This is a genomic window from Aminobacter aganoensis (genome assembly GCF_014206975.1).
Taxonomy (GTDB): Bacteria; Pseudomonadota; Alphaproteobacteria; order Rhizobiales; family Rhizobiaceae; genus Aminobacter; species Aminobacter aganoensis.
In genome coordinates, this window is sequence record NZ_JACHOU010000023.1 from 1 (window position 1) to 55050 (window position 55050).

57 protein-coding genes, 1 tRNA gene and 1 pseudogene (1 of these 59 only partly in view) are annotated in these 55050 nt (G+C 63.7%); 27 read left to right on the top strand and 32 right to left on the bottom strand.

Features of this window, described 5'->3' with window-relative positions:
* From GGR00_RS25260 to GGR00_RS25275, 4 genes are all read left to right on the top strand, one after another.
* A partial coding sequence (locus GGR00_RS25260) for a UDP binding domain-containing protein (RefSeq protein ID WP_281389316.1) occupies nt 1-336 on the top strand: 336 nt, incomplete at its 5' end.
* A complete protein-coding gene (locus GGR00_RS25265; RefSeq protein WP_184702071.1) occupies nt 333-1412 on the top strand; it encodes a glycosyltransferase in 1080 nt (359 codons plus the stop codon). The genes GGR00_RS25260 and GGR00_RS25265, both read left to right, overlap by 4 nt.
* A 39-nt stretch (nt 1413-1451) precedes the next feature.
* On the top strand, nt 1452-2633 hold the full coding sequence (locus tag GGR00_RS25270; protein ID WP_184702073.1) for a glycosyltransferase: 1182 nt from the start codon (nt 1452-1454) through the stop codon (nt 2631-2633).
* Nucleotides 2630-4090 (top strand): lipopolysaccharide biosynthesis protein, encoded by a 1461-nt coding sequence (locus GGR00_RS25275; RefSeq protein WP_184702075.1) that lies wholly within the window; start codon nt 2630-2632, stop codon nt 4088-4090. The genes GGR00_RS25270 and GGR00_RS25275 overlap by 4 nt, the downstream gene beginning before the upstream one ends.
* On the opposite strand, the gene GGR00_RS25280 is transcribed toward GGR00_RS25275, so the two are convergent.
* Nucleotides 3992-5377 carry a polysaccharide pyruvyl transferase family protein gene (locus tag GGR00_RS25280; RefSeq protein WP_184702077.1) on the bottom strand — a complete coding sequence of 462 codons (1386 nt, stop codon included), beginning with the start codon at nt 5375-5377 and terminating at the stop codon, nt 3992-3994. The genes GGR00_RS25275 and GGR00_RS25280 overlap by 99 nt on opposite strands.
* Nucleotides 5378-5544: 167 nt before the next feature.
* Between GGR00_RS25280 and GGR00_RS25285 the strand changes: the two genes are divergently transcribed.
* From GGR00_RS25285 to GGR00_RS25310, 6 genes are all read left to right on the top strand, one after another.
* Entirely contained in the window at nt 5545-6708 is a 1164-nt protein-coding gene (locus tag GGR00_RS25285; protein WP_184702079.1) for a glycosyltransferase family protein, read from the top strand.
* Nucleotides 6709-6737: 29 nt separating this feature from the next.
* On the top strand, nt 6738-7724 hold the full coding sequence (locus GGR00_RS25290; protein ID WP_184702081.1) for a glycosyltransferase family 2 protein: 987 nt from the start codon (nt 6738-6740) through the stop codon (nt 7722-7724).
* On the top strand, nt 7721-8650 hold the full coding sequence (locus GGR00_RS25295; protein ID WP_184702083.1) for a glycosyltransferase: 930 nt from the start codon (nt 7721-7723) through the stop codon (nt 8648-8650). The genes GGR00_RS25290 and GGR00_RS25295 overlap by 4 nt, the downstream gene beginning before the upstream one ends.
* Nucleotides 8640-9590 (top strand): glycosyltransferase family 2 protein, encoded by a 951-nt coding sequence (locus GGR00_RS25300; protein WP_055973456.1) that lies wholly within the window; start codon nt 8640-8642, stop codon nt 9588-9590. The genes GGR00_RS25295 and GGR00_RS25300 overlap by 11 nt, the downstream gene beginning before the upstream one ends.
* Before the next feature lie 63 nt (nt 9591-9653).
* Nucleotides 9654-10547 carry a UTP--glucose-1-phosphate uridylyltransferase gene (locus GGR00_RS25305; RefSeq protein WP_055973458.1) on the top strand — a complete coding sequence of 298 codons (894 nt, stop codon included), beginning with the start codon at nt 9654-9656 and terminating at the stop codon, nt 10545-10547.
* A gap of 152 nt (nt 10548-10699) precedes the next feature.
* The gene (locus GGR00_RS25310; protein ID WP_055973461.1) at nt 10700-13093 is read left to right on the top strand and encodes a polysaccharide biosynthesis tyrosine autokinase; all 2394 of its coding nucleotides are present in this window, start codon (nt 10700-10702) and stop codon (nt 13091-13093) included.
* 46 nt (nt 13094-13139) lie between these two features.
* Here the strand turns inward: GGR00_RS25310 and GGR00_RS25315 are convergent, their stop codons facing one another.
* Together GGR00_RS25315 and GGR00_RS28390 are read right to left on the bottom strand one after the other, a co-directional pair.
* Nucleotides 13140-13904, bottom strand: a complete 765-nt coding sequence (locus tag GGR00_RS25315; RefSeq protein ID WP_343065644.1) for a metallophosphoesterase family protein — start codon at nt 13902-13904, stop codon at nt 13140-13142.
* Between the two features lie 366 nt (nt 13905-14270).
* Nucleotides 14271-14465, bottom strand: a pseudogene (locus GGR00_RS28390) (site-specific integrase); the annotation flags it as partial.
* A 421-nt stretch (nt 14466-14886) separates the two neighbouring features.
* Between GGR00_RS28390 and GGR00_RS25320 the strand changes: the two are divergent.
* Together GGR00_RS25320 and GGR00_RS25325 are read left to right on the top strand one after the other, a co-directional pair.
* A complete protein-coding gene (locus GGR00_RS25320; protein WP_156381169.1) occupies nt 14887-15231 on the top strand; it encodes a hypothetical protein in 345 nt (114 codons plus the stop codon).
* A 304-nt stretch (nt 15232-15535) separates the two neighbouring features.
* Nucleotides 15536-15838, top strand: a complete 303-nt coding sequence (locus GGR00_RS25325) for a hypothetical protein (protein ID WP_055973466.1) — start codon at nt 15536-15538, stop codon at nt 15836-15838.
* Between the two features lie 333 nt (nt 15839-16171).
* On the opposite strand, the gene GGR00_RS25330 is transcribed toward GGR00_RS25325, so the two are convergent.
* Nucleotides 16172-17332, bottom strand: a complete 1161-nt coding sequence (locus GGR00_RS25330) for a glycosyltransferase family 61 protein (RefSeq protein WP_082496488.1) — start codon at nt 17330-17332, stop codon at nt 16172-16174.
* Here GGR00_RS25330 and GGR00_RS25335 point away from each other — a divergent pair.
* The gene (locus GGR00_RS25335) at nt 17331-18047 is read left to right on the top strand and encodes a class I SAM-dependent methyltransferase (RefSeq protein ID WP_055973473.1); all 717 of its coding nucleotides are present in this window, start codon (nt 17331-17333) and stop codon (nt 18045-18047) included. The genes GGR00_RS25330 and GGR00_RS25335 overlap by 2 nt on opposite strands.
* A gap of 275 nt (nt 18048-18322) precedes the next feature.
* Nucleotides 18323-19414, top strand: a complete 1092-nt coding sequence (locus GGR00_RS25340) for an acyltransferase family protein (protein ID WP_055973475.1) — start codon at nt 18323-18325, stop codon at nt 19412-19414.
* A gap of 191 nt (nt 19415-19605) precedes the next feature.
* On the opposite strand, the gene GGR00_RS25345 is transcribed toward GGR00_RS25340, so the two are convergent.
* Entirely contained in the window at nt 19606-20238 is a 633-nt protein-coding gene (locus GGR00_RS25345) for a hypothetical protein (RefSeq protein WP_055973478.1), read from the bottom strand.
* A 518-nt stretch (nt 20239-20756) separates the two neighbouring features.
* Here GGR00_RS25345 and GGR00_RS25350 point away from each other — a divergent pair.
* A complete protein-coding gene (locus tag GGR00_RS25350) occupies nt 20757-21032 on the top strand; it encodes a hypothetical protein (protein WP_184702085.1) in 276 nt (91 codons plus the stop codon).
* A 241-nt stretch (nt 21033-21273) separates the two neighbouring features.
* On the opposite strand, the gene GGR00_RS25355 is transcribed toward GGR00_RS25350, so the two are convergent.
* A complete protein-coding gene (locus tag GGR00_RS25355) occupies nt 21274-21459 on the bottom strand; it encodes a hypothetical protein (RefSeq protein WP_184702087.1) in 186 nt (61 codons plus the stop codon).
* Nucleotides 21460-21594: 135 nt separating this feature from the next.
* Nucleotides 21595-21671: transfer RNA gene (locus GGR00_RS25360), tRNA-Met, on the bottom strand.
* A gap of 242 nt (nt 21672-21913) precedes the next feature.
* Here GGR00_RS25360 and GGR00_RS25365 point away from each other — a divergent pair.
* Nucleotides 21914-22867: a Gfo/Idh/MocA family protein gene (locus tag GGR00_RS25365; RefSeq protein ID WP_184702089.1), complete on the top strand. Its 954-nt coding sequence runs from the start codon at nt 21914-21916 to the stop codon at nt 22865-22867.
* Between the two features lie 42 nt (nt 22868-22909).
* On the opposite strand, the gene GGR00_RS25370 is transcribed toward GGR00_RS25365, so the two are convergent.
* From GGR00_RS25370 to mnmA, 4 genes are all read right to left on the bottom strand, one after another.
* Nucleotides 22910-23245, bottom strand: coding sequence for a hypothetical protein (locus tag GGR00_RS25370; RefSeq protein ID WP_184702091.1), 336 nt, complete (start codon nt 23243-23245; stop codon nt 22910-22912).
* Nucleotides 23242-23487: a hypothetical protein gene (locus GGR00_RS25375; protein WP_184702094.1), complete on the bottom strand. Its 246-nt coding sequence runs from the start codon at nt 23485-23487 to the stop codon at nt 23242-23244. The genes GGR00_RS25370 and GGR00_RS25375 overlap by 4 nt, the downstream gene beginning before the upstream one ends.
* Before the next feature lie 93 nt (nt 23488-23580).
* A complete protein-coding gene (locus GGR00_RS25380; RefSeq protein ID WP_184702096.1) occupies nt 23581-23949 on the bottom strand; it encodes a YkvA family protein in 369 nt (122 codons plus the stop codon).
* A gap of 12 nt (nt 23950-23961) precedes the next feature.
* Nucleotides 23962-25152: a tRNA 2-thiouridine(34) synthase MnmA gene (gene mnmA / locus GGR00_RS25385; RefSeq protein ID WP_184702098.1), complete on the bottom strand. Its 1191-nt coding sequence runs from the start codon at nt 25150-25152 to the stop codon at nt 23962-23964.
* A 269-nt stretch (nt 25153-25421) separates the two neighbouring features.
* Between mnmA and sciP the strand changes: the two genes are divergently transcribed.
* A complete protein-coding gene (gene sciP, locus GGR00_RS25390) occupies nt 25422-25697 on the top strand; it encodes a CtrA inhibitor SciP (protein ID WP_013529904.1) in 276 nt (91 codons plus the stop codon).
* A gap of 91 nt (nt 25698-25788) precedes the next feature.
* Here the strand turns inward: sciP and GGR00_RS25395 are convergent, their stop codons facing one another.
* Both GGR00_RS25395 and GGR00_RS25400 read right to left on the bottom strand, forming a co-directional pair.
* Nucleotides 25789-26244, bottom strand: a complete 456-nt coding sequence (locus tag GGR00_RS25395; RefSeq protein WP_055973498.1) for a paraquat-inducible protein A — start codon at nt 26242-26244, stop codon at nt 25789-25791.
* Nucleotides 26245-26335: 91 nt separating this feature from the next.
* Nucleotides 26336-27262, bottom strand: a complete 927-nt coding sequence (locus tag GGR00_RS25400; RefSeq protein ID WP_184702100.1) for an NADP-dependent oxidoreductase — start codon at nt 27260-27262, stop codon at nt 26336-26338.
* A 96-nt stretch (nt 27263-27358) separates the two neighbouring features.
* Between GGR00_RS25400 and GGR00_RS25405 the strand changes: the two genes are divergently transcribed.
* A complete protein-coding gene (locus tag GGR00_RS25405; RefSeq protein WP_184702102.1) occupies nt 27359-27754 on the top strand; it encodes a winged helix-turn-helix transcriptional regulator in 396 nt (131 codons plus the stop codon).
* Nucleotides 27755-27802: 48 nt separating this feature from the next.
* Here the strand turns inward: GGR00_RS25405 and GGR00_RS25410 are convergent, their stop codons facing one another.
* Nucleotides 27803-28180: a flagellar export protein FliJ gene (locus tag GGR00_RS25410; RefSeq protein WP_055973508.1), complete on the bottom strand. Its 378-nt coding sequence runs from the start codon at nt 28178-28180 to the stop codon at nt 27803-27805.
* Between the two features lie 286 nt (nt 28181-28466).
* Between GGR00_RS25410 and GGR00_RS25415 the strand changes: the two genes are divergently transcribed.
* The gene (locus GGR00_RS25415; protein WP_184702104.1) at nt 28467-28631 is read left to right on the top strand and encodes a hypothetical protein; all 165 of its coding nucleotides are present in this window, start codon (nt 28467-28469) and stop codon (nt 28629-28631) included.
* Nucleotides 28632-29327 carry a response regulator transcription factor CtrA gene (gene ctrA / locus GGR00_RS25420; RefSeq protein ID WP_018429116.1) on the top strand — a complete coding sequence of 232 codons (696 nt, stop codon included), beginning with the start codon at nt 28632-28634 and terminating at the stop codon, nt 29325-29327.
* 96 nt (nt 29328-29423) lie between these two features.
* On the opposite strand, the gene GGR00_RS25425 is transcribed toward ctrA, so the two are convergent.
* Both GGR00_RS25425 and chpT read right to left on the bottom strand, forming a co-directional pair.
* Nucleotides 29424-29792 carry a response regulator gene (locus GGR00_RS25425; RefSeq protein ID WP_055973611.1) on the bottom strand — a complete coding sequence of 123 codons (369 nt, stop codon included), beginning with the start codon at nt 29790-29792 and terminating at the stop codon, nt 29424-29426.
* A gap of 228 nt (nt 29793-30020) precedes the next feature.
* Nucleotides 30021-30650, bottom strand: a complete 630-nt coding sequence (gene chpT / locus GGR00_RS25430) for a histidine phosphotransferase ChpT (protein WP_055973614.1) — start codon at nt 30648-30650, stop codon at nt 30021-30023.
* A gap of 334 nt (nt 30651-30984) precedes the next feature.
* On the opposite strand from chpT, the gene GGR00_RS25435 reads away from it, so the two are divergent.
* Both GGR00_RS25435 and GGR00_RS25440 read left to right on the top strand, forming a co-directional pair.
* Entirely contained in the window at nt 30985-31566 is a 582-nt protein-coding gene (locus GGR00_RS25435; protein WP_055973511.1) for a DUF1134 domain-containing protein, read from the top strand.
* A 105-nt stretch (nt 31567-31671) separates the two neighbouring features.
* Entirely contained in the window at nt 31672-32799 is a 1128-nt protein-coding gene (locus GGR00_RS25440; protein WP_184702106.1) for a coiled-coil domain-containing protein, read from the top strand.
* Nucleotides 32800-32801: 2 nt separating this feature from the next.
* Here the strand turns inward: GGR00_RS25440 and GGR00_RS25445 are convergent, their stop codons facing one another.
* The 5 genes from GGR00_RS25445 to GGR00_RS25465 form a co-directional block, all read right to left on the bottom strand.
* Complete coding sequence (locus GGR00_RS25445) at nt 32802-33605, bottom strand: TrmH family RNA methyltransferase (RefSeq protein WP_184702108.1); 804 nt, start codon at nt 33603-33605, stop codon at nt 32802-32804.
* Between the two features lie 58 nt (nt 33606-33663).
* On the bottom strand, nt 33664-33960 hold the full coding sequence (locus GGR00_RS25450) for an ArsR/SmtB family transcription factor (protein ID WP_055973517.1): 297 nt from the start codon (nt 33958-33960) through the stop codon (nt 33664-33666).
* A 130-nt stretch (nt 33961-34090) separates the two neighbouring features.
* Nucleotides 34091-34855 (bottom strand): DUF2470 domain-containing protein, encoded by a 765-nt coding sequence (locus GGR00_RS25455; protein ID WP_184702111.1) that lies wholly within the window; start codon nt 34853-34855, stop codon nt 34091-34093.
* A 144-nt stretch (nt 34856-34999) separates the two neighbouring features.
* Entirely contained in the window at nt 35000-35761 is a 762-nt protein-coding gene (locus GGR00_RS25460) for a 3-hydroxyacyl-CoA dehydrogenase (RefSeq protein WP_055973523.1), read from the bottom strand.
* Between the two features lie 96 nt (nt 35762-35857).
* Nucleotides 35858-36394: a GNAT family N-acetyltransferase gene (locus tag GGR00_RS25465; protein WP_184702113.1), complete on the bottom strand. Its 537-nt coding sequence runs from the start codon at nt 36392-36394 to the stop codon at nt 35858-35860.
* Nucleotides 36395-36668: 274 nt separating this feature from the next.
* On the opposite strand from GGR00_RS25465, the gene GGR00_RS25470 reads away from it, so the two are divergent.
* Nucleotides 36669-37658 carry a glutathione S-transferase family protein gene (locus tag GGR00_RS25470; RefSeq protein WP_184702115.1) on the top strand — a complete coding sequence of 330 codons (990 nt, stop codon included), beginning with the start codon at nt 36669-36671 and terminating at the stop codon, nt 37656-37658.
* Nucleotides 37659-37682: 24 nt separating this feature from the next.
* Here the strand turns inward: GGR00_RS25470 and GGR00_RS25475 are convergent, their stop codons facing one another.
* Nucleotides 37683-38183, bottom strand: coding sequence for an NUDIX domain-containing protein (locus GGR00_RS25475; RefSeq protein ID WP_184702117.1), 501 nt, complete (start codon nt 38181-38183; stop codon nt 37683-37685).
* 53 nt (nt 38184-38236) lie between these two features.
* On the opposite strand from GGR00_RS25475, the gene GGR00_RS25480 reads away from it, so the two are divergent.
* Nucleotides 38237-39172: a metallophosphoesterase family protein gene (locus tag GGR00_RS25480; protein ID WP_184702119.1), complete on the top strand. Its 936-nt coding sequence runs from the start codon at nt 38237-38239 to the stop codon at nt 39170-39172.
* Here the strand turns inward: GGR00_RS25480 and GGR00_RS25485 are convergent.
* The 6 genes from GGR00_RS25485 to GGR00_RS25510 all read right to left on the bottom strand — a co-directional run bounded on the left by GGR00_RS25485 (nt 39162) and on the right by GGR00_RS25510 (nt 46287).
* On the bottom strand, nt 39162-39770 hold the full coding sequence (locus GGR00_RS25485) for a hypothetical protein (protein WP_055973535.1): 609 nt from the start codon (nt 39768-39770) through the stop codon (nt 39162-39164). The two genes, GGR00_RS25480 and GGR00_RS25485, sit on opposite strands and share 11 nt — an antisense overlap.
* A gap of 152 nt (nt 39771-39922) precedes the next feature.
* The gene (locus GGR00_RS25490; RefSeq protein WP_055973539.1) at nt 39923-40720 is read right to left on the bottom strand and encodes an alpha/beta fold hydrolase; all 798 of its coding nucleotides are present in this window, start codon (nt 40718-40720) and stop codon (nt 39923-39925) included.
* A gap of 128 nt (nt 40721-40848) precedes the next feature.
* Complete coding sequence (locus tag GGR00_RS25495) at nt 40849-42606, bottom strand: tetratricopeptide repeat protein (RefSeq protein ID WP_055973542.1); 1758 nt, start codon at nt 42604-42606, stop codon at nt 40849-40851.
* A gap of 135 nt (nt 42607-42741) precedes the next feature.
* Complete coding sequence (gene leuA, locus GGR00_RS25500) at nt 42742-44409, bottom strand: 2-isopropylmalate synthase (RefSeq protein ID WP_184702153.1); 1668 nt, start codon at nt 44407-44409, stop codon at nt 42742-42744.
* Between the two features lie 380 nt (nt 44410-44789).
* Nucleotides 44790-45092, bottom strand: coding sequence for a DUF6958 family protein (locus GGR00_RS25505; RefSeq protein ID WP_244487799.1), 303 nt, complete (start codon nt 45090-45092; stop codon nt 44790-44792).
* A gap of 112 nt (nt 45093-45204) precedes the next feature.
* Complete coding sequence (locus tag GGR00_RS25510; RefSeq protein ID WP_055973550.1) at nt 45205-46287, bottom strand: AbrB family transcriptional regulator; 1083 nt, start codon at nt 46285-46287, stop codon at nt 45205-45207.
* Nucleotides 46288-46457: 170 nt separating this feature from the next.
* Between GGR00_RS25510 and GGR00_RS25515 the strand changes: the two genes are divergently transcribed.
* From GGR00_RS25515 to GGR00_RS25525, 3 genes are all read left to right on the top strand, one after another.
* Nucleotides 46458-47447 carry a Bug family tripartite tricarboxylate transporter substrate binding protein gene (locus GGR00_RS25515; protein ID WP_055973554.1) on the top strand — a complete coding sequence of 330 codons (990 nt, stop codon included), beginning with the start codon at nt 46458-46460 and terminating at the stop codon, nt 47445-47447.
* A gap of 435 nt (nt 47448-47882) precedes the next feature.
* Complete coding sequence (locus GGR00_RS25520) at nt 47883-49031, top strand: multicopper oxidase domain-containing protein (protein ID WP_055973560.1); 1149 nt, start codon at nt 47883-47885, stop codon at nt 49029-49031.
* Nucleotides 49028-50233 carry a ZIP family metal transporter gene (locus tag GGR00_RS25525; RefSeq protein WP_184702121.1) on the top strand — a complete coding sequence of 402 codons (1206 nt, stop codon included), beginning with the start codon at nt 49028-49030 and terminating at the stop codon, nt 50231-50233. The genes GGR00_RS25520 and GGR00_RS25525 overlap by 4 nt, the downstream gene beginning before the upstream one ends.
* 29 nt (nt 50234-50262) lie before the next feature.
* Here the strand turns inward: GGR00_RS25525 and GGR00_RS25530 are convergent, their stop codons facing one another.
* The 4 genes from GGR00_RS25530 to GGR00_RS25545 all read right to left on the bottom strand — a co-directional run.
* Nucleotides 50263-51219: a cation diffusion facilitator family transporter gene (locus tag GGR00_RS25530; protein ID WP_055973566.1), complete on the bottom strand. Its 957-nt coding sequence runs from the start codon at nt 51217-51219 to the stop codon at nt 50263-50265.
* A 27-nt stretch (nt 51220-51246) separates the two neighbouring features.
* Nucleotides 51247-53436, bottom strand: coding sequence for an anthranilate synthase (locus tag GGR00_RS25535; protein ID WP_184702123.1), 2190 nt, complete (start codon nt 53434-53436; stop codon nt 51247-51249).
* Nucleotides 53437-53678: 242 nt separating this feature from the next.
* Nucleotides 53679-54686: a FecCD family ABC transporter permease gene (locus GGR00_RS25540; RefSeq protein ID WP_184702125.1), complete on the bottom strand. Its 1008-nt coding sequence runs from the start codon at nt 54684-54686 to the stop codon at nt 53679-53681.
* A gap of 54 nt (nt 54687-54740) precedes the next feature.
* Nucleotides 54741-55050, bottom strand: the 3' portion of a protein-coding gene (locus tag GGR00_RS25545) for an ABC transporter substrate-binding protein (protein WP_184702127.1). The gene runs 635 nt beyond the window's last position; only the last 310 of its 945 coding nucleotides appear in the window; its start codon lies off the right edge, out of view; the stop codon is at nt 54741-54743.

Sequence of the window (55050 nt, forward strand, 5' to 3'; positions counted from 1 at the left end):
GCGCTGTGGGCCGAGGGCGCCAAGGTCCAGGCCTACGATCCCGAGGCGATGAACGAGGCGCAGACGATCTTCGGCCAGCGCGACGACCTGATGCTCTGCGGCACCAAGGAGGCGGCGCTGCGCGGCGCCGATGCGCTGCTGATCGCCACCGAGTGGAAGAACTTCCGGGCGCCGTCCTTCGAGCTGATCCGGGAGCAGCTGTCGACGCCGGTCGTCTTCGACGGCCGCAACCTCTACGACCCGGCCGTCGTCGCCCGCCACGGCCTTACCTACGTCTCCATCGGCCGAAAGGTGGGTGGGCAGGACGACCGAGTGACAAAGGAGTTGGCTGCATGAAGGTTCTGTTTGCCGGCGGCAACGGCTACACGCCCGAATTCAGCGGCGGCGTGCAATCGAGCACGCATCATCTGGTCGAGCAGCTGCGCGCGCATGGCCATGAGGCTTCCGTGCTCGCCGCCCTGTTCGGCGACGGCATGTTCGGCTTCAAGGCGCGCGCCAAGATGAAGCTGACGCGGCAACGCGCCGTCATCGACACTTTCCCCGGCTATCCGGTGGTCCGCGCGTGGTTCCCATGGGAAGCCGCCGGCTTTGCCGTGCAGAAGCTCAGGCCCGACGTCGCGGTGGTCCAGTGCCACAAGTCGGTGCCGATCGGGAAGGCGCTGGAGGCCCAGGGCGTGCCGCTGGTCGTCTATCTCAGGAATGTCGAATTCCATGAACTCGCCGGCGACCTCAGCGAACTTCAGTCGGCCCGATACATCGCCAATTCGGAATTTACCGCCCGCGCCTACGGCCAAAGGTTCGGCATCGAGTCGACGGTGATCCCGCCGACCATCGATCCAGCGCTCTACGCCACGCCGACGACGGGCGAGTTCGTGACGCTGATCAACCCATACGAGGAAAAGGGGTTCGAGCTGGCTGTGCGGATCGCCGGGCGCTGCCCCGACATCCCGTTTCTGTTCGTCGAAAGCTGGAAACTGGCCGACGACCACCGCGCCCGTATCGAGAAGACCATCGCGCCGCTCGGCAATGTCAGGCTCGAAAGCCGCACCAGCAATATGAAGACGGTCTATGGCCGCACCAAGATCCTGCTTGCGCCGAGCAAATGGGAAGAGGCCTGGGGCCGCGTCGCCTCCGAGGCGCATTGCAGCGGTATCCCCGTCGTCGGCTCGCGCCGCGGCGGTCTGCCCGAAGCGATCGGCAAGGGCGGCGTGGTTGTCGACTACGATGCGCCGCTGGACGACTGGGTCGGCGCCGTGCGCCGGCTGTGGCAGGACAGGGTCGAGTACAACCGCCTGTCGGCGGCAGCGCGCGAGTTTTCCGAGCGTCCGCAGCTCGATCCCGACGCCCAGTTCGCCACCTTCATGGGCGTGCTCGAGCGCGCGGCGGCGCAACGCCTGCACAAGGCTGCCTGACTTGGCGTTTGTCCGGCCGGGTTCGTGGAGAGCGCATCGATGAAGGTCTGTTTCGTCGTCGACAAGTTTCCCTCGCTGTCCGAGACCTTCGTGCTCGACCAGATCGAGGGTTGCCTCGAGCGTGGCATCGAGGTCGGCGTCGTCTGCAACGAGACGACGTTCGGCAAGGAGCGCAACATCGACGATCCGCGCTGGCGCAACCTGCCCGGCGGTGTCGAGCAATGGTGGGGCGCGCTCGGACCCTTGCGCCCGGCGCTGCGCAAATGGTCGGGCAAGCTCTGGGACAAGGCGTCGACGGCGCTCGACATCGCCTTTGCCCGCAAGCTCGAGAAGTACGATGTCATCGTCGCGCATTTCGGCAACAACGGCCTGCGCGTCGCGAGATCGATGAAACGGCGGCGGATCGCAGCGCCGCTGGTGACGATTTTCCATGGCCATGACGTCGGCGCGCCGATGCATGACGGCACGCTGTCGCGCTACGAGGTCGTGTTCCGGCACGGTGCGCTGCAGTTGCCGGTCAATGGCTTCTTCCGCAAGGCGCTGATCGAGGCGGGCGCGGCAGCCGACACCGTCGCCGTGCACCACATGGGCGTCGATACCGACACGATCGGCTTCCAGGCGGTCGCACGCGAGGAGGCTGCGCTGTCGCTGATTTCGGTCTGCCGGCTGACCGAGAAGAAGGGCATCGAGTTTGCCCTGCGCGCGCTCGGCGAGGTACAGGCCAAGCGGCCCGACATCGAATGGACCTACACGGTGATCGGCGGCGGCGAATTGCTCGACGCCATGAAGCAACTGGCGGCGAAGCTTGGCATATCGCAGCGCGTCGCCTTCCTGGGACCGCGTCCGCACAGCGAGGTCAAGCAGCGCCTGAGCGAGGCGCATGTCTTCCTGCTGCCCAGCGTCAAGGCCAGCGACGGCGATGTCGAAGGCATCCCGGTGGCGCTGATGGAAGCGATGGCGGCGGGCCTCACGGTGGTCAGCACCTATCATTCCGGCATTCCCGAATTGATCGAGGACGGCAGGACCGGCCTTTTGGCACCCGAAAGGGACGTCGGTGCGCTGGCGCAGAAGCTGGCCTGGATCGCCGACAACCCCCAGGCATGCGAGCAACTGGCCGTGGCCGCACGGCGCAAGATCGAAGACGACTTCGATTCGGTTCGTCTCAACGACGCCTTTGCCGACACGCTGTTCCGCCTCGCCGCCACCAGGGCCGCGGCATGAGCGCCGACACCGGGCAACTGGGGCGCATCGCCCTGCGCGGCGGGGCGCTGACGGCTGCGGCGCAGGCGATCAAGATCGGCATCCAGTTCGTTTCGGTGGTGATCCTCGCGCGGATGCTGGCGCCGGAGGATTTCGGCCTCGTCGCCTCGGTCGGGCCTATCATCGCCTTTGTCGGCCTGTTCCAGAACCTCGGCTTGCAGCAGGCCGTCATCCAGCGACCCGAAATCAGCCAGCCGCAGCTCAACCAGGTGTTCTGGATCAGCGCGCTGGCCGGCCTGATCTGCACGATGGCGATCGCCGCGCTGTCGCCGGCGGTTTCGGCCTTCTACGGCGACGCCAGGATGACCGGCATCACGCTGGCCGCCGCCATGCCGCTGCTGCTCGGCAGCCTGGCCGCGCTGCCGCTGGCGCTGATGAACCGCAACCTGCAATTCGGGCAGCTTGCGATCAACGACGTGGCGACCGCGCTTGCCGGCCTGGGTGCGGCGATCGCCGCCGCCTATGCCGGGCTCGGCTACTGGTCGCTGGTGATCGGGCCGGCGGCGGGCGCGGTGGTGACGCTGTTCGGCGCATGGCTGGCGACGCGCTGGAAACCGGGCAGGCCGAACGTCAGGGTGGAGCGCGAAATCCTGCATTTCGGCGCCAACCTCACCGGCTTCAACCTCGTCAACTTCTTCTCGCGCAACCTCGACAACATCCTGATCGGCAAGTTCTCCGGCCCGATCGAACTCGGCTATTACGACCGCGCCTACAAGCTGCTCCTGTTTCCGCTGCAGAACATCAACCAGCCCCTGTCGCGGCTGATGGTGCCGCTGCTCAGCCGCATCCAGGACGACAAGCCGCGCTTTCGCGCGCTCTACTTGCGCACCAACTGGCTGCTCGCCTTCGTCACCGTGCCCGGCATTGCGGCATTGACCATCGCTGCCGAGCCGGTGGTGTCGATCCTGTTCGGCGAACGCTGGCTCGGCGTGGCGCCGATCTTCGCCTGGCTCGGCATTGCCGGGCTGATGCAGCCGGTGTCGAGCACGACAGGCTGGATCTTCATGTGCCAGGGCAAGACGAGCACGATGTTCCGCTGGGGCGTCTATTCGGCGCTGACGACGGTGCTGGCCTTCGCCGTCGGGCTGAAATGGGGCGCGGTCGGCGTTGCCGCCGCCTATGCGATCAGCGGTTACGTGCTGCGCCTGCCGGTTCTGGCGGTGCTGATCGGCCGTACCGGCCCGGTCTCGGCGCTCGACTTCCTGATGGTCCAGGGCCTGCTGATCGTCGCGGCGGCCGTCGCCTGGCTCGGCTACGGCTACCTGCCGGCTGCGCTCATCGCGCAGTCGAACATCGTGGCGGCCCTGACCGCGGCGGCCCTAAGCTACGCGGTGGCGCTTGGCTTCATGGTCGCCGTGCCCCAGTCCCGTCGCGCCCTTGTCGAAACCTGGAAGACCGTCGCCCGCAACATTCGTTGAGGTGTCGGCCAGAAGCGGCCTGATGAGGTCGGCGGCCGACATGGCCGAGACATGTTCTTCCAGCACCGCCGCAATCGTCGTTGCCCTGAGACGGTCGAGATTGCCGGCGAAGGCGGCGAGCTTGGCGTTCGCTTCCTCGGGTGTCACGGTGTCGATGTCGAGCAGCAGGTCGGCGAGGCCGACGCGCTTGGCAAGCTCGCGGGTCTTGAACTCGTAGGCGATCGGCAGCACAGGGGTGCCGACGCAGAGTGACATGATCATCATGTGCATGCGGGTGGCGACGACGAAGTCGAAACCCTTGACCAGCTCCATCAGCTGTTCGGGCGTGTGGAAGCCGGCATCGACGCTGACCCGGGCGGCAACATCGGCATCGAGCTCGGCGACGATGGCGCGCGCGGTCTTCGAATCGTCGTGCGCGTATTCCGGCACGCCCTGGCAGGTCGAGACGAAGGTCACCTGCTTGCCGTGGTCGCGCACCAGCGTGGTGGCGATGCCACGGATCGAATCCATGTACCGGTGCATGCCGTCGGCGCCGTCGTTGACGTAGTTCCAGTGCCGCACCGAAATGCCGACGCGGCCGGTCGGCCGTGGCGGCGTGCCGGCCGAGAGCAGGGCCTCGATGCGCGCGGTGTCGGCCAGCGCAAACACCGAATCGGCGACAACATGGCACTTGCCGGGGGCGTCGACCATGCCGGCGAGGTGGCCGCGCGAGCGCTCATCGCGCAGCAGCATCAGCGGGCTGCGGTCGAAGACCGGCTTCAGTTCACGGCGGTTGTAGTCCTTGTCGAACGGCCCGAGCGACTGGGTGAAGAAGACCGGGTCCTTGCCGAAGGTCGCATCGATGCGAAACTGGTTGAGGCGGCGTTCGAGATTGTAGTTCTCGACCAGATAGGTGCCGCCTGTCGTGACGACGAGATCAGCCTTACGGTACATGTCGAGGCTGCGGCGGTCCTCGGCGCCGAACATCGTCTCGTCCAGCGCCCGGCTCTTGCCGTAATGGCGCAGGGCGCTGAGCGCGAGGCGGTTGTAGATCGGCTTGGCCAGGTTCTTCAGCCGGTTGTCGTCATAGGGATACTTGAAGATGGATTCCGAGAGCAGCTTGCGAATCTCGATGTCCGGATAGGCTTGTCTGGGGTAGAGCCGCGACGCCACTTCGGGCTGGCTGTCGAAGACCTGGAAGCGCAACTCGCCGGCATAGGCCGTCTTGAGGATGTGCCTGATCGCCAGCAGGATCGCCGCATCGCCGGTGTTCAGGCAGACGGTATTTTCGACGATGACTGTCTTCACGGGCCTTGGCCTCCTCGGATTTGTCGTGTCGGGAAATCAAGTACAAGGCTAACCCGGCCATTTTGCGGCGCAACAATAATTGAGGTCGGGTCAGTCAATAATTGTTGCGGCGCAGCAATGGGTGCACTAGCCTCGTCAGCGGTGGGCCAAACTGCGAGCGTGAATTCATGCTGCATGTTCTGTACCTGGTGCATGATGTTTCCGACCCGGCAGTTCGTCGACGGATCATCATGCTCAAGGCTGGTGGCGCGCGCGTTACGCTCGCTGGTTTCCGCCGGACGCAAGAACTCGAAGACGTCGAGGGCGTGACGCCGATCGACCTTGGAATCACGCGCGACGGCCGCTTTGCGCAGCGGCTGGGCGCGGTCGCGTTTGCCGCGACGAGCATTGCCGCGTCGCTGAAATCGGTCGCCGTGCCAGACGTGATCGTTGCCCGCAATCTCGAAATGCTGGCGCTGGCTCAGCGTGCCCGCAGCGCATTTTCGTCATCCGTGCCTATCGTCTACGAGTGTCTCGACATCCACCGCCTGGTGCTGCGCGAGGATATTTTCGGCAAGACCCTGCGCGGCGCAGAGCGCCTGCTCGGGCGCAATGTCAGCCTGCTTTTGACCAGTTCCCCGGCCTTCGTCAGCCACTATTTCGAGCGCTTCGGACAGATCGACGCCCCGATCGAACTGCTCGAGAACAAGCTGCTCGAACTGGAGCCTCGGTTCGACATGGCGCCGTCACCGGTACCGCAGCTGCCGTGGAAGATCGGCTGGTTCGGGGCGCTGCGCTGCCGCAAGTCGCTCGAATTGCTGGCCGATTTCACGCGCAGCGCCGAGGGCCGATTCGAACTCGTCATGCGCGGTCGGCCGGCGCTTTCGGAGTTCCCGGATTTCCATGGTTTCGTCCAATCGGAGCCCCATTTGGCGTTTAAGGGTGCCTACCGAAACCCCGAGGACATGGCCGACATCTACGCGCAAGTGCATTTCTCATGGGCGATCGACTTCTTCGAGGAAGGCCAGAACTCGACATGGCTGCTGCCCAACAGGCTCTATGAAGGCTGCCGCTTCGGCACGGTGCCGATCGCCATGGCCGGCACGGAAACTGCCAGCTTCCTCGAACGCCAGAAGATCGGGCTGGTGTTGTCCGAGCCGTCGGTCGCGGCACTGACGGAAACCCTCTCGGACATGACGAACGAGCGTTACGCCGCCCTGCATGGGGCGGTGCTTGCCCGCGATCCCGCGACGTGGGTGTGCAGCCGCTCCGATTGCCGCGCCCTGGTGGCAAGGCTCGAACGCGTCGCCGCCCAAAACCGGGACGGCACGATCGGCGCCATCGCCGCCTGACACCCAACGCATCCAAGATAAGCAGCTTCATGACCGAGATTTCACCCGCCATCATCGTCATTCCGTGCCTGAACGAGGAGCACCATATCGGCGGCCTGCTGGGCAAGCTTCGCCCGGCGGCACGGCGGCTCGGCGCCCGCATCATCGTCGCCGACGGCGGCAGCCGCGATGCCACGCGCGCCATCGTTGCCGACATCGCGGCACGGGACGACACTGTCGTGCTGATCGACAATCCCGCTCGCATCCAGAGCGCTGCCATCAACCTTGCCGTCGAACGCTTCGGCGATGGCGCCGACTACCTGATCCGCATCGACGCCCACGGCGGCTATCCCGACGACTATTGCGACAGGCTGCTCGAAGAGGCGCGGGAAACGGGTGCGGATTCCGTCGTGGTCTCGATGCTGACCGAAGGCAACGGCGCCGTCCAGCAGGCGGCGGCGGCGGCGCAGAACTCGAAGCTGGGCACCGGCGGATCGAAGCACAGGCATGGCTCTTCTGGGGAATGGGTCGACCACGGCCATCACGCGCTGATGCATATCGCCGCGTTCCGCGATATCGGCGGCTATGACGAGAGCTTCAGCCACAATGAGGACGCCGAGCTCGACCATCGCCTGCGTCAGGCCGGCTACCGCATCTGGATGAGTGGGCAGACGCGGATGACCTATTTTCCGCGCGGTTCGCTTGGCGGGCTGTTCCGGCAGTATCTCGGCTACGGCCGGGGACGGGCGAAAAACCTGCTGAAGCACCGGGTCGTCCCGAAGATCCGCCAGATGGTGCCGCTGATGGTGGCGCCGACGACGGGTCTTGCCGTGCTGTCGTTCGTGCACTGGATCTTCGCCGTGCCGTTCCTCGCCTGGGCTGCGATCTGCCTTGGCTACGGCCTTGCCCTGGCCTTGCGCGCCGGCAGGCCGGGCCTCGCGCTCGCCGGCGTGTCGGCGATGGTCATGCATTTCGCCTGGTCGCTCGGCTTCTGGCTCCAGCTTGCCGGCATGCCAGCAGGAGGGCGAGCCGCGTGACCGATACGCCAAGCATCGACATCTGCGTCTGCACGTTCCGGCGCAAGGAACTGGCCGACACGCTGCGTTCACTGGCGGCGATGGAGCTGCCGGAAGGCTTTCGCATCGGCATCGTCGTCGCCGACAATGACGAGGTGCCGAGTGCACAGCCGCTGGTCCTTGCGCTTGCCGAGGAACTGCCGCTGCCGGTCCGCTACGTGCATAGCCCGGCGCGCAACATCTCGCTTGCCCGCAACGCCTGCCTCGATGCCAGTTCGGCCGATCTTGTCGCCTTCATCGACGATGACGAGAAGGCGACCGGTGGGTGGCTGAAACGCCTGGTCGAAACCGCTCAAGCGAGCGGCGCCGACGTGGTGCTGGGCCCGGTCAAGGCACGCTACGGGGCAGGGGCGCCGGGCTGGATGCAGGTCGGCGACTTCCACTCGACCTATCCCGTCTTCGTCCAGGGCGAAATTCGTACCGGCTACACCTGCAATGCCTTGCTTCGCATGGCTTCGCCCAGAATCGCCGGCCGCCGCTTCAGTCTGGCGCGCGGGCAGTCCGGCGGCGAGGACACCGAGTTCTTCGACCAGGTGTTCGGCGCCGGCGGCCGCATCGCCTATGCCTCCGAGGCCTGGGTGGAGGAGCCTGTGCCTTCGACACGCGCGTCGTTCGCCTGGCTCACCAGGCGGCGCTTCCGCGTCGGGCAGACGCATGGCCGGTTGCTCGGCTCGAAGCGGCCCGGCGCCGGGCGGGTCGGCGAGTTGGCCAAGGCCTCGGCCAAGGCTGGCTATTGCTTTGCAGCAGCCGGGCTGGCCGCGTTCCAGCCTGTCAGCCGCAACCGCAGCCTGCTGCGCGGCGTGATGCATGTCGGCGTTCTCAGCGGCCTGGTCGGAGCCCGCGAACTGCGTCTCTACGGCAATGAAGGAGGCCAGGATGCAGCCTGACGTCAGCTTCGTCATCGCCGCCTACAATGCCGAGGCGACGCTCGGCCGCGCCATCGACAGCGCATTGGCGCAGCGTGAGGCCAGCGTCGAGGTGATCGTCGTCGACGACGGTTCGTCCGACGCAACGCTTGAGCTTGCATGCACCCATGCCGACGCCCGCGTCCGGGTGCTGGCGCTGGAGACGAATCGCGGCCCGGGCGGGGCGCGCAATGCCGGTCTCGATGCGGCGCGCGGCCGCTGGGTCGCGGTTCTCGATTCGGACGATGCCGTGCTGCCCGGCAGGCTTGCGGCGATGATTGCGCGCGCCGAGCAGAGCTCCACCGAGATGGCCGTCGACAATATCGCGGTGATTCGAGAAGATGGCACGCCGCCGGAAGTGATGTTTCCCGAGCGTTATCTCGAAGATCTGGCGAATCTCACCTTGGCCGACTTCATCGGCGGCAATGTCGTCTTCGAATCCACGTTCAATTTTGGTTACATGAAGCCGATATTCTTGCGTGAATATCTTGAGCGCCATCGTCTGCGCTACGACGAAAATCTGCGCATCGGCGAGGACTACATCCTGCTCGCCAGCGCGCTCGCCAATGGCGGGCGCTGCGCCGTCGAACCGGCCGTAGGCTATGCCTATCACGTCCGCAAGGGCTCGATTTCCAGGGTTCTGGAGCTTCACCACATCGAAGCGATGCAGCGCGCCGACGCCGCCTTCGAGGCATCCAACACGCTCGACACCGAGGCTCGAAAAGCGTTCACGCGACGGACGCGCAGCCTCTCGCAGGCTGCCTCATTCCTGTCACTGGTTGAGCACATCAAGCAGCGGTCGCCGCTCAAGGCGATCAGAACCGCACTGGGGGACCCGGCGGCGGTTCGCCATCTGCGAATGCCGATCGCAGTCCGGCTGCGCCGGGTTGCCCGGCAGTTCGCATACCGGCCCGGCAAATGATGCGATCGCCGGGACGGCCAAGACCAAGACGAGGAGACTGACATGATCGAGAGGATTGGCACGATGAAGAAAGTCAGGAAAGCGGTGATCCCGGTGGCGGGTCTCGGCACGCGGTTCCTTCCGGCGACCAAGTCCATGCCCAAGGAAATGCTGCCCGTGGTCGACAGGCCCGTGGTGCAGTACGCCGTCGACGAGGCACTGGAGGCCGGCATCGAGCACATCGTCTTCGTCACCGGCCGCAACAAGGCGGTCATCGAGGACTATTTCGACCTGCATCCCGAACTGGTGGGCACGCTCGAGCAGGCCGGCAAGGTCGACCAGATCAAGTCGCTGGAAAGCCTGCTGCCCGTGCCGGGTGCCACCAGCTTCACCCGCCAGCAGGCGCCGCACGGGCTCGGCCATGCCGTCTGGTGCGCCCGTGACATCATCGGCGACGAACCCTTCGCGCTGCTGCTGCCCGACATGGTGTCGTTCGGCAAGCGCGGTTGCCTGGCCGAAATCATGGAACTGCACGCCGAGACCAGCGGCAACGTCATTGCCGTCGAGCAGTGCGATCCGAGCGAGACCAACAAATACGGCATCGTCGGCAAGGGTCCCGACGTCGGCTCGGGCTTCGAGGTTACGGCGATGGTCGAGAAGCCGGCGCCGGCCAGCGCGCCGTCGAACTTCTACATCAACGGCCGCTACATCCTGCAACCGGAGATCTTCAACCTGCTGGGCACCCAGAAGCGCGGCGCCGGCGGCGAGATCCAGCTGACCGACGCCATGGTGCGGCTTGCCGCAAGCCAGGCCTTCTTCGCCCGGCCGTTCAATGGCCGGATGTTCGACTGCGGCTCCAAGGAAGGCTTCATCCAGGCCAATGTCGCCTTTGCGCTGAAGCGGGCCGACATCCGCGATTCCGTGCTCGACGCCATCCGCGACATGGTCGCAGAGCACGATCACGTCGCCGCGGCCTGAAGCCATGAACTGTCGAAGGCGGATGAAACGGTTCGCCTTCGACAACGTTTGAATGATGCGTGCCCCGACAGGCACAGCAGTTGCGTAGCTGAAGTCGGCTTCGCCAGAACCCAGCGAGCAGCGGGCGCTGCTCAGCAAGAACTGGAACGCAGATGAACTACGCCAGCTTCCCCTTCAACAACCGCATCCCCGCGTCTCGCGAGGGGCCGCGTGAAGGCAGCGACTTCATCGATCTCGAACGCCTGCTGGCCATGGCCAAGCGCCAGGCCAAGGTGGTCGGCGTCGGCGCGGTGGTCGGCCTGCTGCTCGGGCTCGTCTACCTCCAGACGACGCCGCCGACCTTTACCGCCTCGACCCGCGTCCTGATCGACGAGGGCATGAACAAGATGGTCGACGAGGTTTCGGCGACGCCGGTCAACATGCAGACCGATGCGGCGATCCTTTCCCAGATCGAGATCATCAAGTCGGCACGCCTGGCCGCGGTGGTCGTCGACAAGGAAAAGCTCGACCAGAACCCGAGTTTCATGCAGCCGCCGAAGTCGCTGCTGTCGACCCTGGTCGGCTATGCCCGCGGCTTCCTGCAGATATTCCGCTCCGCCCCTGACGTCGCGGGCGGCACCGAACTCACCGAGGCGCAGCGCAAGGCGATGGCGGCAGCGGCGCGCAAGGAGCAGGCGGTGGCGATGCTCCAGGCAAACATCATCGCCGAGCGCTCCGGCCGCAGCTACGTCATTTCCATGGGCTACAGCGCGCACGATCCGCAACTGGCGGCTGCGATCACCAGGGCCTATGCCGACGCCTTCGTCGCCGACCAGCTCGACGCGAGTTTCGACGCCACCGAAAAGGCCGCCGTCTGGCTCCAGGGCCGGCTGGAAGAGCTGCGCTCGAGTTCGCAGAAGGCGGCGCTCGAGGTCGAGAAATTCCGCGCCGAGAACGGCCTGGCGGCAGCGCGCGGCGAAACCATCGCCGAACAGCAGCTGTCCGACCTCAACGCCCAGCTGATCCTGGCCCAGGCCGACACCGCCAAGGCGCGGGCGCGCTACGAGCAGTACCGCACCATCGTCGAAAGCGGGCCGGAAGCGGCCGTCGGCAATTCGACCCTGTCGGCCGAGGTGGCCGGAAACCCGCTGATCTCCGACCTCAAGAAGCGCCATTCGGGCGTCACCAAACGCGAACAGGAGATTTCGGCCGGCTTCGGTCCCAATCATCCGCAGGCCGTGGCCTTGAGGAAAGAGCAGACGGACCTCGCCAACCAGATTTTCCGCGAGCTGAGCCAGCTTTCCGAGACCTACCGCAACGAATTCGAGGTGGCGCAGTCGCGCGAGACGGCGCTGCGCAACAGCGTCTCGGAGGCGACCGGCCAGAATTCCAGCGCCAACCAGGCGCAGGTGCGGCTGCGCGAGTTGCAGCAGCAGGCGACCGCGCTCAGCACGCTCTACCAGACGTTCCTGTCGCGCTACGAGGAGGCGTCGCAGCAGCGTTCGTTCCCCATTGCCAAGGTCAGGGTGATTTCGGAAGCGACGATGCCGCGCGGCCCGTCGAGCCCGCGCACCTCGATGGTGTTCGGGCTGGCGCTGGTGCTCGGCGTCGTCATCGGCGCGGCCTTCGGTGCGCTCAACGAGTTCAACGAACGCTTCTTCCGTACCGCCGAGGACGTGCGCGAGCGGCTTGGCGTCAAGTTCCTCGGCTACCTGCCACTGCTCGGTTCGAATGACGACAAGAAGGAGGCGCCGAAGACCGAGACAGGCAAGATGGGCACGCCGCCGCCCCAGCCGCCGACGCGCGCCGCCGAGGCAGCCAAGCGCCGGGCCAAGATGCGCATCGCCGTCGACGCCCCGGCCTCGATGTTCGCGGAGACGCTGCGCAGCACCAAGATCGCCGGCGACGTCGTGCTGCAGGACACGGGCTGCAAGGTGATCGGCGTCATCTCGATGCTTCCGGGCGAGGGCAAGTCGACGGTGGCCGCCAATCTCGCCGGCCTGATCGCCAGCAATGGTGCCAAGACGCTGCTGATCGACGCCGATTTGCGCAATCCGGGCCTGAGCCGCAGCCTCGGCATCGATGCCGAGCAAGGCCTGGTCGAGGCGGTGGTCAACGACCAGGGCTGGCAGTCGGTGATCAAGGTCGACCGCCAGACCAAGATGGCGATCGTTCCGGCAGTGGTCCGGGGCCGTTTCTCGCACACCAGCGAATTGCTGTCCTCGGCGGGCATGCGGCGCTTCATCGATGATGCCAAGGCGACCTTCGACTACATCATCGTCGACCTGCCGCCGCTCGGCCCGGTGGTCGACGCCAAGGCGTTCGCGCCGCTTGCCGACGGCTTCGTGCTGGTGGCCGAATGGGGTGCGACGCCGCGTCCGCTGGTCCGCTCGGCGCTCAATGCGGAGCCCCAGATCGCCAGCAAGATCCTTGGCCTGGTGCTCAACAAGGTCGATCTGAAGAAGCTGCCGCGTTACGGCGCCTATGGCGGCTCGGAACAGTTCCTGGAGAGATATTCCAGCTACTATGTCGACAAGAGCGAGCCCAAGGTGAAGGTCGCCGGCTGACGGCCGGAGCCGTCATGAGCAGGACGGGCTGCCCTTTAGGGGCATGTCAGGAAAACAGCAGCCGGCCACCCTTGTCGGCGATCCGCACCGCGGTCAGCCGGCCGGTCTTGAAGGCACCGGTGTCGATGTCGAGCCGGCGGCCTTCGATGCGCGGGAAGTCGACAGGGGTATGGCCGTGCACCGTCCAGCGATCGAGCCGGCGTGACGCCTCGAAGAACTCCTCGCGGATGTAGAGAAGGTCGTCGTCCTTCTGGTCGAGAAGCGGCACACCCGGCCGGATGCCGGCATGCACGAACAGGAAACGTTCCGAATAGGCCATGATCGGCAGCGAGCGCATGAACTGCATGTGGTCGCGCGGAATGTTGGCGCGGATGTACTCGTCGAGCTTGCCGCTGCTGCCATAGAGTTCGGCCAGATGCTCGTCGTCGATGTCGTAGGAAAACAGGGCGCTGCGGGCACCGGTGGCGAGCCAGCGCTCGAGCGACAGCCTGCCGTCGAGATAGTCGAGCGCCTGGGCCTCGTGGTTGCCGATCAGGCAGATGCGATCGAAGCCGGCCGGCGGCGGGGCGATCAGGTGGTCGAGCACCCGCGCCGAATCGGGTCCGCGGTCAATGTAGTCGCCGAGCATGACGATGAGTTTCCGCCCGGGCAGCGTCGCCGCGTCGGCAACGATCTTTGCCTCGAGCGAACGCAGCTCCCTGAAGCAGCCATGCACGTCGCCGACGGCGTAGACGACCGTGTCGGACAGGTCGAGTTCGACCCGCTCGCGCCCCTGCGGCCTGTTCTGCTGTCGGAAATTCAGGAAACCCACCAGTATCTTGCCTCACATGCGCGGCCGCGCCGCCGCCGAACCATCCCGGCACATTCGAAACGAGCGGCATTATAGCGGGATGTACCACGGACAGGCATGCCCCGCCGCCGACACCTGCAAAAATCGGCTGGTCATGGTAAAGAGCGCGGAGATGAATGGCCGTGGTGGCGCGAGACGATGGTCGTTAATGTTGCCGAACGATCGCGGCCATTGCGCCTCGCGGAGGCCGAGAGGCGCCACTTCAGAGGCATCATTCCGGAGGAAGGAAGTGGTAGCGGGAGAGGGCTTGCCTCACAGGATGATCATGCTTGGGCGGCCTATTGTTTTTATTAAGTAATTTGACGATGTGTCGCGTCTATGTCGCGTTCATCCCAGAAGCGCTTTCTCTGCTACCGCCATTTCGTCGGCGTCGTCACCGCGTGGGAACAGGTAGCCGTACGTATCCATGGTCATGACGATGGAACTATGCCCAAGGCGTTCCTGGACGACTTTCGCCGGCAATCCGAGGCCACCATCTTGCGGCCGATCGATCGACCATGACGCGTAGAAGTGCCGAAGCGCGCTCGCGGCCTTAATGGCTTTGCCCTGGTCGTCTTCCCGCCAGCGTGGCGACCGGGTTCGTGACCGTCACCTAGGAGGATGCGATGAAGGACAGCGTTCCATCGTCGGGCACACATCGCCCGAGCAAGCAGGCAATCCGGGATTGGGGAGAGACCGTGGAACGCGATCTACGTCGCGAACTTGTCGCCAGCCTCTTCCAGATGGCGAGCAAGGGTCTCGGTCACTTCTTCGCTCGTCGTTCCGGACGCGTCGGTTCGGATGCCATCGGCAACGACGGCCCGGCCATCAATGCGGCGCTTACACTCGGTGGCGTGGGTATCACCCTCCAGTTCATGAAAAGGTCTATGCCACAAGTGAAACCATCAGCGTCTTCAGGGAGGGCCAGACGCCGCGCGGCGTTCAGGCCGGCGCGACTTTCTCCGTGGCCCCTACAACGACGGAAGGCACCGCTCTGAAATGGATCGGGGCCGCAGCGGGCACGCTGTGCTACTTCGGCTGCCCGCCAGGCGGCACGGCAGATATGAGCGGCGGCGGCATTTACGCGGTCCAGTTTGACGGAAATCTGCTTGCAAGCAAAAGCCTGCACCTCCGAAGCTGCTCGTTCTCGATCTTCCAGCATGTTCGTTGCTGCAACGTGTGCGACAATATCACTGCCTATTGCATGATCATGGACAGCGAGGCCCGCCCAGGCGTCAACTCGATGTACCGCTGCAATTCCACAACCTGGCTATCTCAACGGGTTCTGCCGCAGCTTATGGCCTTGTGATCACCGGAGCGGTCGACGAGACATCTGGTCGCCACCCCGCATTGTGCACCTTCAGTGGCCTGCACATCACCCACGATGACGGGGATGCTCTCTATATCTCCAGTGCTGACGATCTTCTGTTTGCAGATCTCGGCGTTCCAAGGGTCGCAGTAGGGCTCGGCAAATCCGTCAATCTGGTACCGGGCGCCAATCGCGCTGTTGTTGGACTGACGTTCAACCAGGTCGGGACAAATGACGCGCCTGAGTTCCGCGCCGATGCTTCTGCAGCCTCATCCGTGGCGTCGCAATCTACGGCCTTCAGGGTGTGGACGCTGCGCCGACAATCACCCGCGTTGGCGGGGCGGAGATCGACAGGATCGACTACCTCGGGGAGGTCTATACTACCGGGCAGGAGTCACGTGGCGCCTATTCGCAGGTGCCGGGGCTGTTTCTCAACAATACGGCACGAAGCTCGCCCAACTGTTTGGATTGGTACGAGGAGGGATCATTCACGCCGACGTTCTCTTTTGCCAGCGGCACAACCGGCATGACGCTGGGCGCTCAGACGGGCAACTTCACGCGCATCGGCAACATGGTGATGTTCCGCCTGAGCGGGATCTACCGCTAAGGGGAGTTCGACGGGCAATCTGTCGATCACTGGATTGCCGTACACATCCGCGCAGATTGGAGCTCTCCAACTGAACAATCTTACGTCTGGTGTTGGCGATACGATGTTGACGGCTTCCATGGGGGCGGCGGGTGGCACTGGCCTTCAGATCTACAAGTTGTCGGCCGGTGCAGTAACAGCCCTGACCCACGCCGACATTACCAACACTTCAGTGATCCCCGTCATGGGGTTCTACTTTGTCTGATTTTGAGCGTCTGTTTCCAGGCGTTCTAGTCTAGTGACCGCGAAATAGAAAACGACAGGAACTGGGATGACCTACATCGACGAATAGCTCTAAAGTGTCGTCAGCACGCTACGGACTGCGTCCAGGTCGGTGGTAGACTTGATCGCAGCTAACTCGGAGGGAGCATTCGGCAGACATGGTCCTCCTGACATCTCAGAAGGGCTAAGGATCACCGTGTAGTTGTGGTCGCACGCCGCTGTGAGGTTCAACAGCCAACGTTCTGCATACCCAGTGTCACCCCAATACCCGACCCAGTGTTCGGGCATGAGGTCGATTATCTGTGCGCACGGTGGTGAAAAGACCATGTTGGCAAAGGCCGATCCGTGATTGCCAGCAATCACCTTCGCTTGGGAGAACAGGTCGATCTGCTCGCGGAAGCTCAGATAGGCAGGGCTTACGAGTTCGAAACCATGAGCTTGAAATTCGGAGACCACCTCCACTTCATTCCGCGCTGTGCGTGGCGAGTATGCACCTTCACGAGTTAGGTAGATCCTGCGAGATGGCGTAGCATTCCGTTTCGCATCTGTGAACTCCCGTAGGCAGGAGATGATATCTTGGCGCGGCTTGAAAGAGTTCACTCCAGTTAACATGTTGGACAACGACATGTCCCTGACGAGCACTTTCCCTTCGGTCACAATCAGTTGCTCAGGCGGGAAGCCCAATTCGACCAAGACTTCCTGAACCCTCCGGGGCAGAAACTTGGGTACAATGATCTTCAGGCCCTCGGATCGAACCATCTGGCGGGACAGCGCCAGCGCACAAAGGCCATCGAGGAGAAAGTGCCCATACGCACCGCACGACCGATGGAAGACATGAATTGCCCGCTCTTTGATTTCCGTCTGTGCAGCCTTGCGAACTTGTTGGGCAAGGTTTGGCTGTCTAGTGTCCACGTAATAGCTTGCAATATGCGAAGCTGACGATTCCAGTTCGCCGCCAGGGAGCACCACCAGCCCCGTGTTGGTATCGAGGACGCTGTCGAAGAGCCTCTTTGTCACAATGTCGGGCGCGACATAGCCGCGGTCTTCGAGTAGCATGCGCTTCAGGGTTCCAAGCCGATCCGAACTCAGATTTGAGGCCAGCCGCACGATCCTGTCCGAGGTTACGCTTGTCCCAGGTTGGATGCTTTGCGTGGCAGGTTGCGGAATTGTTTCGGTTTGGTGAGCCTCTATTCGAGGATTATTGCGGACAGCTCTAAGCAGATTGGCAAGCATGGACGGCTTTCGCAAGACATCAGACCCCGTAGAAATCGCGCAACTCGCGACGAAATCGAAATCCCCACTAGCCGAACTTTACTTCACGAAGGCTGGTGGCATATCCCTAAAGTGGCATCATTATCTGGATATCTACCACAGGTATTTTACCTCCTATCGGAACAAGCCCTTGCGGTTCCTGGAGATCGGCATATTCGACGGTGGATCGTTCAACGTCTGGCGCCCATACTTTGGTGAACAGGCCACCATCTACGGCATTGATATCGAGCCGACATCGGCTGCCAAGGTAGAAGCACTTGGGCTGAATTGCCATGGCCGAATCGGCAGCCAAGCTGATCCTGATTTCTTGCGCGCGGTGGTCGCCGAGATGGGCGGCGTAGACATTGTGATCGACGATGGAAGCCACGTTGCCGAGCATCAGCTGACTTCGTTTCGTACGCTGTTCCCGTTACTTTCTGATGGAGGGCTCTACGTTTGCGAAGATCTGCATACCTCTTACTGGGAAGGTGATTGGCAGGGAGGCTACAAACGTCCAGGCACATTCATTGAAGTCACCAAAGACATCATCGACAGCTTGCACGCGTGGTATGCGCCCATCAAGAACGATCTGTCGGACATGCAATTGCATCGCAGCGTTCCCGCAATCCACATCCATGACAGCATGGTGGTAGTCGAAAAAGCCGCTGTTGAGCCACCGGTCATGATCATTCGCTAGTGCCCTGGCGGCAAATGCAACCAGCTTTGCTTCGGGTGTTGGTGATACCGCGCTGATGGCCCTCACAAGCGGCACTACGGATCGGTCTTTACAAAATGGTTGCCGGGGTCGCGACGGCATTGAGCAACGCCGACTTTACCAACACCACAACTTTGGTCATTTCCGGGACCTATCAAACGTCTGACGCCGCTGCGTAGTAGAAGCGTCAGGATTTCACATGGTTCTGTATTGTCTTCTTCGACATTTCTCGCCTATGCGACGGCAGCGGAGGGGCTATGCATTCCAGTCAGAATTCGCGCATTCGCGCGCTCGACGCCTTGCGTGGCATCGCCTCCGCATCCGTCGTTCTTCAGCACACATATGACATTCACTCGTTCCCAGCCCCGCAATGGATCAGATGGCTGGTGGGTGAGAGCTTCGGTGTGCCGCTCTTCTTTGCGGTTAGCGCCTTCTGTCTGTACTACGCGATGGAGCGGCATGATTCTCAATCGCAGTCGGCCATCGTCTTTTATTTAAGACGGTTTTTCCGCATCGCGCCGCTGTTTTATGCCCTGCTGCTGCTCTATGTGGCATTCCTCTACTGGCGATTTGGCCTGAATGCTCCGCAGACCTCTCTCCTGCTCAGTATGCTGTTTGTGTTCAATTTCTTTGAGGGCGAGCAGGCCGGTATTGTCTGGGCAAGTTGGACAATCGGCGTCGAGATGGCCTTTTACGCGGTGTTTCCACTTATCTTTGCCATCGTAAAGACTCCCTGGCGGGCGAGTGCGATGTTCGTCGGCTTCATCGTGTTGTCCGAGGCCGTGCTCGTATTGCTTCCAAGCTTCGTGGCCGACCCAGCGGCATACTGGAAGCTCTCTGTTTTCCGGCACCTGCCGATCTTCGGCGCAGGGATTGTCGCCTACCAGGTCGGAGTGCTGTTCTATCACCGGCGTAATGCCCTGTGGATTGGGGCGTCGTGCCTGCTGGCTGCGCTAGCCTTCATCATATTGTGGCGTTGGGGCGTGCTGGGTCGTTGGGAGCATCACGGCAAGGCTGCCGCCGCGGGATTGGCGGTATTGGGTTGCTACCTCTGTCCCCTACGGGCGATTGTCAACCGCCTGACAGTGGCGCTTGGGACGATCAGCTACTCTCTCTACCTGGTGCATGCGCCGATCATCTACTATTCACGGTGGGTATATGATGCGGTCTATGCCCTGTCTCTGCCGGCGGCTCTCACTTTTGTCCTCTGCGCGGTCATTTCATTCGCTTTTTCTGTCCCCCTGGCCTGTGCGTTCTACTTGCTCGTAGAGCGGCCCGGAAACCGGCTGGGCCGGTTTGCCGCGTCGTCGCTGAGTTCATGGCGCCAGCGATACGTGCCCGCCAATTGACGACTCCGCGCTGACGCCATCGATGTCCCGATCTGAATTTTGCGCACATAGCATGGTCCATCGGATAGAGGACGTCGACAACCAGCAGACCAAGGACCTGCATCCGCGCGACGATGATCACGGCGAGGTAGATCCAGTCTTCCAGCTGAATTTGGGCAGCACCTCAACCGCCTCCTCAATGCAGCAGCGGCTTAGGGGCGCTTGAAGTCGTTTACCATCTCGGGGCGCGAAACTCTTTTGAACGCGCTCCGAAATCTACTTGCCCTGATGTTCGGGAAAATCGGCGCGAGCTTAGCAAACAGATATTCTTTGTCCTTCGTGATACGGGGGAAGCTGACAAAGGTTGTGGGGATATCATTGCGCACGAGGGCGTCAACGACTGCTGCAAACTTATGAGCCAGCACATCCGCTTGATCTGTCCCGCGATCCGTTCCCCACAAACCGCCGGCTACAGCGATCCCATCGGCCGTTCCTGTGGTCTGTGTCTGCACAAGCTTACGGCTGGCGGCAGCGCTTGAAATGTCGCGCACCGGCACAATGACATGCCTGAATTCGAACCCGGCAGCCAACAGGTCATCCATGTGATCGCATAGGAACGGGCTCTTGACGATCGTAGGGCCGGTTGGATCGAAGATATCCCACTCCAGGCCAGCCCTAGCGGTTGCGAAGTAACTCGAACCATCGTCCTCATGAAAGCCTGTATCGAGTCCCAATTCTGTAAGAAGCTGCATCAGGAAGGTGGTTCCTGCCCGACCTGTTCCGGTAATGTATACACGCCCAGTTTCCGCAGGGCCAAAAAGCCCGCGCAATTTCTTCAGCAACATTTTCGCAGCTCCCACGATCGCAGGCAGAAAAGCCACAAACTGCCAGTGGGGACAAGGCATAGGTGGAACTCTTTGACCTGGCCGCTCAGGACGAGCCCAATCTCTTTGGCACCGTTTCCGCAGCCAACCGATACGGCCTTGCCGATAGGTGAAGCGAACTCGGCTAGCCGACGGTGGAAACCGGCATGTGCTCCATCGATAGGCTGTCCGCAGACCCGTTGATTGATGTGGCGGATTACGGTGGGCGACTGCCACCAGCGAGCCCTGTTGGCGACACGCGGTGCATTGTCCCAAAACTTTGCTGCGCGGGCCGTGGCCTTATCCATGGTTGTCACTCCCCTTTGGCAACTCGGTAAAACATAGGGTCTGGAAGTACAACCTTAAGCCTACAAGGCTGGGACGCTGACACCCACAATGGTGCATCAACATGACGGTTCGCGTTTCTACGCGGCCTTGCGTGCGCTCATCCGGCGTGTTCGGTACCTTTTTCGCAAAGCCAGGTCGACGGCACCGAGCGCATGCTCGACGAGGCGCAGCGCCGTGGCACGTCGTTGAGGCATCTGGCCTACATCTTGTCGACCGCCTACCAGGAGACGGCGCACACCATGCAGCCGATCCGCGAGAGGGGCGGCGAGGGCCAAACGACGGCGGCATTTAAGATTTCGACGGCCCGGAAATCGCCGATGCCGGACGGAAGACCAAGTATCATTTTGTGTTTTGGCAACACTTCAAAGGTGAACTTAGGAATTGTCAATAAATTTCTCGACCGTATGTTGTGTTCTGCTGGGGGGTAAGTTCGAAGATTGTTGTGAAGAATTTTATGCTAACGAACGTATTTTGCTCTGGATATCAGGAATTTTTCGGGCTGAGTACAGATACACGGATTGTGGTGATCTGAACATCGGCGATGGACTCGGGAGTGGCAGCTTCGCCTTCAAGGCGAACGATGCTCGTGTCGGGTTGGCATACAAGTTTTAAGCCATGATGTTTCCAACCCCGGCACTTACACGGGCGCTTAGTGCACGGGATGGCGAACTAAAGGTGGATTGGAAGCAAGGCCAACTCATATCCGACCGACGCTTGAGCTTCACGCTTCAGATGCACCACGGTGCCAGGTTGGCCGGTGCAGTTCTCCGAGAAGATGTGCTGCCGCCGCTTTTCCGACATGCGGCGACGTAGAGTTTTCGCGGTCATCGCGTCACCCTTTGTGTCGCGTTCCATGTCGCGTCGGCTGGCCGTGCGCCAGTGGAAACGCTTGGAACCAAGGGAATTCCGTTGCAACATGGTGCATCAAAGAAGCGGCCGAATGGGTGGCGCTCTAGGCCTCTAAGTCTTTGATTTTACTGAAAAAAGAAGTGGTAGCGGGAGAGGGACTTGAACCCCCGACCCCAGGATTATGATTCCCGTGCTCTAACCAACTGAGCTACCCCGCCAGGGCCGGCGAAAGTCCAACTTTTCCACCCACGGATGGGGCAGGCGTCGAAGCGTTCGCCAAGGTCGGGCGGATATAAGGTTGGCAGGGCGAGCCTGTCAAGCATGGATGACGCCTTCATCTGGGAAATTCGCAAGCTGCCGTTTGGTCATGCCTTGGGCCGTTATGGCGCAGGCGGCGGGGTTGAGTTAGAGCGGCCCGGACATTATGTCTGCCGACATAAATCCCCCTGGAAAGAGCCTAATGAATCCGCGTATTGCAGTCCTTGGATGCGGCTATTGGGGCGGTAATCACATCCGCACCCTGAAGTCGCTCGGTGCCCTTCATGCCGTCTCCGACGTCGATCCGGCCCGGGCCGAACGTTTCGCCGCCGAACATGGCTGCCTGGCGCTGACGCCGGACGAGCTGTTTGCGCGCGCCGACGTCGACGCCATCGTCATGGCGCTGCCGCCGCAATTCCACGCCGATTTCGCGATTCGGGCGGTCGAAGCCGGCAAGGACGTGCTGGTCGAAAAGCCGATCGCCCTGACCGTGCCCGACGCCGAGCGCGCGGTGCAGGCGGCGCGCGACAATGGCCGCGTGTTCATGACCGGCCATGTGCTGCGCTTCCACCCGGCCTTCGAAGGGCTCAAGGCGCTGGTAGACAAGGGCGAACTCGGCGAGGTCGGCTACATCCATTCGCATCGCCTCGGCCTCGGCAAGTTCCATGCTGAGAACGACGCGCTGTGGGATCTGGCGCCGCACGATCTGTCGATGATCCTGGCGATCACCGGCACGGCACCGATCGAGGTGCGCGGCGAGGGTGCCGCCGTGCTCAATCACCTCAGCGATTTCGCCCACCTGCACATGCGCTTCCCCAATGGCCTGCGCGGCCATCTGTTCGCCTCGCGGCTCAATCCCTATCGCGAGCGCCGGTTGACGGTGGTCGGCACCAAGGGCATGGCGGTGTTCGACGACGTCGAGCCGCAAGAGCGCAAGCTTGCGCTGTATCGTCATGCGGTGTGGCAGGACGAAGGCCAGTGGACGTCGACGATGAACGAGCCGACCTATATCCCGCTTGAAAACGCGATGCCGCTGACGCGCGAGCTCGAGCACTTCATCCATTGCATCCAGACGCGTGAGGAGCCGCGCACCGGCGCCGACGAGGCGCTGGGCGTACTCAGGATCCTGACGGCGGGCACGGTTACGCACGACTGAGCAGCGCGACCAGCGAGGTGCCGCCCGCGTTCCGTCCCGCCTTCAATAGGCAGGGACGCTGAAGGCAGGAAATCGCAGGGAGTCGCCGCGGCACTCGTGCCACGTCATTTGGGCATTGGCCTGTGCCTTCGTCCCCAGGCACCAGTTCCTTTCGTTGAGGGCCAAGCCGTAGACGGATCGCGACAGGCAGGCGGCGGCCACCTTGACGTCACCGCCGTTGGCGCCGCGGCAAAGCGCGTTGCTGGCCTGCCACAGCTCAATCAGTTCCGGAACGGCTTCGGTGGCGTCCGGAAAACGCCATCCGGATGATTGTGCGATTGCGCCGGCCGGAACGAGGGACAGTGCGAGGCCGAAAAGACGGAACAGCAGGCGGGTCATTGCAGCCTCTTCTTGTTCTGCTTCCTGATCACCAGGATTGAAAAGACGGCCAGCGCCAGGATGTAGAAGGCCACGCCAAGCGATGGCATCACGTACACCAGGGCTACCAATTCACAGGTTCCGTCCTGGCAGGTGCCGAGCCAGCCGGCATCGGCAACTCCGAGTCCGATGGCCAAAGCAAGCCCGAGACTCATCGCCAGTGTCACTGCCAGCGCTGCAACGCGCCGCAAGGAAACAAGCACATTACCTCCTGGATGGCCCGATCTCCGCCCAGGCCGGATCATACGGCCGAAAAAGGCGAGAGGGTGACGGCGCCACGTCGCGGGGGCGACCCGTCAGCCGAGCAGCCACCAGCCGGCAAGGGCGAGGGCCGCCAGCCACACCAGGACGACGAAGGCGAGACCGGCCAGGCTGCGCGGCCTGGCATTGATCTCGGTTGCCTGTGCACGGAAGCGGGCCATCAGTTCGGCCGGGATCATGCGGATTACCAGCCAGATGCCCAACGGTACGATCAGCAGGTCGTCGAGATAGCCGAGGACGGGCACGAAATCGGGAATGAGATCGATGGGGCTCAGCGCATAGGCAGCGACGCAGGCGGCGGCCACGCGGGCAAGCCATGGCGTCAGCGGGCTGCGGGCGGCGAGATAGAGCGCCACGACGTCGCGCTTGAGAAGCCGCGCCCAGCGCTTGGCCGCTTCGAGCATGGGATGTCGCGCTTATTCCGCGGCGATGGAGCCGGGCGTCGCGGCCAGCCGCGACAGCATGGCTTCGGCATCCGCATGGCGCTCCGAGCGCTCGATGAAGCCGCCGCCGAAGACGCGCGCCTCGTTGCCCTCGTCGGAATAGAGCACGCAGGCCTGGCCCGGCGCGATGCCCGACTCGCCGTCGACGAGCTCGACCCAGGTGGCGCCGTCTTTATGGTGCAGCACGACAGGGCGCGGCGGGCGCGACGAGCGCACCTTGGCATGAAGTTCCAGGCCTCCGGCCGGCACCGCCGACAGGGCGCCGTCTCCGAGCCAGTTCATGCCGCGCAGGAAGATCTTGTGCGTCTCCAGCGCCTCGCGCGGGCCAACGACGACACGCGCGCGCTCGGCATCGATATGGACGACGTAGAGCGGCTCGCCCGAGGCGATGCCGATGCCGCGGCGCTGGCCGATGGTGTAGCGCAGGATGCCCTCATGGCGGCCAAGCACCCGGCCGTCGATATGGACGATGTCGCCGGGATTGGCCGCCGAGGGCCTGAGTTTGGCGATGATGTCGGAATATTTGCCCTGCGGCACGAAGCAGATGTCCTGGCTGTCTTGCTTGGCGGCGACCGTCAGGCCCATGCGCTCGGCCGCGGCGCGAACGTCGGGCTTCGACATGCCGCCGAGCGGAAAGCGCAGATAGTCGATCTGCTCCTGGGTGGTGGCAAACAGGAAATAGCTCTGGTCGCGGTCGGCGTCGACCGGACGGTACAGCGCGCGGTGGGCGCCGTTCTGCTTGGAGCGGATGTAGTGGCCGGTGGCGAGCGCATCGGCGCCGAGCTCGCGCGCGGTGGCGAGCAGGTCGGCAAACTTGACGGTCTGGTTGCACGACACGCAAGGGATCGGCGTCTCGCCGGCGACATAGCTTTCGGCGAAGGGATCGATCACCGCCTTGCGGAAGCGCTCTTCATAGTCGAGCACGTAATGTGGGATGCCGAGCGTCTCGGAGACGCGGCGGGCGTCGGCGATGTCCTGGCCGGCGCAGCACGAGCCGGCGCGATGGGTGGCCGCGCCATGGTCGTAGAGTTGCAGCGTGACGCCGACGACGTCGTAGCCTTCCTGTTTGAGCAGGCCTGCCACGACGGAAGAGTCGACACCGCCCGACATGGCTACAACCACGCGGGTGTCTTCGGGGCGTCCGGGCAGGTCCAGGCTGTTCATCGGGATTGCGTTCCGCTGTCTTTAGGTCGGCTGCATGCCAATGGCTGCAATATAGGTCAAGCCTCGCCGCAGTGCCACCCGCACCGGGCCGATGCGCCTTTTTCCGGCGCGCAATCAGGCAACTGGGCAGATGGTTAAATTGCGGACGGAGAGTCTAACGATCCGTTCACGTTCGTTACTTAGCTCTTAGTAGACGCTTAGGCAATTTTTAAAGCTGTGGCGCTAGTGTGGCAGGTGATTGGGTCTTTGAGTTTTTAGTAGAGAGTACGATGACCGATCTGGTTAGACCGCGTGTCAAATATGTTATCGGGCCGGACGGCAGCCCGCTTACGATTGCCGATCTGCCCCCGACCAACACGCGCCGGTGGGTCATCCGCCGCAAAGCGGAAGTGGTCGCAGCGGTCAGGGGAGGGTTGCTCAGTCTCGACGAAGCGTGCCAACGCTACAAGTTGACGACCGAGGAGTTTCTGTCCTGGCAGGCTTCCATTGACGAATACGGCCTTGCCGGCCTGCGCACCACGCGCATCCAGCAATACCGTCATTGACACCGGCCGTAACGGCCAACCAACAAGAAAGGGTGCGGCTTGCCGCACCCTTTTTCGTTTGAGCAAGGGTTTCCCCGGCATCCGACGCCAGTCACCGGGCTGCCTCCTGCGTCGGCCGATGCTTGATGGCGGCGGAAGCGGTTGCCGTCAGGACCACCGATGCCGCGAAGAACCACAGGCCGGGCTTGGTAAAGGCGGTGGCGAGGCCCGATGTCTTTGCCGCAAAGATCACCAGCGCCACCAGGATCACGTCGAGCATCGACCAGTTGGACAGGGCGCGAAACCAGGCGGGAACGCCGGTGCCCGGATGCCCATAGGCAGCGTTGTGCAACAGGCCGAGCTTAAGGGCCGGAAAGGCCACTGAAAACAGCGCAACGATCGTGGCCAGCAGCCAATCGCCGCCGCGCCAAAGGGCCGAGATCATGCCGATCAGCGAAGGTTCTTCGGAGAAGAAATAGAGCCGATCGACGTGGATCAGCGGCAGAACGAGGCCGAACGCGAAGCAGGCGGACGCTGCAAACAGGATCAGGGGCAAGAGCGAGCGCATCGCCAAGCTATAGCGAAAGCTTGAATGATAGAGAAGCCGGGCGACGATGCGCCGCCCGGCCTCTCCATTTCCAGAGCCGTAGACGTTACTCTCAGGCCGTCAGCACGACCTTGCCAATCGGCTTGTCGGCCAGGAAGCTGTGGGCGGCTGCCGCCTCGGCCAGCGGGAAGCTCCTGGCTACATGCACCTTGAGCTTGCCGGCCTCGACCAGCTTTGCCAGTTCCTCGAGGCCGGCACGATCGGGACGCACCGAAATGCGCTCGATCCTGATGCCGCGGGTTTCAGCTTCGGCCGCGGCCTTGTCGGTCGCGCCCAAGAGCACCACCAGCGTGCCGCCGTTCTTCAGAACCTTCAGCGACTTCTCGGGATGGTCGCCGCCGAGCGCCTCGAAGACCATGTCCACCGGGCCTGCCTTTGCGATGAAATCGTTGCTGGTGTAGTCGATCACCTCGTCGGCGCCGAGCGAGCGGACGAAATCGACCTTGCCGGGGCTGGCGGTGGCAATGACATAGGCGCTGCGCGCCTTGGCGATCTGCACGGCGAGGTGGCCGACGCCACCGGCTCCCGCCTGGATCAAGACGCGGTCGCCGGCCTTGAGGCGGCCGAAAGTCACCAGCCCCTGCCACGCGGTCAGCCCGGCCAGCGGCAATGCGCCTGCATCCAGATGGTCCAGCGTCTCGGGCTTGCGGGCTAGCTCCGACGCCGGTGCCGTCACCAGTTCGGCATAGGCTGCCGCTTCGGCCGGGAAACGCGGCATGCCGAAGACCTCATCGCCGGGGGCAAGGTCGGTGACGCCCGAACCGACGGCCTCAACGGTGCCGGAGACGTCCCAGCCGACGGTGAAGGCGGGTTCGCCGAGCAGCGGGTAGTAGCCGCCGCGCACGGCGGCATCGACCGGGTTCACGCCGGCCGCCCTGGTGCGGATCAGCACCTCGCCGGGCTTCGGCTGCGGGGCGGGGACGTCGGCCAACTCGAGGACTTCGGGGCCGCCGACGGTGGTCTGGGTAATGGCACGCATGGGATGGTCCTCCTTGGGATGAATGCATGTGCCACTATCATTTGGATAGTATTGATCGATTGTCGAGAATGTACCTCAATGATATATAGGTACCCCATGGATAGTGACTGCGCACCCGACACCCCATTCGGCTACGACGCCTTCCGGCGCCATTGCATGTCGCACACCGTGCTCGAAATGCTGGCGAGCAAGTGGGTCTACCTGGTCGTCGGGGCGTTGAAGCCGGGCAGGCGGCGCTATGGCGAGCTCCAGCGCAAGGTCGAGGGCATCACGCCCAAGATGCTGACGCAGACGCTGCGCGTGCTGGAGCGCGACGGCCTGGTGCGGCGCGAGATCTTCCCGGTCATTCCGCCAAGGGTCGAGTACGAGCTGACCGACCTCGGCCGGAACCTGGCGGACCTGCTCAATCAGATCAGGGTGTGGTCGGAGCAGCACGCGCCCGATATCCGCGACGCGCGGGCAAGGTCGCTCGAAGGCGAGCTTACCGGGTAGCGCAGGCCGGGTGCTGCCAGGGCAGCTTCTGCGAGGATGTGCGGCTTGTCAGCCGATCATCGCGCTGCGGCCGCCGGTTTCGGCCTCGCGGGTGGTGCGATCGCGCGATTCCAGCATTTCCGCCTTGGACAGCTCCGCTTCAGCTTCGGAGAGTAAGGATTCGGCAGCGGCGCGCTGTTGCGCCAGGTCATGCTGGGAGTTCTTCAGGTTGTCACGTCGTTGCCGCGCCGCCTTGGCGAAGGTCGGATAGGCGAAATGGTTGAGATCGGTGATCCCCGCCTTCTTTTCCTCGGCGACGATCTGCATCTCGAGTTCGTTCGCCATGCGATCGAACTCGGCGATCATCGAATCAAGCTGCATCAGCTGGCGGCGCTTTTCGTTCACCTGAAACTGCTTGAGCCTGACCAGGTTCTCACGTGATTTCATGACCCGATACTCCCGAACAACGAAAAACGCACTTGCACTCGCCTATTTCGGCCCCGAAGGACCCTGCCGCACCCGAACCGGTTCTCGACACCCGGTTATGGAAAACAAACTTTTAAAGTTTTTCTCCGCCGGTAACCATTCGTTTACGGGCATCGTTAATCATACCCATCGAGACTTAAGGCCCGGTAAAGATTCTGGTTTTCGCCGCGAATGTGATCGGTCCTTCTCCGGAGTCGCTTAGTCAGCCTTGTTAATGCGTCGCGTTAAGATGTTGACCGTGTGATTCATGTTTGGATTCAAGAGGGTGTATGCGCCGGTTAAAATTTCTGATATGGTCTTCCATACGAAATTAGGTTTTGTTAACCATTCGATGGCAGCCTCCGATTCAGTAGCACTGGGCCGGTATGGACGAGACCGCGAAGATGTTCCGGCAGCAGAAAAGGGGATTTGAATGCGCGTTCTGCTGATAGAAGACGACAGTGCAACCGCACAGAGCATCGAATTGATGCTCAAATCGGAGAGCTTCAACGTCTATACGACCGATCTCGGCGAAGAAGGCGTCGACCTCGGCAAGTTGTATGACTACGACATCATCCTTCTCGACCTGAACCTGCCCGACATGTCGGGCTACGAGGTTCTGCGCACATTGCGCCTGTCCAAGGTCAAGACGCCGATCCTGATCCTCTCCGGCATGGCCGGCATCGAGGACAAGGTGCGTGGCCTGGGCTTCGGTGCCGACGACTACATGACCAAGCCGTTCCACAAGGACGAACTGGTTGCGCGCATCCACGCCATCGTCCGCCGCTCGAAGGGCCATGCCCAGTCGGTCATCATGACCGGCGACCTGATCGTCAATCTCGACGCCAAGACGGTCGAGGTCGGTGGCCAGCGCGTGCACCTGACCGGCAAGGAATACCAGATGCTGGAGCTGCTCTCGCTGCGCAAGGGCACGACGCTGACCAAGGAAATGTTCCTCAACCACCTCTATGGCGGCATGGACGAGCCCGAGCTGAAGATCATCGACGTCTTCATCTGCAAGCTGCGCAAGAAGCTCGACGCGGCATCCGGCGGCCAGAACTTCATCGAAACCGTCTGGGGTCGCGGCTATGTTCTGCGCGAACCGGAAGAGCTTCGCGAAATCGCCTGATTTCTTGTCCGCCTTCAGTCAAACCCGGCCTTCGTGCCGGGTTTTTCTTTGCCTTGAATCGGGGCCTCAAATCGGGCCTCGAATCGGGACCGCGAATTAGGCGGCGACGTCGAAGGCGCGGAAGCGGTCCAGCAGTTGTGGCCTGGTGAACGGCTTCAGGAGGTAACCCTGCGCGCCGGCACGCTTGGCGCGCATGATGGCGCCGATGTCCACTTCGGTCAGGCAGACCGCGATCTGCGGCTTGACCGGACTGTTCAGGGCGCGGACGCGGCGGATGAAGTCGGCGGCTGCCATGTCCTCGAGCGCACCGTCGACGACGATGATGTCGGGCATGTCGTAGGCACACACGTCGAGCCCTTCGGCGCCGGTCGACGCCTCGACCACGGCCATGTCGGGGCCGTTGAGGATACGTTTGGCGACTTTGCGGATGACGCTGGAGTCATCGACGAACAGGCAGCGCTTCATGGCCCGGTCCTTCTTGCGGCAGCCGGACGCGCCTGGCGCGCCGGGGTGATGCACTCACCCTAGCGCGACCTCGTAAAGAAGCCGAAAACCCGAATGGTAAAATTCGTGGAAACGTCGCCGGTCGTCGAGGCCGGCGACAGTGCAGGCCGGGTGCCACGAAGTCCCATGCCCCCGGCAAGCGCAGGCGGCCAGAATTACGCTTGCGAATATTGACGCGCGGCGCGCCCTTTACTCGGCAGTCAGCAGAATTTCTTCCGGTGTGGCGTGGATCGAGATCGTCATGCCGGCCTCGCGTGCGAGCAGCAGTGTGTAATAGGGCTGAACCGAATGGGCGTCGATCGGCTCTTCCGGCTTCTGGCCGGAATGCAGTTCGAGGAACTTCGGCGGCACGCGCAGCATCGGGCCGCTGGCCGACAGGGTGAATTTCGGCGCGGTTTCGACGTTTTCGAGCGTGACGCCGAGCTTGCCGCCGCGCGGGATGGCCGCGTGGGCAACCAGGAGTAGGTTGAGCAGCAGCTTGACCTTGTTCTTGGGCAAAAGCGCGCGTCCGCCCGACCAGGCCAGTTCCGGCTTCTCGTTCTTGAGAAAGGCGGTGGCGACCGCCTCGGCGTCGCCGGTGTCGATCAGCATGCCGGCCGAACCGGCCGCACCGAAGGCGATGCGGGCGAACTGCAACCGCGCCGAGGCGTTGCGCGCGCTGGTGCGGATGAGGCGCATCGCGTCCTCGTCGGCGCCGCCCTCGTCGAGCAGTTCGAGCCCGTTGTTGATGGCGCCAACCGGCGAAATGATGTCGTGGCAGACCCGGCTGCACAGCAGCGCTGCGAGATCGGGGGCGGAAAGCATCATCAAATCGGCCATGAACGGCATCCCTCGGCAGCAGCCTATGCTCAAAATGAGACCAGGACCCACCAATGCGAATCAGGGCTGGTCGACGGTACTCTTGGTTACACAGCGCGTGTTACGGCGGCAAGAATCAGCACAGTGGACTTGATTAAAATGCCTACATTTTGGCGCAAATCCGGCCTTTCCACAGGGTTTTGCGCCTTTGATCCGCCATCTTCATCAGGCAGTTTAATGGTTGAAAAAGGATTACGGCATAGTTTGCCGGAGTTGGACGAGCCAGCCGCCGATCAAGAGCAGCAGCAGTCCGGGGCGTCGGAGAAAGTGTGCTCCCTGACGGAGATTTGGAAGCATGATTTCCCGATTCTATGGCCGGACGTTCGCCCGGCTTGTTGCCGCGATGTTCGTCCTTGTCGGCGTTCTGGCATTTTCGACATCTGCGTCTCGCGCGCAGCAATACACGGCGCAGGAGATCCTCGATTCCGGACACCGGTTCTTCGGCTCGACGTCGGGCGGTCTCGCCAGCGTCGTCGAGAAGGTTTTCGCGTCCTATGGCCTGCCGAACGGCTATGTGCTCGGCGAAGAGGGTTCCGGCGCCTTCGTCGGCGGCCTGACCTATGGCGAGGGTACGCTCTACACCAAGAATGCCGGCGACCATAAGGTGTTCTGGCAGGGGCCCTCGCTCGGCTGGGATTTCGGCGGCCAGGGTTCGCGCACGATGATCCTGGTCTACAACCTGGATGACATCAACAACCTCTACGACCGCTATGGCGGCGTCGCCGGTTCGGCCTACATCGTTGCCGGTGTCGGCTTCAACGTGCTCAAGCGCGGTAACATCCTGCTGGTGCCGGTGCGCACGGGCGTCGGGGCGCGGCTGGGGGTCAATCTCGGCTACCTGAAGTTGACGCAGCAGCCGACGTGGAATCCCTTCTGATTGTGTGAAGAACAGGCTGGTCGGGTGCCATAGCATTTGCAGCGGAGCTGGATTCCTGCCATGTGAACATGGCAAAGTCGGCCTGTCCGTAACGGGTAAAGTGTCTTGGTCCAGTCGATCCTGTTTTTCGTTCTTGGCTTCCTGACCGCCGGGTTTCTCGTGCTGCTGGTCGCGCCGTCGGTATGGCGGCGCGCCGTTTCGGTCACGCGGCAAAGGGTCCAGGCGAAGCTGCCCATGACCCTGGACGAGATCCGCGCCGACAAGGACAGCCTCCGCGCCGAACATGCCATGGCCCTGCGCAAGGTCGAGGTCCAGCTCAAGGCATCCCAGGAAAAGGTGCTGGCGCAAGCCATCGAGCTCAGCCGCAACCGCGAGGCGAAGAAGCTGGTCGCCGACGGCCATGCCGAGAAGGACTGGGTGGTCAGCGAGCTGGAGGCCAAGCGCGGCGATCTGCATGAAGAGATCGGCAAGCGCGACGAGCAGGTCAAGGCGCTTGCCGAGCAGCTCGCCGAAGCCGAGCGGCTCCTGGAGAAGCGGTCCCAGGAAATCGAGGAGATGGGCAGGCTCTATGACGAAGCCAGCCTTTCCTCCAGCAATCGCCAGATCGAGCTGGTGAGCCGCGAGAGCGAGATGGGCAAGCTGTCGGACGACATGTCGTTGCTGCGCAATCAGAGGAAAGACACGGACCGGCGGCTGGGCGAGCTCGAAGCCGACAACAAGGCCGTGCGCGAGGCGCTGATGGCCGAGACCAAGCGGGCGGGCGAACTCGACAAGAAGCTGCAGCAGATGGTGACGTCGCTGAGCGACCGCGACGACAAGATCGAGCGGCGCGAGGGCGAACTTGCCCGCATACGCGCCCAATTGAAAAGCGCGCCGGCGGCGCAGGAGGCCGGCAACATGAACAACGGAACCGTCCAGTCGGCGGAGCGCGAACGTCTCGAAGGCCGGCTGACCACGCTCATGCGTGAAAACAAGCGGCTGAAGGGCGAGCTTTCCCGGGCAGGAGGCTCTGCCCCGGTGGCGGGCGAGGACTCGCTGCTGCGCGAGCAGATGCACGAACTCGCGGCCGAGGTCGTGGCACTCACGGCGCGGCTCGAGGGGCCGGAGTCGCCCATCGCCCAGGCGCTCGCAAAGGCGAGCGGGACGCCGGCTCCGAGCAATGACGACAGGCCGGCGATCATCAGCCTTGCCGACCGGGTCAGGGCGCTGCAGAAGTCTCCGCCCGCCGAATAGGCCTATCCGGTTGCGTCGGTGAAATGATGCAGCGCGATCGCCGAGGCGGCCGCGACGTTGAGGCTGTCGAAGCCCGGCGCCATCCTGATCCTGGCCGTGGTCAGCCGCTTGAGCAGCGGCTCCGGCAGTCCTTCCCCTTCCGTACCGAAATAGAGCGCCAGCCGGCCGGGCCGCGGCATGTCGCGGATGTCGGCCTCGCCGGCCGGCGACAGCGCCAATTGCCCGAAGCCATGTCGCGACAGCGCATCGGCGAGGTTACTTGCCGTTCCACCGACGGCGAAGGGCACTTTCAATGCGGCGCCCACCGAGACCCTGATCGCCTTGCGGTAGAGCGGATCGCAACAGGTTTCGTCGAGCAGAACCGCATCTGCGCCGAAGGCCGCGGCATTGCGGAAGATCGAGCCGATGTTGTCGTGGTTGGAGATGCCGACCGGCACGGCGACCAGCGCGCGTTCGGGCAGGGCGGCCAGCATGTCGTCGACCGAAGGCGCCACGCCCTTGCTGCCGATGGCGAGGATGCCGCGATGCATGTGGAAGCCGGCAATGGCGTCGATGACGGCAGCGGAGGCGACGTAGACGGGCATGCCGTCGGGCGCAAGGGCCAGTGTCTCGGTCATGCCGGCGAGCCGGTTTTCGAGGACCAGGACCGATTCTGCCTGGAACCTGCCGGCGGCAAACAGCACGTTGAGGACGACCTTGCCTTCGGCGACGAAGCGTCCTTCGCGGCCGACCAGATCGCGCTCGCGGATGCTGAGATAGGGCGCGACACGAGGATCGGCCGGGTCTTCGATACGGATGATGTTCATGGCTTGCTCCATAGCGGAGGGCAGGCCGCTATGGGAGCCGAAAAGGCATGGATGCCCGTCAGGCGTCGTCGAAAATGCCTTCCAGCGTGCCGAGCAGCTTGCGCACGGCTTCCGACTTGCAGGTGTAGTAGATCATCTGCCGGTCGCGACGTGTCTCGACCAGTTCCTCGTTGCGCAGCCGCGCAAGGTGCTGCGAGAGAGCCGACTGGCTCAGCGACACCTTCTCAGCGATGGCCCCGACCGACATTTCCGTGTCGAGCAGGTGGCTCATGATCATCAGCCGCTTTTCATTGCCCATAAGCGTCAGCAATGAAGCAGCGGCTTCAGCGTTTGCCGTCAGTTTCTTCGGTTTCATGCGTACCCCGTGCATCTTCAATGCTTTCCGGTGTCATGGGGGCAACAACACCGAATTACCACGATAGATCCTCAATGGAATCGATGAAAGATCTAACAAATTCAGCAGAAATCAGCTTTCCTCTAAAAAATCAAGACTTTGCTTCGCGACCTACTCTTGCCATTTCGACAAGGCTACGCCTGAGATCGGCCGCTTCGACAAGCATTTCCGGGAAAAGTACCCGTCCGGTCTCGTCACCGGCAGCAAGATCCATCCCCTCCGGATCGAAACCGCTCAGTGTCCAGGAGCCCTCGGCGAGCCTGCCGAAATGGCTTGCGTAGATGGCGATCGCCTCGCGGTGGTCGGAATTCATGTGGTCGAGCGCCGACTGTTCGGCGCCGGCAATGGTCTCCACCGCGGGGCCTTTCAGCAACAGGTCGTCGCGGCTGAGCAGGTAGGCCTTGCCGAAGCCGCCATTGAGGTTGGCGCGCTCCAGCTCGAGCCGGAAGACGGCGAAGTCGCCAAGCCCGACATAGAGCCTGGCCTTCGGATTGCGGTTGACGTAGCGGCGTTCGGCGCGGGCCTGCTCTGGCGTGCCGCGCTCCAGGCGGACTGCCCGGCAGAACAGCGTGATGCGCGCATAGGCGAGCGGGTCGCCCTTGCCGATCTCCCCGACGAGAAGCGAGCAGCGCGGATCGGCGACGATGGCCCTGGTGTGGGCGGAAAGGCCCGAGATCAGGATCAGCGGCGTGCCGTCGACATCGGTCGCGGTGCCGACGCGGCTTGCCAGCGGAGCGCCGGTGTCCGGCTCGATGACGGCGAGGGCGCCATGCCGCGCGCTGCGCATCAGCGAACGCGCCAGCGCGATCGCCTCTGCGTCGGTTTCGCGGATGACATCCTTCTTGCGCTCTTCCACGCCTGCACCGTCAAATGTGAATAATTCAATCTACTTATCTTTATCCTTGCAGGTTTGGCAAGACGTAGCTTGTGCAAGTCGAAAACAGCCCCGGAGCTTGCGCATCCGGGGCTGTCGAACAAACAACATGCAGGCGTCGGCTGTTTACTTGGGCGCCATGCGGATCGCGCCGTCGAGGCGGATGGTTTCGCCGTTGAGCATCTGGTTCTCGACGATGTGCAGGGCAAGTGCGGCATATTCCGACGGCTCGCCGAGGCGCGGCGGGAACGGCACGGCGGCGCCAAGGGAATCCTGCACCTCCTGCGGCATCGCTGCCATCATCGGCGTCTTGAAGATGCCGGGCGCGATGGTGGCGACGCGGATGCCCGAGCGGGCGAGGTCGCGGGCGATCGGCAACGTCATGCCGACGACGCCGCCCTTGGAGGCGGAGTAGGCGGCCTGGCCCATCTGGCCGTCATAGGCGGCGACCGATGCCGTGCTGATGATGACGCCGCGCTCGCCGCCCTGCAGCGGCTCCAGCTTGGCCGCACCGTCGGCGAACAGGCGGATCATGTTGAACGAGCCGATGAGGTTGACCTCGATCACCTGGCGGAAGACGCTCAGGGGATGAGGGCCGTCCTTGCCGACCGTCTTCACGCCGACGGCGATGCCGGCGCAGTTGACGAGGATGCGCGGGGTTCCGAGCTTGGCGGCGACTTCGGCGAAGGCCGCGACGGCGCTCTCTTCATTGCTGACGTCGCAGCGCACCGCCACGCCGCCGATGTCGGCGGCAACCTTTTCGGCGCGTTCGAGGCTGAGGTCGAAGATCGCAACCTTGGCGCCCTTGGCCGCAAGTGCGCGTGCGGTTGCCTCGCCAAGGCCGGAGCCGGCGCCGGTGACCACTGCGATCTGCCCGTTTGGATTCATGTCAGCCTGTCCTCTTCTTGCTGTGAACGCATGGTCTAGCGCATCGATCCGAAAACCGAAATCGCTTTCGGATCGCGCAGGGAAAGGCTGTCGCGTTCAGGCAGGCTCGGCCACGCGCTGGGGCGTCTTGGCCAGATCGGCGTGGCAGACTTCGCCTGACAGCAGGGCGACGGCGCCGGGAACGATCTCGTGGGCAAGCAAACGGTTGAGATCGACCGGCCGAGGCATCTCGATCTGCCCCCGCGGGATGCGGGCAAAGCCGAGCGGTCCGTAATAGGGCTCGTCGCCGACCAGGATGACTGCCGGCTCGGTCGCCTTGGCGGCTGCTGCCAGCGCCATGGCGACCAGCTTGCGGCCGATGCCGAGGTTCTTGAAGTCGGGTCGCACGGCGAGCGGTCCCAGCATCTGGGCGCGGCCGTCGCCGGCGGCGATCGGTGTCATCCGGACCGAGGCGACGACCTGGCCGGCATGCATGGCGACAAAGGACAGCGAGCGATCGTGAGGGCCGCCTTCGCGGATCTTGTAGGCAGCGCGGGTGAAGCGGCCTGGACCGAAGGCCTCGGCATTGATGTCGTCGATTTCGAGGTCGTGCGCCGGGGTTTGCGGCAGATAGGTGACGTCGGCGAGGGTCATGTTCGTTGCAGTCCGGTGTCCTGGGATGAGGTGCCGCGAGGCAAGCCGCAGCGTTCGCAAGTCAGCGCTTTATGCGCGTGCGCTCATTCGTCGTCGGTCAATCCGGATATTTGCAAAGCAATGTGACATCGAAATGCCCGCTATCATCATTTTGCGCGGTCGTCCATCACGGATTTTGCGACTGTGACCCTAACGTTGAACGATCCGTTCAGGATGCGGCACTTCGGATTGCCGGTGTCATGCCCTACATGCTGGCAAACGAAAGGATTTCACGATGGGATTGCTGGTCGAAGGTAAATGGCAGGACCGCTGGTACGACACCAAGTCGACGGGCGGCAAGTTCGTGCGCTCGCATGCGCAGTGGCGCGACTGGATCACCACTGACGGCAAGCCGGCGGAAGGCCGGACGCGCGGTTTCAAGGCCGAGCCGGGCCGCTACCACCTCTATGTCTCGCTCGCCTGTCCGTGGGCGCACAGGACGCTGATCTTCCGCGCCCTGAAGAGGCTCGAGGACATCATCTCGGTCTCGGTGGTTCATCACCACATGGGCGAGAACGGCTGGACCTTCCGCACCGACGACGGCGCCACCGGCGACACGCTCTACGGTCTCGACTTCCTGCACCAGGTCTACACCAAGGCCGACCCGACCTATTCGGGCCGCGTCACCGTGCCGGTGCTGTGGGACAAGAAGGACAAGACGATCGTCTCCAACGAGTCGTCCGAGATCATCCGCATGCTGAACTCGGCCTTCGACGAATGGGGCGATGCGTCGGTAGACCTCTATCCGGAAGCGTTGCGCCCCGAGATCGATGCGGTGAACGAACTGGTCTATCCCTCGATCAACAACGGCGTCTACCGGGTCGGCTTCGCCACCACCCAGGCTGCCTATGAAGAGGCCTTCGGCGAGTTGTTTGCGGCGCTCGACACCCTGGAAGACCGTCTGTCACGCCAGCGCTACCTCGTCGGCAACACGCCGACCGAGGCCGACTGGCGGCTGTTCACGACGCTGGTTCGCTTCGATCCGGTCTATGTCGGCCACTTCAAGACCAATCTCAGGCGGATTGCCGACTATCCCAACCTGTCGAACTACCTGCGCGAACTCTACCAGGTGCCAGGCGTTGCCGAGACGGTGAACCTGCATCACATCAAGGCGCACTATTACGGCAGCCATGCCGGCATCAATCCGACCGGCATCGTGCCCGTCGGGCCGGAGGTCGATTTCTTGGCGCCGCACAACCGCGGCAAGCTGGCCAAGGCCGCCTAGTCAACGGGCCATCGGTCCTCGCCCTTACCAGTAGGGTGAGGGCGGCTCGCCGCGGAAGATTTCGGCGATGCGCCGACGTGTCGCCGGCGTGGTGTCTTCCGGCAAGGCGTCGAGCCGGAAGAAACCGGCCTCGGCGATCTCGTGGTCGGGCAGCTTGGGCCCGTCCTGCCTGAAGGCTTCGATCAGGTAGAGCCCGACATGGTCGCGCCGGGTTGCCTGCTTGTTGAGATGGATCGATTTCAGCACCGGTGGCGCGATGAGGGTGATGTTGCCTTCTTCCTCCAGTTCCCGTGTCAGCGATTCGACGAACGTCTCGCCGATCTCGACGCCGCCGCCGGGCAATTGCCAGCCGGGCACGTAGGTGTGGCGGATGAGGAAGATGCTGTTGGCGGCCCTGTCATGAACCAGGCCGCGCACACCCAGCGTCATCGGCCTTCGCAGCAAAAAGTAGAGATGGAACAGCCTGCCGCGCAGCCGCGCCCACGGGCTCTGGCGCAGCGCACCGGAGCTGACGTCATTCCCCATCAGGCGTGCCGCCATGGGTGGAAAGCCGGAGCAGCGTCACCTAAAAGGGAAGGATGTTCAGGCTTGCGCATATCTCAGACGTCCATCTTGGTCCGCTTCCGGATGTAACCTATCGCGACCTCGCCTCCAAGCGCATGGTCGGTTACGTCAACTGGCAGCGGAACCGTAGCCGCCATCATCATGACGGTATCGTCGATACGATCGTCGCCGACCTCAAGGCGCAGGCGCCCGACCATCTCGCGGTCACCGGCGATCTCGTCAATTTGGCGCTCGACGGCGAGATCCAGCTGGCGCGGCTGTGGCTCGAAACCCTTGGCGCACCGGCCGACGTCTCGGTCGTGCCGGGCAATCACGACGCCTATGTGCCTGGCGCGTTCGACAAAGCCTGCCACGCCTGGGCACCCTGGATGGATGGCGACGGCTCCCACGGTCCTGTCGGTCGCCATACCTTCCCCTATCTGCGCGTGCGCAAGAATGTGGCGCTCATCGGCGTATCGACGGCGCGCGCGACCGCACCCTTCATGGCCAGTGGCTTCTTCCGCGAAGGCCAGGCGGCACGGCTTGCGAGAATCCTGGAGGAGACGGGCAAGCGCGGGCTGTTTCGGGTGGTGATGATCCATCATCCGCCGGTGCGCGGGGCCGTCGGCCAGCACAAGCGGCTGTTCGGCATCGGCAAGTTCCAGAGCCTGGTCAGGCGCTACGGCACCGAGCTGGTGCTGCATGGCCATTCGCATTTGCCGACGCTGCACTGGATTTCCGGGCCGACGGGCCAGGTGCCGGTTGTCGGCGTCGCCGCTGCCGGGCAGGCGCCGGGCGGCCACAAGCCCGCGGCACAGTTCAATCTCGTCGACATCTCCGGGGAGCCGGGCGACTGGAGCGTCCGGCTGACGCGGCGCGGCCTGTCGGGACCGGCGATGCCGCCCGCGGAAATCGGGACGGTCGACCTGATGGCGATGGCCGGGCGGGCGAAGGCAACGGTCAGAAGCTGACGCCGGTGGCGGCGAGGCGCAGCCAGTAGAGCGCGGCCATCACGCCGATGCCGGCGGCGGCACCGGCGACAAGCAGGCCGAAGCCGGACAGGAAGCTCGGCCAGATCGGCCGGCCGAAAGGCCGCAACGGCGGCTCCGCTTCGGCGACGGGCTCCCTGGCAAAGCTCGGCAGCGCCAGTTCGGCGCCGCCATCCATCATCTGCTGCCGCTCGACGATCCGCTCGGCGATGTAGCGGGTGACCTGGTCGGCGACGCGCTTGGTGTCGGTCGTTTCAGCCAGAACGACGCGCCCCACGCGCGTGTCGCGCACGAACCGGAACGTGCGGCGATCGCGACCGAGGGCGACATGGCTCACCGCATCGATCCACAGTCGCGGCTGCAGGCCCGACGAGATGGCGAAGTCGAAATTGTCGATGTCCTTCGGCACGTCGGCGAAGACCTGCTCCAGCTCGGCAGCCAGCAGTTCCAGCCGCATGCGGTGCGCCTCGCGCAGGTCGACGACGACGTCGGTTCGGTCCGCCGTCGCGTTCTTGACGTCGCGAATGGCGTCCGACAGCACGCGTGCCGGCTTCATCGCGGTCACGTTGTCGTCGCTCATCGCCTCGCGCCTCTGGTGTCGGTTAAGCAAGAGTTAACATAATCACGATCGCGGCGGAATTGTATCGCGCCGAAATCTCCTGGCTGCCGGGTGACGCAGTCAAAACGGTGTCCGTACAGTCCGTTAGCGGCAACGGCGCAGAATTCGATTCATCAGGCCTGATCGGCGAAGACGGGTTGGCGACGCTGGCGGCGGCGGCTCATGCGGCGCACGATGTCGGCAACGAGGACCGGCGTTTCCTCTGGCAGCATGTGGCCGATTTCCAGCACGTGATGGACGAGGAAACCGGGCGGGAGATCGTCGGCATGGCTGTAGGGCAGCACGGCGTCGTCGGTGCCCCAGACCACCATCACCGGCATGGCCAGCGAGGCAAGGTTCTCCCGCGGGATGACGCCCTGCCTGCCGTCGGCGGTCATGGCCTCGGCAAAGGCGATCAGCTTTTCGGTCTGGCCGGGGCGGGCTCGCATTTCGGTCAGGTTACGAACGGCGGCATCCGGAACCGTGCTGTCCGGGCTCGACATCTCGGCGAGACAGGCGCGGATTTCGTCGGCGCAGGCGGCGGCCGCATAGCGCCGGAGCAGGGGAGCGTTGATCTCGGGGCCATAGCCGCCGGGCGCCAGCAGTGTCAGCGATGAAACACGTGAGGGGTCGAGCAAGGCGGCGAGCGTTGCCACGGCACCGCCCATCGAGTGGCCGACGAAGTGGGCGCGGGATATGCCACGCGCCGCAAGATCGGCAAGAACGGCCTTTGCCGCCACCTTGGCCGAGCCGGCGTTGGGATAGTCGAGCGAATGGCCGTGGCCGGGAAGGTCGTAGGCAATTGTCGTGAACGTGTCGCCCAAAATGCCCACGACATCGCTCCAGATGTCGCAGCAGCCGCCAAAGCCGTGAAGCAAAATCACTACGTTTGTGCCGTTCCCCCGAACGGACGCATGGATGAAATAATTCATCTTCTCTGAAATAACCCGAAGCCGGAAATTGACTGCAACTGTAAGTTCAAATTGTAGAATTTAAAATGTGCCTGGACGCTTGTAGCGCGCCCAATATGCAGAAAAACAGTCCAAAAAGAAACCGAAGCTCAGGTTTGATTGCCCAATCCGGCCGCGCGCAGGGCCTTGGTCAGCGATTTTATCAGCTCTGCCGGATATTTGCCCTTGTTGAAGGCGGTGGCCGGATCGGTGGCGAAGGCGGGGTAGGTTGCAGAAATTTCCTTCACCAGCGATGCGGTCAGCTTCTCGTCGCCGGCGAAATGCGCGGCGATGAGGCGGGCGCCGAGATAGTGCGGCTTCTTGTTGGCGGTCAGCGAATTGGCGGCGCGTGCCGCGGCGTAGCGGTTGCCGAGCATGAATTCGCCGAGGAACAGGCCATAGTCCCACCAGCCGGGACGGGCGCTGGTGCTTTCCACCGCGCGCTTCATGATCGGCACGCCGTCGCTGTAGCTTCCCGACAGGACCAGCGCATAACCGTAGGCCGCCGCCATGGTCAGGTCGTAGGTATTGAGTTCGTAGGCCTTGCGCATCCAGCGGATGGATTCCGTGCGGTCGCCGAGGCGCGATTGCAGATAGCCGTAGGCACGGTGCGCATAGGGGCTGGTGGCGCCGGTCTGCACGGCGATATGGGCCTGCGCATAGGCGCCGTCGGCGGTGGCATCCGGGGGATAGTCGTAGTTGTCGGTCACGGCTTCGAGTTGCAGCGACGCGAGTTCGGCATAGACGATGGGGGACTTGGCGCCGCGCCGGGACAAGTCCTCCATGCATTGATAGGCGGTGCGGTGCCTCGCGGCAGTCTGGTCCATGTAGAAGTCGTCGCTCTGGAGAAGGCAGGCCACCAGCCCGCGCTGCAGCGCGTTCTGCTCGATATAGCCATAGATCATGCCGGACACGGGAATGGCCGAGGTGACGATCTCGGCCATGCGGTCGTCGATCGCATCCGGCTGGACTTCCTGGGGCGACAACACGCGCGACAAGAGGATGCGGCCGCTGGCCATGTGCTGCAGTTCGATCAGCACCGATCCCGGCGAGGGGCCCGCATTGACGGTGAAGTCGAAATCGGTCGCATCGGCCCGCCTGGTTCGCTCCGAACGGTCGCGAGCGATGAGATCGATGGTGTCGAAGCCCGACAGCGCCGTCCGCAACACGGTCGCCACCCGAGCGGCGTCGCCGCCCTCCGGGCCGAGGTGGATATGAACCGCTGGCAACTGGTCGACTGTATCGGTGACGCTGGCGGTGGCATCGCGGAAGTCGCTCATGCTGGCGGAATTGGTGCCGGACGGGCCGCCGATGTTGCGGAAGACGAGAATGCCGAGCATGACGATGACCAGTGCCATCGCCGCCCAGAAGTAGCGGAGCTGTCGCTTGACGCTGGTGCCTTGCAGCACGGGGTCGAGCTGGTCCTCGGCATGCTGCGGCGCCGATCCCGGCTCGGCGGCGGCGGGCACCACGGTTGCGTTTTCGCCCTCGATTCCGCCGGAGGCGGGCAGGTCGGGCAGGCTCTCGGCAACCGCTTCGTAGGCCGGCACGTAGCTGCCGCGGGGAATGGTGATGCGGATCGGGTCGGCTGCGCCCTCGACGGCATAATATTGGGCCAGAAGTTCGCGCAGGCGCCCGGCCTGGACGCGGACCACGGCATCGGTTGCCGAATCGAACTCGGCATCCTTGCCGAAGACATCGACGGCGATGGCAAAGCCCTTCAGCCGCTCGGCTTCGCCGGCGAGGTCGCGCTCCACGAGATAGCGCAGCAGTTTGCGTGCCCGGTCGGACCGGCCGAAGGTCTCGCTGGCAACAAGCCGCTCAAGCGCTTCGCGCACTGCGGGGGCGGCAGGCGTGGAGGCAACCAAGTATCGACCCTTTTCGAACCGGTACGAATGATCGGATCATAGTCGGCTGGCGGTGGCGCACAAGCACGCAGCGCGCCGATGCACAAACGCCTCGCCCGTTATCCACGGGCGAGGCGTGTCCGAATGGCGTTAACCCTAACGCGTCAGGATGCGATTGGCCGCCGAAACCACCGCTTCGAGGGAAGCCGCCACGATGTTGGTGTTGATTCCGGCGCCGAACAGGCGTCCGCCGGGATACTCGACTTCCATGTAGCAGATGGCCGACGCGTTGGAGCCGCGCTGGATCGAATGCTCGGAATAGTCGAGCACCGAAAGGTCGATGCCGATATGGCGGGACAGGGCATCGACGAAGCCGTCGATCGGGCCATTGCCGGTTCCCGAGATCACCACGTCCTTGCCGTTGTCGGTGATAGTCGCCTCGACGACGCGGCGGCCCTTCATCACCGGATCGGGGAAGGTCTGGTGATCGACGAATTTCAGCCGCGCGGCCGGCTGGTCGACATAGACCTCGAGGAAGCGTTCATGGATGCGCTTGACCGAGACTTCCTTGCCCTCGGCGTCGGTGATCGCCTGGATGTCCTGGCTGAACTCGACCTGCAGGCTGCGCGGCAGGTTGAGGCCGTAGTCGGCCTGCAGCACATAGGCGATGCCGCCCTTGCCCGACTGCGAGTTGATGCGGATGATCGCCTCGTAGCTGCGGCCGACGTCCTGCGGGTCGATCGGCAGGTATGGAACCTCCCACAGCGGCTTGTTGGCGACCTTGATCGCCTTCATGCCCTTGTTGATGGCGTCCTGGTGCGAGCCGGAGAAGGCGGTGTAGACCAGTTCGCCGACATAGGGGTGGCGCTCCGGAATGACCATCTGGTTCGAATATTCGTAGACCTGCTTGATCCGCTCGATGTCCGAGCAGTCGAGCTCGGGGTCGACCCCTTGCGTGAACATGTTGAGCGCCAGCGTCACGACGTCGACATTGCCGGTGCGCTCGCCATTGCCGAACAGCGTGCCTTCGACACGGTCGGCGCCCGCCATCAGGCCGAGCTCGGTGGCGGCGATGCCGGTGCCGCGATCATTGTGCGGGTGCAGCGAGATGATCAGGTTTTCGCGATTGTCGAGGTTGCGGCACATCCATTCGATCTGGTCGGCATAGACGTTGGGCGTCGCCATCTCGACCGTTGAAGGCAGGTTGATGATCAGCTTGTTGTCGGCCGTCGGCTTGATGATCTCGGTGACCGCGTTGCAGATTTCCAGCGCGACTTCGAGTTCGGTGCCGGTGAAGCTTTCCGGCGAATACTGGAAGCGATAGCCGCCACCGGCCTTGGCAGCCATGTCGGTGATCATCTTGGCGGCGTCGGTGGCGATCTGCTTGATGCCGGCGACGTCCTTGCCGAACACGACGCGGCGCTGCAACTCGCTGGTCGAGTTGTAGAAATGCACGATCGGCTTGTGGGCGCCCTGCAGCGCCTCGAAAGTGCGCGTGATCAATTCGGGGCGGCACTGGACGAGAACCTGCAGCGACACGTCGTCGGCGACGTTGCCCTCTTCGATGCACCAGCGGGCAAAATCGAAGTCGGTCTGCGACGCCGAGGGAAAGCCGATCTCGATTTCCTTGAAGCCCATGTCGAGCAACAGCTGGAACATGCGCGTCTTGCGGTCGTGGCCCATCGGGTCGACGAGCGACTGGTTGCCGTCGCGCAGGTCGACCGAGCACCAGATCGGTGCCTTGTCGATGGTCGTGGATGGCCAGGTCCGGTTGGGCAGGTCGATCTTGTGATAGGCTTGGTACTTGGTTGCGGCGGTCGGCATGCCGGCGCTTCGGCCGGAAGCTGGGGTGGTCTTGCTCATTGTCGGTCTCGTTCTCTTGGCCGCCATGCACGACATAGCGCGCATGCTTCAGCGGTCTTAAATCAGAATTCTGGATCTGTTGTGAAGAGCAAAGGAGCAGATGCCTCGGCGGCAATTCGACCGCCGGACGCTCCCTTAGCGAGCCCGGCGATCGCCGATAAGGCCGAGAAGCAGAAGAGCCGAGGAAAGCGCGCGCAGCGTCGCGCCCGCAAAAGCGGCCGGACGGGAGATTTCGATGATCTTGCGCGAAGTCATGGCCGCTCTCTTACAGGAGGCGCAGCGGGCGCGCAAGGGCGGCGCCCGCGACAGGGAGGATGCAGCCGCCCAACTCCCGCCGTGCGTCAGGCCTTGTGCAGGCGCAGCGGGCTCACCCGTTCGCGGGCGATGATGCCTTTCGCCTCGAGGTCGAGTTGCACCGCCTTTGTCCACCAGCCTGCCTTGGCGCCGCCGGGATAGAGGTCCTCGGGCAGGTGGCCGCGCACGCCCTCCTGCATCTGCGCCACCGTAAGCCCCGGCGACTTCGAGGGCAGCACCTTGAGGATCGCCAGTTTCATCGCACGATACATGGCGGCATCGGCCGGTCTGGCCTGGCCCGGATGGTTGATGTTTTCCAGTTCTACCCTTGCCGATCCATTGGGTGCCATGGCCATTCTCCCTTCCCTTGGTCTGGTTGTTCGTGACCAAAGGACGAGAGAAGGCCGTTCGATCCTACAGTGGCGATCGGTTTTGTCGTCTTGCGAGCGGTCGCGTGCCGCCTCAGTCCCTGATCGCCTTCGCCACCAGCCTTGCCAGTGCCGGGCCGAACAGCAGAACGAGCAGGAAGCGCAGCATCTGCAGCGTCAGCACGAATGACAGGTCGACGTTGTCGGAGGCCGCGGCGATGATGGCGATGGAATCCATGCCGCCGGGGCTCGTCGCCAGATAGGCGGTCAGCGGATCGACGCCGAGGATCGTGTGCAGCGCGAAGGCGAGGACACCGCAAAACGCCATCAGCGCTGCGATCGAGCCAATCACCTGGGGCAGGGCGCGCGCGGCGTGGCGCAGGATGGGCCGGGTGAAGTTCAGCCCGATCGACCAGCCGATCAGGGTGTAGCCGATGGCCAGCAGCCATTCCGGCAGCTGCAGGTCGATGCCAAGACCGAGATGGACGATGGCGCCGATGACCATCGCGCCGACGAAGTAGGGCGAGGGGATGCGCAGGAGATAGCCGAGCACGCCGCCGACGATGGCGACGCCGACCATCGTCGCGAAGGCCGGCCAGACGATGACCGGAAACCATTCGATCGCCGGTGCCTGGACGCCCGAGGTGTCGACCCAGAGCCGGGCGACGACCGCAGCGGCGATCGAGACCATGATGACGCGCAGATATTGCATGAAGGCGACGAGCCGCGCGTCGGCGCCGAAGGCATCCGCCATCAGCACCATGGCGGTCGCGGCCCCCGGTGCCGAACCCCAGACCGCAGTGGTGCCGGGCAGCACCTTGAGCCGCGAGATGAACCAGCCAAGGAAGCTGCTGGCGGCAACCGTGGCGATTGCCGCGCCCAGGAACAGCGGCCATTCGGCGGCGAATGTGATGAAGATTCCGGTCGAGATCGAGCTGGCGACGAGGCAGCCGATCAGCGCTTGCGCCGAGACGAAAAGCGGCTTGGGCACGCGGACGGTGGCGCCGTTGCTGCCGAGGAAAATGGCGACCAGCATCGGCCCGACCAGCAGGGCGGCAGGCAGATGCGCCAGCTCGAGCAGGCCGGCAACAAGGACCGAGCAGGCCAGCAGCAGCAGCCATTGCAGCCAGGGCTTCGTTTGGGAGAGCGGGGCGGCAGGCTGCGGGTCTGGCTTCATGCCGCCCTCTTAGACCCATTCGACAACGAATGTCAGGTCCAGTGCCGGCCAATCGTCGGCAATGCCGGATCTGCCCCCAACGTCGCATTGACAGCGTATGCAAAGTTCATACGCTCCACGGTCCATGCGGCGGCAGGAGGTGCTGCTGCACAGATGGGAGATGCGCACTGATGACTTCCAATTTCACGCGTCGCGCGGCGCTGGCCCTCGGGCTTTCCGCCGCCTCGTTGCTTGCCATGGCCCCGGGCGCCGGCGCCCAGCAGTTCCCCGACCGCACGGTCACCCTTGTCATTCCTTTCGCCGCTGGCGGGTCGACCGACGTCGTCGGGCGCATCATCGCGCAAAAGATGTCGGATGATCTCGGCCAGCAGGTGGTCGTCGAAAACGTCGCCGGTGCCGGCGGCAACATCGGCGCCGACCGCGTCGCCCGCGCCGAACCCGATGGCTACACCATCCTGATGGGCACGGTTGCGACGCACGCGCTCAACCCGCTTATCCTCAAGACCAAGCCGTATGACCCGGAGAAGGACTTCACCCCGGTATCGCTGCTGGTCGTCGTGCCGAACGTCCTGGTCGTCAATCCGCAGCTGCCGGTCAAGAACGTGCAGGAACTGATTGCGCTCTTGAAGGCCGAACCCGACAAATACGCCTATGCCTCGTCGGGCAATGGCACGCCGCTGCATCTGTCGGGCGAACTGTTCAAGGCCATGGCCGGCGTCAGCATCCAGCACATTCCCTACAAGGGCGCGGGGCCGGCGCTGAACGATGTCGTCGGTAACCAGGTGCCGATCATGTTCGACAATCTGCCGTCGTCGTCCTCGCACATCAAGGGCGGCACGCTGCGCGCCCTCGGCGTGACGACGGCCGAGCGCGCGCCGTCCTTCCCCGACGTGCCGACCATCGCCGAGTCAGGCGTGCCGGGCTACGAGACCTACACCTGGAATGCACTGTTTGCGCCGGCCGGCACGCCGAAGGAGGTCGTCGATCGCCTCAACGCGTCGGCCAACAAGGCAATGACCGATCCGGAGGTCATCGAAAAGATGAACGGTTTCAGCGCCAAGATCGTCGGCTCGACGCCGGATGAACTGGCAGCCCACGTCAAGGCCGAGCTCGCAAAGTGGGGACCGGTGGTCAAGGACGCAAACATCCAGATCGACTGAGAAACACGGCTGGCTTACGGGCGGCGCATCACGTGATGCGCCGCCCGGTTTGTTATAGCGCATGCGAGCATCCGGACTGGGCAGCCGCAACGGTGCTGTCGCGACGTGGCTTGATCGCCACTTCCCGTCGCGCCCACGATCGAATAGTGCAGCTTCGACAATGGCTTGCGTTGCCAGGCTGCGATCCTGATTCAATGCCGTTGCTGGCGCCGTCGGGGCAGGTATCGATTGCACTGAACTGCAATAAATTCCCCGATCTCGCCTGCGTCCAATCGTTGGTCCGCTGTGCGGGCGATCGCAGTATCCCCGTCATCTCTCCGGATCGTCACGTCGAAACCGGCGGCTGCATCGCTCGCGCGCCGGTCAGATTCAACTTGTGCATGGACAATTGCGAGAGCATGATGCAAATCATTCGCATTTGCAAAATGACACGGGATGGCTGACGTGCCGACACTATTGGGAGAACGGCTCAGCCGAAGGCTGGTGCTGGCGGGCGGTATCTGCACGGCTGGCGCCACGGCGGTGGGCGTCAGCGCGGCGGTGGGGCAGGCGGCGCATGGCGGGCACGATGCTGCGGCAGCGCCCGGCGCCGGCGATGCCTATCAAGCGGCGTCGTCTTCAGGACATGGCGGTGCGCATGGCGCGATGCTCACCGTTGGCGAGGTCGACAGCGCCCGCAACGGCTTCGACCCGGCCAAGATGCTCACCGACTGGGATGTCGGCACGACGTCGGTGCTGCCGGATGGAGGTACGCTCAGGACCTTCGAGGTCGTCGCCGAAGACAAGGACATCGAGATTGCGCCGGGGGTGATGTTCCCGGCCTGGACCTACAATGGCCGCGTTCCCGGCCCGGCCTTGCGCGCCACCGAAGGCGAGCGCCTGCGCATCGTCTTCAAGAACTACGGCTCGCATCCGCACTCGATGCATTTCCATGGCATTCATGCCGCGCGGATGGATGGCGTGCCAGGGGCCGGCCTGGTCAACCCCGGCGAGGAATTCGTCTACGAATTCGATGCCAAGCCGTTCGGTTGCCACCTCTACCATTGCCACGCGCTGCCGCTGAAACGGCACATCCACAAGGGCATGTACGGCGCTTTCGTCATCGATCCCGATCCCGCCCGCCACCCCGACCAGGCCGATGTCGCCCGTTCGCGGCTCTACGGCACGCCGGAGAATGCGCAGTGGCAGGAGTTCGTCATGGTGATGAACGCCTTCGACACCAATTTCGATGGCGAGAACGAGTTCTACGCCGTCAACACGGTGGCGCATACCTACATGAACTCCCCGATCAGGATCGCCAAGACCAGGCCGGTGCGGATCTACCTGATCAATGTCGTCGAGTTCGACCCGATCAACTCGTTTCACCTGCATGCCAATTTCTTCGACTATTTCGACCAGGGCACGACGCTGACCCCGACATTGAAGACCGTCGACCTGATCACCCAGTGCCAGGCCCAGCGCGGCATCCTCGAATTCAGTTTTGCCGAGCATGAGGCCGGACTCTACATGTTCCACCCGCATCAGTCGGAGTTCACCGAACTGGGCTGGGTCGGCATGTTCGACGTCGTGGAGGACGTGGCATGAGGGACGCGCCGATCTCCGAGACGGAAGCCGAACTGCCCGGAACGCCAACTGCGCGCCGTGCGCTGTGGTGGATCATCCTGCCGCTGCTTGCCTTCGCCGCAGCCATTGCCGTGCTGGTTTCCACCAATCCCCTGGCGCGCTTCAACAACGGCACGCCGCCTGTCGAAGACATCGCCTTCGAACGCGTCATCCTCGGCAGCGACGGCATTCGCGTCCTGGTCCGAGTCGGCGGCTCGGAGCCGATGACGATTGCCCAGGTCCAGGTCGACGATGCCTACTGGCAGTTCACCCAGGATCCGCCGGGGCCGCTGGAGCGCGGTTCGTCTGCCTGGATCGCGGTGCCGTTCCCGTGGGTGCTCGGCGAGGCGCACGCGGTCAATCTGGTGACCGGCACCGGCGCCACATTCGCCCATGAAATTCCCGTGGCGGTCGCGACACCGGTGGCCGACAGCACCAGCCTTTTGTCGCAGGCGATTCTCGGCATCTTCGTCGGCATCGTGCCGGTGGCGGTCGGGCTGATGTTCTATCCGGCGCTGCGCGGGGTCGGCCGCAACGGCATGAGCTTCCTCCTGGCGCTGACCGTCGGCCTGCTGGCCTTCCTGATGGTCGATGCCATCGGCGATGCCTTCGAGCTTGCCGCCGAATCCGCCGCGATATTCCAGGGCAACGCCATGGTGGTGCTGGCCGCCGCCGCCAGCTTCCTGATCCTGATGGGCATCGGCCGCCGCAACGGCACGCCGCAGGGCCTGGCGCTCGCCACCTACATCGCCATCGGCATCGGCCTGCACAATTTCGGCGAGGGGCTCGCGATCGGCGCCGCGTTCGCGGCAGGCGCCGCCGGCCTAGGCACGTTCCTGGTGCTTGGATTCACCATCCACAATGTCACCGAAGGCATCGGCATCGCGGCACCCATCCTGCGCGAGCGCATCGCCCTGTGGACCTTCGCCGGCCTGACCCTGCTTGCCGGCGGACCGGCGGTGCTGGGCCTTTGGATCGGCAGCCTGGCGTTCGCGCCGCAATGGTCGGCACTGGCGCTTGCCATCGGTGCCGGTGCGATCCTCCAGGTGATCGTCGAGGTGACAGCGCTGATCCGCCGCCGCGAAGGCGCGGAAGGCAGCGGGCTTTTCGGTCCGGCAGTCATGGCCGGGCTCGCTGTCGGCGCCGGCTTCATGTATCTCACCGCAATGCTGGTGAAGATCTAGGAACCCTGCGGGCTCGGGACGCCTGGCGTTCAGGCGAAAGGAACGGCGACCGTGCCCTTGGGCAGTTTGGCCTCGTCGTCGGGCTCGACATGGATGATGACGCGCACAGAAGGGATGTCGTCGCGCAGCGCGTCCTCGATGCGGTCGCAGATGACGTGGCTTTCGCCCACCGTCATGTCGGCGTCGACGACCAGGTGGAACTCGATGAAGGTGGCGCGGCCGGCGATGCGGGTCTTGAGGTCGTGGACCTCGATAGCGCCCTTGGAGTTGGCCGAGATGATGTCGCGGATGCGCATGTGCTCGTCGAGTTCGACGGCGCGGTCCATCAGCCCGTCCATGGACGAGCTGATGACATGCCAGCCCTGCCACAGGATGTTCAGCGCGACGATCACGGCAAGTGCCGGATCGAGGATCTTCCAGCCGGTGACGACGGCGGCGACGAGGCCGATCAGCACGCCGGCGGAGGTCACCACGTCGGTCATGATGTGATGACCGTCGGCGACCATGGCGGGCGAGCGCTCGGCACGGCCGACGCGGATCAGCGCGCCCGCCCAGATGGCGTTGATCACGGCGGCTATGCCGTTGATGCCGAGACCCAGCCATGGCCGCTCGGCGTCCATCGGCACGCCCCAGCTGCGCCAGACCTCGAACAGGATCAGCAAGGCGGCGACGACGATCAGAACGCCCTCGAGCACGGCCGAGAAATACTCGGCCTTGTGGTGGCCGTGCTGGTGGCCCATGTCGGCCGGCTTGTGGCTGATCTTGATGGCCCAGAAGGCGGCCATCGCGGCAACGACGTTGACGATCGATTCGAGCGCGTCCGAATAGAGCGCGACCGAGCCCGTCAGCCACCAGGCGACAAATTTCAGGCCCATCACCCCGGCGCCGATGATGATCGACCAGAAGGCAAGCTTGGCGACACGCTGCTTGGACGACGCCTGTCCGCTGCGTGTTGCCGACAAGCCGTGCGTTTCGGTTTCAGTCATGATCTCTGCTGTGGTTAGGGCGGCCGGTCAGGCCGCCTTGTCCTTGGCCTTGCGCGGCATGTGCGCGACGACGTTCTCGATCATCCGCATGCCGGCGTCGTGGCCGAGCGTCATGATCGATTCGGGGTGGAACTGAACGGCGGCGATCGGCTCCTTCTTGTGCTCGAACGCCATGATGACGCCGTCCTCGGTTTCTGCCGTGACGACGAAGTCGTCGGGCAGGCGAACAGGATCGGCAAAGATCGAGTGGTAGCGGCCGACGGTCACTTCCTTGGGCAGGCCGGAAAAGACGATGCCGGGCTTGGAAACGCGGATACGCGACGGCTTGCCGTGCATCGGCACGGCCAGCTGGCGCAGCTCGCCGCCATAGGCCTCGGCCAGCGCCTGCAGGCCCAGGCATACGCCGAAGATCGGCAGGTCGCGGTCGCGCGATTTCCTGATCGTCGCCGCCGTGTCGAAATCCTTAGGCATGCCGGGGCCGGGAGAGAGCACGACGAGGTCGGGCTTGATGCGGTCGAAGATCTCCTCGGGCACCGGCGAGCGCACGGTGGACACGTCGGCGCCGGTCTGGCGGAAGTAATTGGCCAAGGTGTGGACGAAGGAGTCCTCGTGGTCGACGAGCAGGATCTTGACCCCTTCGCCGACGCGCGCAGTGGTGCGCTCGGTGCCTGCGGAGTTGCCGGTCTTGGCGTCGCGGATGGCGGAAAGCATGGCTGAGGCCTTCAGTTCGGTTTCGGCTTCTTCTTCCTCGGGAATGGAATCGTAGAGCAATGTGGCGCCTGCGCGCACCTCGGCGATGCCGTCCTTGATGCGGATGGTGCGCAGCGTCAGGCCGGTGTTCAGGTCGCCGTTGAAATGCACCATGCCGATCGCCCCGCCATACCAGGCGCGCGGGCTCTTCTCGTTCTGCTCGATGAAACGCATCGCCCAGAGCTTCGGCGCACCCGTCACCGTCACCGCCCAGGCGTGGGAGAGGAAGGCGTCGAAGGCGTCCATGCCCTCGCGCAGGCGACCCTCGATATGGTCGACGGTGTGGATCAGCCGCGAATACATCTCGATCTGGCGGCGGCCGATGACGCGCACCGAGCCCGGCTCGCAGACGCGTGACTTGTCGTTGCGGTCGACGTCGGAGCACATGGTGAGCTCGGATTCGTCCTTCTTCGAGTTGAGCAGCTTGAGGATCTGCTCGCTGTCGGAGATAGCGTCCTCGCCGCGCTTGATGGTGCCCGAGATCGGGCAGGTCTCGACGCGGCGGCCGTTGACGCGCACGAACATCTCCGGCGACGCGCCGATCAGGTATTCGCCTTCGCCCAGATTGATGAAGAACGAATAGGGCGAGGGGTTGATGGTCTTCAGCCGGCGGGAAATCTCCGAAGGGGCGGTTTCGCAGCGCTCGTAGAACATCTGGCCGGGAACGACCTCGAACAGGTCGCCGCGCTTGAAGCTGTCCATCGCCCGGCGCACCAGCTGGGCATATTCGCCCGGCTCGTGGTCGCCGCGCGGCGGGATGCGGTCGGAGGTCCTGAACGGCTCGGCAACGCTGTCGCGGGCAATGCCTTCGGTCGAAAAACCCTTGCCGGAATAGTCGTAGCGGTCGTGCCAGGCCTTGGCCGAATAGTGATCGACGACCAGGATCTCGTCGGGCAGGAACAGGACCAGGTCGCGCTGGCTTTCCTTGCGCTCGAGCTTGTGCTGGACCGGGTCGAACTGGAAGGCAAGGTCGTAGCCGAAGGCGCCGTAAAGGCCGAGATTGCTGTCCTCGTCCGACTTGAACAGCGCGGTGATGGCGCGCAGCACGGTGAATACCGAAGGCACGCGCGAGCGCTCCTCCTCGGTGAAAACCCGGCCGGGGGTGGCGATGTCGAGCCTGATCAGGTGCTTGCCGGCCTCGGCGATGGTCAGCTCCTCGAGCGGTGCCAGCGCGGCGTGGATGACCGGCAGCAGCACCTCGCCGCGCGCATTGAGCGCCTCGATCTTCATCGAGCGCCCGCGTGCCGAGATGACCACCGGCGGGTCGATGATCGCGGTGTCCCAGCGGGTGTAGCGGCCGGGGTACTCGTAGTTGGAGGAAAACACCGCGCCGCGGCGGCTGTTCAGCCCGTCGAGATAGGTCTCGATCGCTCCGGCATAGGCGGTTTCGTGGCGTTGCCTGGTGATGGACACCCCACCAGCGGTCACGTAGCGCTCGGCACCGTTATCAAGCAGTTCCAACGTCATTCCCGTCTCCATCCGTTGCCGTGGGAGCGTTCCGGAGCCTGGTTCGAAAAAACAAATGGCCGCCCGGAAATCCCGTTGCGGCCATCACAATTTTCACGCGCACGCGCTTCAAGAGGCCGCTGTCAGCTGGCCCGCCACCAAATGTTCTGGAGCGAAGTCGTGTTCATGGCAAATCCATAGCTAGGAAAAACCGGGGGTGCAACTGGATTTGCGTCGTCTTGCATTGCATTACCAACTGACGCTCAATTTGTTGTCCGGCGGCGCATCAGCACCACGAAAGCCACGCCGCCGATCAGTCCAGTGACGATGCCGAGCGGCATGTCCTGCGGCGGCATCACCGTGCGGGCGGCCATGTCAGCGGCGATCAGGAAGATCGCGCCCACCAGCGCCGACAGCGGCAGGACGCGGCGATAGTCGCCGCCGACGAAGAAGCGCACGATGTGCGGGATCATCAGGCCGACGAAGGCGATGACGCCGGAATAGGCGACGGCGCAGCCGGTCAGCAGCGCGCAGACGACGAAGACCTTAAGCCGGAAGGCGCGCGCCGGGATGCCGAGCGCGGTGGCGCTCTCGTCGCCCAGCGTCATGGCATTGAGGTTGCGGGTCTGCGTCATCAGCCACGCGCCGCCGAGTACGAGGGCGATGAGCGGGTAGGGCAGGTGGCTCCACTGCGCCAGGCCGAGCCCGCCGAGCATCCAGAAGATGGCGACATGGGCGGCCCTGGGATCGCCGATGAAGATCGACAGGTTGGCGGCGGCCGAGATGATGAAGCTGACGGCCACGCCGGCGAGGATCAGCTGCCCGGCGGACTGGACCCGTGCCAGATTGGCGATGGCAAGCACCAGGGCGGTTGCCGCCATTGCCCCGGCAAAGGCGAAGACCGGCACGGTGGCCGTGCCGAACACCATGCCGACATGGATCAGCGCCATGATGGCGCCGAAGGCCGCGCCTGACGAAATGCCGAGCAGATGCGGATCGGCGAGCGGGTTGCGCGTCACCGACTGCAGCGCTGCGCCCACACACGCCAATGAGGCGCCGACGACCGCACCCAGGATGACGCGCGGGGCGCGCACATCCCAGACGATGTTTTCGCGGCCGCTCGACCACACCGCCTCGACGCTTCCCGGAACCAGCTTGTTGGCGATCACGCCCCACACGGTCTCCAGCGGGATCGCCACCGGCCCGACGCCGACGGCCACGATCATGGCTACGACGAGCAGCACGGCCAGCCCGGGGATCAGGGCCGGCATGGCGTGGATCAGGACGTGCCGTGGTCCTGCGACGAGGTGGCGGTGTGACACGGGTCAGTCGGCCCGCATCGCGGCGGCGAGTCGCTTGATGGCGGCGATGTTGCGCGGCCCCGGCGTCGCCTCGTTGTATTCGAGCACGAAGAAGCGGTTGTTCTTCACTGCGTCGATGTCCTTGAAGGCCGGATTGCTGCGCATGAATTCGATCTTCTGCTCGGCGGTCACCTCGCCGTAGTTGACGATCACCACCATCTCCGGGTTTTGCTCGATGACTGGCTCCCAGCCAATCTCGACCCAGCTCGATTCGACGTCGTCGGCGATGTTCCTGCCGCCGGCAGCCTCGATGATGGCGGTCGGCATGGCGTAG

What these genes read in the sequence shown, in the direction of transcription:
- GGR00_RS25365 (WP_184702089.1), top strand. Translation starts at nt 21,914, where the DNA reads ATGAATCCGCGTATTGCAGTCCTTGGATGCGGCTATTGGGGCGGTAAT.
- GGR00_RS25510 (WP_055973550.1), bottom strand. Translation starts at nt 46,287, where the DNA reads ATGAAGCCAGACCCGCAGCCTGCCGCCCCGCTCTCCCAAACGAAGCCC.
- GGR00_RS25425 (WP_055973611.1), bottom strand. Translation starts at nt 29,792, where the DNA reads ATGAAGCGCTGCCTGTTCGTCGATGACTCCAGCGTCATCCGCAAAGTC.
- ctrA (WP_018429116.1), top strand. Translation starts at nt 28,632, where the DNA reads ATGCGCGTTCTGCTGATAGAAGACGACAGTGCAACCGCACAGAGCATC.
- GGR00_RS25530 (WP_055973566.1), bottom strand. Translation starts at nt 51,219, where the DNA reads ATGACTGAAACCGAAACGCACGGCTTGTCGGCAACACGCAGCGGACAG.
- GGR00_RS25305 (WP_055973458.1), top strand. Translation starts at nt 9,654, where the DNA reads ATGAAGAAAGTCAGGAAAGCGGTGATCCCGGTGGCGGGTCTCGGCACG.
- GGR00_RS25520 (WP_055973560.1), top strand. Translation starts at nt 47,883, where the DNA reads ATGGCTGACGTGCCGACACTATTGGGAGAACGGCTCAGCCGAAGGCTG.
- GGR00_RS25465 (WP_184702113.1), bottom strand. Translation starts at nt 36,394, where the DNA reads ATGACCCTCGCCGACGTCACCTATCTGCCGCAAACCCCGGCGCACGAC.
- GGR00_RS25445 (WP_184702108.1), bottom strand. Translation starts at nt 33,605, where the DNA reads ATGAACATCATCCGTATCGAAGACCCGGCCGATCCTCGTGTCGCGCCC.
- GGR00_RS25270 (WP_184702073.1), top strand. Translation starts at nt 1,452, where the DNA reads ATGAAGGTCTGTTTCGTCGTCGACAAGTTTCCCTCGCTGTCCGAGACC.
- GGR00_RS25310 (WP_055973461.1), top strand. Translation starts at nt 10,700, where the DNA reads ATGAACTACGCCAGCTTCCCCTTCAACAACCGCATCCCCGCGTCTCGC.
- GGR00_RS25340 (WP_055973475.1), top strand. Translation starts at nt 18,323, where the DNA reads ATGCATTCCAGTCAGAATTCGCGCATTCGCGCGCTCGACGCCTTGCGT.
- GGR00_RS25490 (WP_055973539.1), bottom strand. Translation starts at nt 40,720, where the DNA reads ATGAATTATTTCATCCATGCGTCCGTTCGGGGGAACGGCACAAACGTA.
- GGR00_RS25485 (WP_055973535.1), bottom strand. Translation starts at nt 39,770, where the DNA reads ATGAGCGACGACAACGTGACCGCGATGAAGCCGGCACGCGTGCTGTCG.
- GGR00_RS25345 (WP_055973478.1), bottom strand. Translation starts at nt 20,238, where the DNA reads ATGTTGCTGAAGAAATTGCGCGGGCTTTTTGGCCCTGCGGAAACTGGG.
- GGR00_RS25380 (WP_184702096.1), bottom strand. Translation starts at nt 23,949, where the DNA reads ATGCTCGAAGCGGCCAAGCGCTGGGCGCGGCTTCTCAAGCGCGACGTC.
- GGR00_RS25540 (WP_184702125.1), bottom strand. Translation starts at nt 54,686, where the DNA reads ATGCCGGCCCTGATCCCCGGGCTGGCCGTGCTGCTCGTCGTAGCCATG.
- GGR00_RS25350 (WP_184702085.1), top strand. Translation starts at nt 20,757, where the DNA reads ATGCTCGACGAGGCGCAGCGCCGTGGCACGTCGTTGAGGCATCTGGCC.
- GGR00_RS25275 (WP_184702075.1), top strand. Translation starts at nt 2,630, where the DNA reads ATGAGCGCCGACACCGGGCAACTGGGGCGCATCGCCCTGCGCGGCGGG.
- chpT (WP_055973614.1), bottom strand. Translation starts at nt 30,650, where the DNA reads ATGGCCGATTTGATGATGCTTTCCGCCCCCGATCTCGCAGCGCTGCTG.
- GGR00_RS25475 (WP_184702117.1), bottom strand. Translation starts at nt 38,183, where the DNA reads ATGGGGAATGACGTCAGCTCCGGTGCGCTGCGCCAGAGCCCGTGGGCG.
- GGR00_RS25300 (WP_055973456.1), top strand. Translation starts at nt 8,640, where the DNA reads ATGCAGCCTGACGTCAGCTTCGTCATCGCCGCCTACAATGCCGAGGCG.
- GGR00_RS25405 (WP_184702102.1), top strand. Translation starts at nt 27,359, where the DNA reads ATGGATAGTGACTGCGCACCCGACACCCCATTCGGCTACGACGCCTTC.
- GGR00_RS25335 (WP_055973473.1), top strand. Translation starts at nt 17,331, where the DNA reads ATGGACGGCTTTCGCAAGACATCAGACCCCGTAGAAATCGCGCAACTC.
- GGR00_RS25355 (WP_184702087.1), bottom strand. Translation starts at nt 21,459, where the DNA reads ATGGAACGCGACACAAAGGGTGACGCGATGACCGCGAAAACTCTACGT.
- GGR00_RS25505 (WP_244487799.1), bottom strand. Translation starts at nt 45,092, where the DNA reads ATGGCACCCAATGGATCGGCAAGGGTAGAACTGGAAAACATCAACCAT.
- GGR00_RS25290 (WP_184702081.1), top strand. Translation starts at nt 6,738, where the DNA reads ATGACCGAGATTTCACCCGCCATCATCGTCATTCCGTGCCTGAACGAG.
- GGR00_RS25435 (WP_055973511.1), top strand. Translation starts at nt 30,985, where the DNA reads ATGATTTCCCGATTCTATGGCCGGACGTTCGCCCGGCTTGTTGCCGCG.
- GGR00_RS25395 (WP_055973498.1), bottom strand. Translation starts at nt 26,244, where the DNA reads ATGCGCTCGCTCTTGCCCCTGATCCTGTTTGCAGCGTCCGCCTGCTTC.
- GGR00_RS25285 (WP_184702079.1), top strand. Translation starts at nt 5,545, where the DNA reads ATGCTGCATGTTCTGTACCTGGTGCATGATGTTTCCGACCCGGCAGTT.
- GGR00_RS25515 (WP_055973554.1), top strand. Translation starts at nt 46,458, where the DNA reads ATGACTTCCAATTTCACGCGTCGCGCGGCGCTGGCCCTCGGGCTTTCC.
- GGR00_RS25535 (WP_184702123.1), bottom strand. Translation starts at nt 53,436, where the DNA reads ATGACGTTGGAACTGCTTGATAACGGTGCCGAGCGCTACGTGACCGCT.
- GGR00_RS25370 (WP_184702091.1), bottom strand. Translation starts at nt 23,245, where the DNA reads ATGACCCGCCTGCTGTTCCGTCTTTTCGGCCTCGCACTGTCCCTCGTT.
- GGR00_RS25400 (WP_184702100.1), bottom strand. Translation starts at nt 27,262, where the DNA reads ATGCGTGCCATTACCCAGACCACCGTCGGCGGCCCCGAAGTCCTCGAG.
- GGR00_RS25265 (WP_184702071.1), top strand. Translation starts at nt 333, where the DNA reads ATGAAGGTTCTGTTTGCCGGCGGCAACGGCTACACGCCCGAATTCAGC.
- GGR00_RS25480 (WP_184702119.1), top strand. Translation starts at nt 38,237, where the DNA reads ATGTTCAGGCTTGCGCATATCTCAGACGTCCATCTTGGTCCGCTTCCG.
- GGR00_RS25330 (WP_082496488.1), bottom strand. Translation starts at nt 17,332, where the DNA reads ATGCTTGCCAATCTGCTTAGAGCTGTCCGCAATAATCCTCGAATAGAG.
- GGR00_RS25450 (WP_055973517.1), bottom strand. Translation starts at nt 33,960, where the DNA reads ATGAAACCGAAGAAACTGACGGCAAACGCTGAAGCCGCTGCTTCATTG.
- GGR00_RS25415 (WP_184702104.1), top strand. Translation starts at nt 28,467, where the DNA reads ATGTTTGGATTCAAGAGGGTGTATGCGCCGGTTAAAATTTCTGATATG.
- GGR00_RS25470 (WP_184702115.1), top strand. Translation starts at nt 36,669, where the DNA reads ATGGGATTGCTGGTCGAAGGTAAATGGCAGGACCGCTGGTACGACACC.
- sciP (WP_013529904.1), top strand. Translation starts at nt 25,422, where the DNA reads ATGACCGATCTGGTTAGACCGCGTGTCAAATATGTTATCGGGCCGGAC.
- GGR00_RS25410 (WP_055973508.1), bottom strand. Translation starts at nt 28,180, where the DNA reads ATGAAATCACGTGAGAACCTGGTCAGGCTCAAGCAGTTTCAGGTGAAC.
- leuA (WP_184702153.1), bottom strand. Translation starts at nt 44,409, where the DNA reads ATGCCGACCGCCGCAACCAAGTACCAAGCCTATCACAAGATCGACCTG.
- GGR00_RS25525 (WP_184702121.1), top strand. Translation starts at nt 49,028, where the DNA reads ATGAGGGACGCGCCGATCTCCGAGACGGAAGCCGAACTGCCCGGAACG.
- GGR00_RS25460 (WP_055973523.1), bottom strand. Translation starts at nt 35,761, where the DNA reads ATGAATCCAAACGGGCAGATCGCAGTGGTCACCGGCGCCGGCTCCGGC.
- mnmA (WP_184702098.1), bottom strand. Translation starts at nt 25,152, where the DNA reads ATGAACAGCCTGGACCTGCCCGGACGCCCCGAAGACACCCGCGTGGTT.